This window comes from Acinetobacter sp. WU_MDCI_Abxe161, assembly GCF_025514355.1.
Taxonomy (GTDB): domain Bacteria; phylum Pseudomonadota; class Gammaproteobacteria; order Pseudomonadales; family Moraxellaceae; genus Acinetobacter; species Acinetobacter pittii_E.
The window spans coordinates 1-57671 of record NZ_JAHPTU010000014.1 but is presented as its reverse complement, the minus strand read 5'-3'; the positions used below and the strand labels follow the sequence as shown (position 1 = coordinate 57671).

At 38.5% G+C, this 57671-nt stretch carries 52 protein-coding genes and 1 tRNA gene (1 of these 53 running past the window's edge); 27 read left to right on the top strand and 26 right to left on the bottom strand.

Features of this window, described 5'->3' with window-relative positions:
* On the bottom strand, window positions 1-98 hold the start of the coding sequence (locus tag KTI78_RS14610; protein WP_016143157.1) for a phosphoadenylyl-sulfate reductase. Its footprint begins 637 nt before the window's first position; 98 of the gene's 735 nt are visible here — the first part of the coding sequence; its start codon is at window positions 96-98; the stop codon falls past the left edge of the window.
* Between the two features lie 184 nt (window positions 99-282).
* Here KTI78_RS14610 and thrH point away from each other — a divergent pair, with 184 nt between their 5' ends.
* Window positions 283-900, top strand: coding sequence for a bifunctional phosphoserine phosphatase/homoserine phosphotransferase ThrH (gene thrH, locus KTI78_RS14605; protein ID WP_016143158.1), 618 nt, complete (start codon window positions 283-285; stop codon window positions 898-900).
* A gap of 58 nt (window positions 901-958) precedes the next feature.
* On the opposite strand, the gene KTI78_RS14600 is transcribed toward thrH, so the two are convergent.
* Window positions 959-2389: an OmpP1/FadL family transporter gene (locus tag KTI78_RS14600; protein ID WP_239967272.1), complete on the bottom strand. Its 1431-nt coding sequence runs from the start codon at window positions 2387-2389 to the stop codon at window positions 959-961.
* 598 nt (window positions 2390-2987) lie between these two features.
* On the bottom strand, window positions 2988-3686 hold the full coding sequence (locus KTI78_RS14595) for an NAD(P)H-dependent oxidoreductase (RefSeq protein WP_262446521.1): 699 nt from the start codon (window positions 3684-3686) through the stop codon (window positions 2988-2990).
* A 157-nt stretch (window positions 3687-3843) separates the two neighbouring features.
* Here KTI78_RS14595 and KTI78_RS14590 point away from each other — a divergent pair, with 157 nt between their 5' ends.
* The gene (locus tag KTI78_RS14590) at window positions 3844-4869 is read left to right on the top strand and encodes an AraC family transcriptional regulator (protein ID WP_262446520.1); all 1026 of its coding nucleotides are present in this window, start codon (window positions 3844-3846) and stop codon (window positions 4867-4869) included.
* Between the two features lie 50 nt (window positions 4870-4919).
* On the opposite strand, the gene KTI78_RS14585 is transcribed toward KTI78_RS14590, so the two are convergent.
* Window positions 4920-5903: a fatty acid desaturase family protein gene (locus tag KTI78_RS14585; protein ID WP_224992861.1), complete on the bottom strand. Its 984-nt coding sequence runs from the start codon at window positions 5901-5903 to the stop codon at window positions 4920-4922.
* Window positions 5904-6008: 105 nt separating this feature from the next.
* A complete protein-coding gene (locus KTI78_RS14580) occupies window positions 6009-6809 on the bottom strand; it encodes a PaaX family transcriptional regulator C-terminal domain-containing protein (RefSeq protein WP_262446517.1) in 801 nt (266 codons plus the stop codon).
* A 353-nt stretch (window positions 6810-7162) separates the two neighbouring features.
* Here KTI78_RS14580 and KTI78_RS14575 point away from each other — a divergent pair, with 353 nt between their 5' ends.
* From KTI78_RS14575 to hchA, 4 genes are all read left to right on the top strand, one after another.
* A complete protein-coding gene (locus KTI78_RS14575) occupies window positions 7163-7981 on the top strand; it encodes an undecaprenyl-diphosphate phosphatase (RefSeq protein WP_016143164.1) in 819 nt (272 codons plus the stop codon).
* Between the two features lie 158 nt (window positions 7982-8139).
* Complete coding sequence (locus KTI78_RS14570) at window positions 8140-9036, top strand: AraC family transcriptional regulator (RefSeq protein ID WP_262446515.1); 897 nt, start codon at window positions 8140-8142, stop codon at window positions 9034-9036.
* A 33-nt stretch (window positions 9037-9069) separates the two neighbouring features.
* Window positions 9070-10080 (top strand): NAD(P)H-quinone oxidoreductase, encoded by a 1011-nt coding sequence (locus KTI78_RS14565; RefSeq protein WP_262446514.1) that lies wholly within the window; start codon window positions 9070-9072, stop codon window positions 10078-10080.
* 208 nt (window positions 10081-10288) lie between these two features.
* Complete coding sequence (hchA, locus tag KTI78_RS14560; protein WP_239975993.1) at window positions 10289-11164, top strand: glyoxalase III HchA; 876 nt, start codon at window positions 10289-10291, stop codon at window positions 11162-11164.
* A gap of 13 nt (window positions 11165-11177) precedes the next feature.
* Here hchA and KTI78_RS14555 read toward each other — a convergent pair.
* Together KTI78_RS14555 and KTI78_RS14550 are read right to left on the bottom strand one after the other, a co-directional pair.
* Window positions 11178-11250: transfer RNA gene (locus KTI78_RS14555), tRNA-Arg, on the bottom strand.
* 59 nt (window positions 11251-11309) lie between these two features.
* Window positions 11310-12689, bottom strand: coding sequence for an amino acid permease (locus KTI78_RS14550; protein WP_004789335.1), 1380 nt, complete (start codon window positions 12687-12689; stop codon window positions 11310-11312).
* 378 nt (window positions 12690-13067) lie between these two features.
* On the opposite strand from KTI78_RS14550, the gene prpF reads away from it, so the two are divergent.
* The 3 genes from prpF to KTI78_RS14535 all read left to right on the top strand — a co-directional run bounded on the left by prpF (window position 13068) and on the right by KTI78_RS14535 (window position 15754).
* Entirely contained in the window at window positions 13068-14255 is a 1188-nt protein-coding gene (gene prpF, locus KTI78_RS14545; protein WP_262446513.1) for a 2-methylaconitate cis-trans isomerase PrpF, read from the top strand.
* Window positions 14256-14416: 161 nt separating this feature from the next.
* Complete coding sequence (locus KTI78_RS14540; protein WP_262446512.1) at window positions 14417-15328, top strand: polyprenyl synthetase family protein; 912 nt, start codon at window positions 14417-14419, stop codon at window positions 15326-15328.
* A gap of 57 nt (window positions 15329-15385) precedes the next feature.
* The gene (locus KTI78_RS14535) at window positions 15386-15754 is read left to right on the top strand and encodes an MmcQ/YjbR family DNA-binding protein (RefSeq protein ID WP_262446510.1); all 369 of its coding nucleotides are present in this window, start codon (window positions 15386-15388) and stop codon (window positions 15752-15754) included.
* Between the two features lie 71 nt (window positions 15755-15825).
* On the opposite strand, the gene KTI78_RS14530 is transcribed toward KTI78_RS14535, so the two are convergent.
* The 4 genes from KTI78_RS14530 to KTI78_RS14515 form a co-directional block, all read right to left on the bottom strand.
* Window positions 15826-16680, bottom strand: coding sequence for an SPFH domain-containing protein (locus KTI78_RS14530; protein ID WP_016143171.1), 855 nt, complete (start codon window positions 16678-16680; stop codon window positions 15826-15828).
* Window positions 16681-16708: 28 nt separating this feature from the next.
* Window positions 16709-17170, bottom strand: coding sequence for an NfeD family protein (locus KTI78_RS14525; RefSeq protein WP_016143172.1), 462 nt, complete (start codon window positions 17168-17170; stop codon window positions 16709-16711).
* 105 nt (window positions 17171-17275) lie between these two features.
* Complete coding sequence (locus tag KTI78_RS14520; protein WP_002116244.1) at window positions 17276-18193, bottom strand: patatin-like phospholipase family protein; 918 nt, start codon at window positions 18191-18193, stop codon at window positions 17276-17278.
* Window positions 18194-18259: 66 nt separating this feature from the next.
* The gene (locus KTI78_RS14515) at window positions 18260-18886 is read right to left on the bottom strand and encodes a lysophospholipid acyltransferase family protein (protein WP_262446509.1); all 627 of its coding nucleotides are present in this window, start codon (window positions 18884-18886) and stop codon (window positions 18260-18262) included.
* Between the two features lie 128 nt (window positions 18887-19014).
* Between KTI78_RS14515 and KTI78_RS14510 the strand changes: the two genes are divergently transcribed.
* The 6 genes from KTI78_RS14510 to KTI78_RS14485 all read left to right on the top strand — a co-directional run bounded on the left by KTI78_RS14510 (window position 19015) and on the right by KTI78_RS14485 (window position 26006).
* On the top strand, window positions 19015-20274 hold the full coding sequence (locus KTI78_RS14510) for an MFS transporter (RefSeq protein WP_262446508.1): 1260 nt from the start codon (window positions 19015-19017) through the stop codon (window positions 20272-20274).
* Between the two features lie 73 nt (window positions 20275-20347).
* Window positions 20348-20539 carry a hypothetical protein gene (locus KTI78_RS14505; protein ID WP_025470461.1) on the top strand — a complete coding sequence of 64 codons (192 nt, stop codon included), beginning with the start codon at window positions 20348-20350 and terminating at the stop codon, window positions 20537-20539.
* 264 nt (window positions 20540-20803) lie between these two features.
* Window positions 20804-22129: a DcaP family trimeric outer membrane transporter gene (locus KTI78_RS14500; RefSeq protein ID WP_239976000.1), complete on the top strand. Its 1326-nt coding sequence runs from the start codon at window positions 20804-20806 to the stop codon at window positions 22127-22129.
* Between the two features lie 179 nt (window positions 22130-22308).
* Window positions 22309-23958: a phosphoethanolamine transferase gene (locus KTI78_RS14495; RefSeq protein ID WP_262446507.1), complete on the top strand. Its 1650-nt coding sequence runs from the start codon at window positions 22309-22311 to the stop codon at window positions 23956-23958.
* Window positions 23959-23972: 14 nt separating this feature from the next.
* Window positions 23973-24647, top strand: coding sequence for a response regulator transcription factor (locus KTI78_RS14490; protein WP_262446506.1), 675 nt, complete (start codon window positions 23973-23975; stop codon window positions 24645-24647).
* Between the two features lie 24 nt (window positions 24648-24671).
* On the top strand, window positions 24672-26006 hold the full coding sequence (locus KTI78_RS14485) for a sensor histidine kinase (RefSeq protein WP_262446505.1): 1335 nt from the start codon (window positions 24672-24674) through the stop codon (window positions 26004-26006).
* A gap of 1 nt (window position 26007) precedes the next feature.
* Here KTI78_RS14485 and KTI78_RS14480 read toward each other — a convergent pair whose 3' ends face one another.
* The 3 genes from KTI78_RS14480 to KTI78_RS14470 all read right to left on the bottom strand — a co-directional run bounded on the left by KTI78_RS14480 (window position 26008) and on the right by KTI78_RS14470 (window position 29228).
* The gene (locus KTI78_RS14480) at window positions 26008-26715 is read right to left on the bottom strand and encodes a phosphatase PAP2 family protein (protein WP_262446504.1); all 708 of its coding nucleotides are present in this window, start codon (window positions 26713-26715) and stop codon (window positions 26008-26010) included.
* A 139-nt stretch (window positions 26716-26854) separates the two neighbouring features.
* On the bottom strand, window positions 26855-28042 hold the full coding sequence (locus KTI78_RS14475) for an ammonium transporter (protein ID WP_262446503.1): 1188 nt from the start codon (window positions 28040-28042) through the stop codon (window positions 26855-26857).
* A 301-nt stretch (window positions 28043-28343) separates the two neighbouring features.
* Entirely contained in the window at window positions 28344-29228 is an 885-nt protein-coding gene (locus KTI78_RS14470) for a LysR family transcriptional regulator (protein ID WP_262446502.1), read from the bottom strand.
* Window positions 29229-29344: 116 nt separating this feature from the next.
* On the opposite strand from KTI78_RS14470, the gene KTI78_RS14465 reads away from it, so the two are divergent.
* Both KTI78_RS14465 and KTI78_RS14460 read left to right on the top strand, forming a co-directional pair.
* Complete coding sequence (locus KTI78_RS14465; protein ID WP_262446501.1) at window positions 29345-30250, top strand: AEC family transporter; 906 nt, start codon at window positions 29345-29347, stop codon at window positions 30248-30250.
* A gap of 96 nt (window positions 30251-30346) precedes the next feature.
* Window positions 30347-31363, top strand: coding sequence for a molecular chaperone DnaJ (locus KTI78_RS14460; RefSeq protein WP_262446500.1), 1017 nt, complete (start codon window positions 30347-30349; stop codon window positions 31361-31363).
* A 50-nt stretch (window positions 31364-31413) separates the two neighbouring features.
* Here the strand turns inward: KTI78_RS14460 and KTI78_RS14455 are convergent, their stop codons facing one another.
* From KTI78_RS14455 to KTI78_RS14445, 3 genes are read right to left on the bottom strand one after another with little or no spacing between them, the layout of a single operon-like run.
* The gene (locus tag KTI78_RS14455) at window positions 31414-32535 is read right to left on the bottom strand and encodes a hypothetical protein (protein WP_262446499.1); all 1122 of its coding nucleotides are present in this window, start codon (window positions 32533-32535) and stop codon (window positions 31414-31416) included.
* A 28-nt stretch (window positions 32536-32563) separates the two neighbouring features.
* Window positions 32564-34090, bottom strand: a complete 1527-nt coding sequence (locus tag KTI78_RS14450) for an AAA family ATPase (RefSeq protein ID WP_262446498.1) — start codon at window positions 34088-34090, stop codon at window positions 32564-32566.
* Window positions 34091-34150: 60 nt separating this feature from the next.
* Window positions 34151-37048, bottom strand: a complete 2898-nt coding sequence (locus KTI78_RS14445; RefSeq protein ID WP_262446496.1) for a valine--tRNA ligase — start codon at window positions 37046-37048, stop codon at window positions 34151-34153.
* 196 nt (window positions 37049-37244) lie between these two features.
* Between KTI78_RS14445 and KTI78_RS14440 the strand changes: the two genes are divergently transcribed.
* Genes KTI78_RS14440 through KTI78_RS14430 form a run of 3 tightly spaced genes read left to right on the top strand, consistent with a single transcriptional unit; the run spans window position 37245 to window position 39236 of the window.
* Complete coding sequence (locus KTI78_RS14440; protein ID WP_262446495.1) at window positions 37245-37916, top strand: hypothetical protein; 672 nt, start codon at window positions 37245-37247, stop codon at window positions 37914-37916.
* 25 nt (window positions 37917-37941) lie between these two features.
* A complete protein-coding gene (locus tag KTI78_RS14435; RefSeq protein ID WP_224992907.1) occupies window positions 37942-38748 on the top strand; it encodes an SDR family NAD(P)-dependent oxidoreductase in 807 nt (268 codons plus the stop codon).
* 53 nt (window positions 38749-38801) lie between these two features.
* Window positions 38802-39236, top strand: coding sequence for a nuclear transport factor 2 family protein (locus KTI78_RS14430; RefSeq protein WP_224992908.1), 435 nt, complete (start codon window positions 38802-38804; stop codon window positions 39234-39236).
* Here the strand turns inward: KTI78_RS14430 and KTI78_RS14425 are convergent.
* The 8 genes from KTI78_RS14425 to sdsA all read right to left on the bottom strand — a co-directional run bounded on the left by KTI78_RS14425 (window position 39233) and on the right by sdsA (window position 49911).
* Entirely contained in the window at window positions 39233-39667 is a 435-nt protein-coding gene (locus KTI78_RS14425) for a YbjQ family protein (protein WP_016143192.1), read from the bottom strand. The two genes, KTI78_RS14430 and KTI78_RS14425, sit on opposite strands and share 4 nt — an antisense overlap.
* A 7-nt stretch (window positions 39668-39674) precedes the next feature.
* Window positions 39675-40025 carry a YbjQ family protein gene (locus KTI78_RS14420; protein ID WP_000927245.1) on the bottom strand — a complete coding sequence of 117 codons (351 nt, stop codon included), beginning with the start codon at window positions 40023-40025 and terminating at the stop codon, window positions 39675-39677.
* Window positions 40026-40133: 108 nt separating this feature from the next.
* Window positions 40134-41585: a multidrug efflux RND transporter outer membrane channel subunit AdeK gene (gene adeK, locus KTI78_RS14415; RefSeq protein ID WP_224992962.1), complete on the bottom strand. Its 1452-nt coding sequence runs from the start codon at window positions 41583-41585 to the stop codon at window positions 40134-40136.
* Entirely contained in the window at window positions 41585-44761 is a 3177-nt protein-coding gene (gene adeJ / locus KTI78_RS14410) for a multidrug efflux RND transporter permease subunit AdeJ (RefSeq protein WP_016143194.1), read from the bottom strand. The genes adeK and adeJ overlap by 1 nt, the downstream gene beginning before the upstream one ends.
* Window positions 44762-44773: 12 nt before the next feature.
* Complete coding sequence (gene adeI, locus KTI78_RS14405; protein ID WP_016143195.1) at window positions 44774-46024, bottom strand: multidrug efflux RND transporter periplasmic adaptor subunit AdeI; 1251 nt, start codon at window positions 46022-46024, stop codon at window positions 44774-44776.
* A gap of 24 nt (window positions 46025-46048) precedes the next feature.
* Window positions 46049-46675 carry a phosphatase PAP2 family protein gene (locus tag KTI78_RS14400; protein WP_016143196.1) on the bottom strand — a complete coding sequence of 209 codons (627 nt, stop codon included), beginning with the start codon at window positions 46673-46675 and terminating at the stop codon, window positions 46049-46051.
* 183 nt (window positions 46676-46858) lie between these two features.
* Window positions 46859-48919 (bottom strand): site-specific recombinase, encoded by a 2061-nt coding sequence (locus tag KTI78_RS14395; protein ID WP_262446530.1) that lies wholly within the window; start codon window positions 48917-48919, stop codon window positions 46859-46861.
* A gap of 14 nt (window positions 48920-48933) precedes the next feature.
* On the bottom strand, window positions 48934-49911 hold the full coding sequence (gene sdsA, locus KTI78_RS14390; protein ID WP_262446494.1) for an All-trans-nonaprenyl-diphosphate synthase: 978 nt from the start codon (window positions 49909-49911) through the stop codon (window positions 48934-48936).
* 441 nt (window positions 49912-50352) lie between these two features.
* On the opposite strand from sdsA, the gene rplU reads away from it, so the two are divergent.
* From rplU to KTI78_RS14355, 7 genes are all read left to right on the top strand, one after another.
* Entirely contained in the window at window positions 50353-50664 is a 312-nt protein-coding gene (gene rplU, locus KTI78_RS14385; protein ID WP_000271409.1) for a 50S ribosomal protein L21, read from the top strand.
* Between the two features lie 18 nt (window positions 50665-50682).
* A complete protein-coding gene (gene rpmA, locus KTI78_RS14380) occupies window positions 50683-50940 on the top strand; it encodes a 50S ribosomal protein L27 (RefSeq protein WP_002116037.1) in 258 nt (85 codons plus the stop codon).
* A gap of 239 nt (window positions 50941-51179) precedes the next feature.
* Window positions 51180-51875, top strand: a complete 696-nt coding sequence (gene lolA / locus KTI78_RS14375; RefSeq protein ID WP_016143199.1) for an outer membrane lipoprotein chaperone LolA — start codon at window positions 51180-51182, stop codon at window positions 51873-51875.
* Between the two features lie 114 nt (window positions 51876-51989).
* On the top strand, window positions 51990-52790 hold the full coding sequence (locus KTI78_RS14370; RefSeq protein ID WP_239976011.1) for an RsiV family protein: 801 nt from the start codon (window positions 51990-51992) through the stop codon (window positions 52788-52790).
* A 118-nt stretch (window positions 52791-52908) separates the two neighbouring features.
* Window positions 52909-54180: a serine--tRNA ligase gene (gene serS / locus KTI78_RS14365; RefSeq protein WP_262446493.1), complete on the top strand. Its 1272-nt coding sequence runs from the start codon at window positions 52909-52911 to the stop codon at window positions 54178-54180.
* Window positions 54181-54247: 67 nt separating this feature from the next.
* Window positions 54248-55621: a siroheme synthase CysG gene (gene cysG / locus KTI78_RS14360; RefSeq protein ID WP_262446492.1), complete on the top strand. Its 1374-nt coding sequence runs from the start codon at window positions 54248-54250 to the stop codon at window positions 55619-55621.
* Between the two features lie 43 nt (window positions 55622-55664).
* A complete protein-coding gene (locus tag KTI78_RS14355; protein ID WP_002116042.1) occupies window positions 55665-56138 on the top strand; it encodes a tRNA (cytidine(34)-2'-O)-methyltransferase in 474 nt (157 codons plus the stop codon).
* Between the two features lie 59 nt (window positions 56139-56197).
* Here the strand turns inward: KTI78_RS14355 and KTI78_RS14350 are convergent.
* Window positions 56198-57671, bottom strand: a 1474-nt coding sequence (locus KTI78_RS14350) for a PT dipeptide repeat lipoprotein (RefSeq protein ID WP_262446489.1), incomplete at its 5' end; no start/stop codon positions are given.

The window sequence follows — 57671 nt, the reverse complement described above, 5'->3', positions numbered from 1 at the left end:
TGTTGGCTTAAGGCAAGTTCTAAAATTTCTCGAGGGCTTTTGGTTGCATACTCAGCAGCAAGAGCATCTACGATATCAATAGTCGGAATAACGGTCATGTGTGTTCCTGGCAAAAGGCTTGGGCGCATTGATTTATGAAAAATATTCTAAAGGATAGTTGATAAAGTGCTTAGCACTTTAATTTCGAAACTTATGAATAAAATTGATTTGATCAATAACAACGCAAAACTGAAAATCTTAATGGTATGATACAGCAATTTTTAACCAACGTTGGAAGCATTCATGGAAATCGTATGCCTAGATCTGGAAGGGGTTTTAGTTCCTGAAATCTGGATCAATTTCGCAAAAAAAACAGGGATTAAAGAACTAGAAGCAACAACTCGTGATATTCCGGATTATGATGTTTTAATGACTCAGCGCCTTAATATCTTAAAACAACACGGTTTAGGCTTAAATGACATTCAAGAAGTCATTGCTGAGATGGGGCCATTACCGGGGGCTAAAGAATTCGTTGAATGGGTGAGCACTCATTTCCAACTCGTGATCTTGTCAGATACTTTCTATGAGTTTGCTCATCCTTTGATGAAGCAATTGGGGTGGCCAACCATTTTCTGTCATAAATTAGAGACAGATGAAGAAGGAATGATTACGGCTTATAAATTACGTCAACCAGATCAAAAACGCGAATCGGTTAAAGCACTACATGGTTTAAATTTCCGAGTAATCGCAGCTGGCGATTCGTATAACGATACAACCATGCTTGGTGAAGCGGACCATGGTTTCTTATTTGATGCGCCAGAAAACGTGATTGCTGAGTTTCCACAGTTTCCTGCTATCCGCGGATATGATGCATTAAAAGAGGCAATCCGTTCGGTTTCACAGCGTACAATCCCTGCTTAAGAATAAATCATAAAAAAGGCGCTTTAAGCGCCTTTTTTATATGAATGAATTTTGAAACTTAGAATTTATAACCAAGTTTTAAACCATAAGCGATTGCATTGTTGTCAGAGAAGTCTGCAACATATTGATCGCTACCAGCTTGTGCGCCTGTTTGAGCTTTAGCATCACCCAACCAGAAATATTTTACACCGCCAGCAAGGAAGGTTTGTGGAGTAGGGCTATATTGAAGACCTAAACCTACGTTCCAATAACCTTCAGTTGGGCCTAAGGTTGTTACAGGGTTACCCGCGCCAGAGTCCCAACCCACAGAAACGTTACCCGCCCACTTGTCGCTAAGTTTACGACCAACACCGGCGTTAACAGACCATTGGTCATCAGAATATTCAACTAAGTTAAAACCATTTGGACGTCCAACAAGTCCACCTACAGCTTCTGAAACTTTACCAAATTTATATGGCTGGATAGAGAAGTCTTTCCAGTTTACCCATCGTACATTCGCGAATGCTACTGTATTTGCCATGATACCTGTTTGGAAATCAAGGTTTACAGATTGAGGGGTAGTAATTGTAGTTTTGCCTTCTGAATTAATAGCTTGAAGTTTAGATGCAGGTACTTCTAAACCAGCGAGCACAGAAGTAAGACCTGGGAAATTTAATAAAGATAAGTCTTCATTAATATTGGTTTTGTGGTCAATTTCAGAACGATAAGTTAAAGATGCTTTAAGCGCAATTTCTGGAATTTGATAAGCTGCACCTGCTAACCAACCTACACCAGTAGTTTCTTTAATATTCGCATCATAACCATTGTAAAGGCTATAAGCTTGACCTCGAAGACTTACATTACCTTTAACGGTTTGTAATACAGGACCTGCATAGAAGTTAAAGTTTTGATTCGGTTGGAAGCCAAAAACAAAAGATAAGTTTTGAGTATCTACCTCAACTTTAGTTCCGCCAGTACCTAAATATCCATTAGCCGCTGCCAAAGCGCCAGCTAATGTTTTAAAACTGTCACTTGCTAGAATTTGGCCCTTTGCACCAGTTAATGTTTGTTCATTAACTGGTATACCTTTTGATTCTAATAATTGGATTGCTTTTTTAGTAACAATCCCGTCAATTGCACCAGCTGATAAAACTGAGTCAGAACCTGGATTCGAAACGAATGCATTATTACCTGAGTATTCTGCATCCGAACCAAATGGTTGATCGTAAAGTAAACCAAAAGAGAATTTATCGTTAAGTTGTAGTTTTAAGGCTGCACTTGGGAAAAAATAATCATCGGCCATATCGCCAATATTACGATTTGTTGTGCTTGATCCTGCTTCTTTACCCGCTACATCAGGGTCTAGAATAGAAATACCCGCTTCAAAGTAGTTACCAGGCTGCAAAAATGCAGACATTGATTGTCCAGAGCGATCCAATGCTGCTGCAAAAACCCCAGTTGCAGGCAGCGTTGCTAAAATCATTGCAGTGCTCAGATGTTTTAATTTCATTTTAATCTTTCCTTGAACTTCAAGACATTTTTTTAAAAGTAACAGAGTTAAACCGTTTAAACTGTGTTGCCTTCAAAGCTCCTAATTACAAGTAATAGAAGCTTTGATAACTCCATGTAACAAAAATAGCATAATTACAATAAGAGTAAATCTGTTATATGAACTGAGGAGTACTCACTTTTTATACAAATAATGCCGATAATGAATGAAATATGAAGGAATATTTTCATTGTTAAATTAATTTAATTAATTGATATTTATATTTTTTATCTATTAGTAATGAACTTTGTTTTTATGACATTTTTGTCACAAATCTAAGAAAAATGGTCAAAGATTTTTTTGTAAAAATATGAATTAAATGATTATGAAATGAGTATTAGTCATCATTTTTAGTTGATAAGTCTAGTTTCTCTACATCTGTATATTATTGATTCACTTTTATATTCTTAATTTTATAAAAAAGTTTAGCTTAATTTTTTTACCATTTGATCTATTTTTTGAGCGAAATTGGAGTCTCTATTTAAAAGCGATCATTAGAAAATAACCGAAAATAATCATCTAGATTCGGCTATTTAATTTTTAGAGCTCAAACACAGCATTAAAGTGGATATAGTTTTTCATCAAATTGTTCTAGCTTAGGAAATTTTAGTGGTTCAAGCTGGTCCAAGTGAGAGAGATAAGTCACATAGTCTTGAAGAAGGCTTTCTCGTGCTTCTTGACTAATGTAGGGTACATGGTAGGCAATGAATGGTGGTAAAACTTCAAAACCGGCATATGCCAAAGTACCACGTTGAATCGGTGATAAGTAATTTTCAATTGGGCCGTGAATTGAGTTCTCTCCAAACATGTGTGTTCTACCGCCGAGCGTTAAACACAACATCGCTTTTTTACTTGCCATGCCGCCGTGGTTATAAAACCGCTTACCACCATAAAACAAGCCAGAGACGAAAACACGATCAATCCAGCCCTTTAAAATTGCTGGAACAGATGTCCAATAAAGTGGGAAATTAAAAATAACTAAATCAGCTTTTTTTACTTTTTCAATTTCTGCTTGAATATCTGGAGCTAGAAGTTGATTTTTGCTGGCATTCCTTTGCTCTAGAGCATAGTTAAAGTAATCAGGTTGATTGAGCTCTAGAAAATCCTCTTTGGACGCAACAGGGTTAAATTTCATCGCATATAAATCTGAAACTTCTACGCTGTGCCCCAATTTTTCTAAGGTTTGCTTGGCTGTACTTTTTAGAGCAGTAGTAAAAGACTGTGGTTCTGGATGAGCATGGACAATCAGAATATTCATAAGGTGACCTGTATTCTTTTTCAGGAATTGTGCTGTCTAATGCAATTCGACGGATTTTGTTTTGAATAACTATGCATCAATTTAAAAGCATGACATAGTTCATGAACTGACAGTTTTTACCATTTTACGCCATTTTATTTTGCTCAGTGGGTTGCTTATGAATCCAGAATTACCAGGAACTTATATTAATTTAATTGTAGAAACTATTAAGCGGTGGGGTGTCTCTGGTGAGCAGCTTTTAGAGGAAAGTGGAATAACCCTAGACCAATTGAAAAAGCCCTATTGGTATGTTGAGTTCAACCTCTTAAATCAACTTATTGAACGGGCTATCGAGTTATGCAAAGAGCCAGCACTGGCAGGATATTTAGCTTTAAACATGACAGCTTCATGTTATGGTTCAGTCGGAATGGCTGCTATCGTTTCTTCAAATTTAAGAGAAGCGCTGAAAATTCTTGAACAGTTCATTGGTTCACGTTGTAAGGTCTTTAAACCAGAATTAAAACAAGAAAATAATGATGTATATTGGTCAATTCATCAGCCAGTTGATGCATTTCAGTTGAGCTCAAATGCCAACATTTTTTTGTTAGTCGGTTTTGTTCAAATCGCGAGAAAACTAACAGGCCTCTCTCATTTAGGGACTGTTGAATTACAAATGCCAGAACCTATAGGTTTTGCCGAAATAAGTCATCAACTGGCTGTGACTTGTTTATTTAACCAAAAGCGTAATTGTTGGATATTTCCAAAAGAGTATTTAGCACAGCCTGTATTAACGGCGGACCCAATGCTAGCGCCATTGTTAAATGCGCAATGTAAACGGGATATAGAGAAGTTAAAGTTAAAAAGTGGTTGGAAAGGGCGGGTTAAACAAGTTGCTGAAAAATTGCTTTTGGATGGGGAGATGGAGACATTAAAAGTTGGGCAAGTGGCTCAAATCATGAATATGTCAGAGCGAACCTTACAACGCTATTTAGCCCTTGATCATACTAGTTTTACAATCTTGGTAGACTCTCTCAAAAAGGAACATGCCCAAAAACTTTTAGCTCAAAATAATATGTCGATTGAAAAAGTGGCTTTAATGCTGGGTTATGCCGAAACTTCTCACTTCACTCGTGCGTTTAAGCGTTGGATGGGGGTTACTCCTAAATATTTCCAAACCCAGCATAAAATGGCTGATTTAAATTAAAAGGCCATAAATTTATGGCCTTTCATTGATCATTTGAATTATTAAGTAGATTATTCTGGCTTAGATGAGAGTGATTCAATCACTTCAAAATAACTAGGTGGTGCCGGAACATGACCGCGGTCTCTTAATAGTCGATGCATGCGCGGCAATTTGAAGTAGGGCACCGAAGCCATTAGGTGGTGTTCCATATGATAATTGACATGAATAGGTGCCACAAAGCTTCTAGCAATCCAACCTGCGCGTGTCGTGCGTGTATTGGTTAAGGCTGTATTACTCGTTTGCATGCCTGCATGTTCGGCCATTGAGCGGATTCTTAAAAATAATGGAAATGGTGTTAAATACGCTAAAGGCCATAACCAATAAAAACGTTGCTGCCCAAATGCCTTTAAAACGCCATAAAGAGCGACATTGGTTGCAATGGCGCCGCTACTGTTTTTGATAAGACTTTTGGCATAATCAACGAAATCTTTATTGCTTCGATCTAACCAGACTTGATCATTTGCAACGGTCCATTTCATTAAATCGAGATCCATTAACACTCGACCAAAGCTAAACTTTAATCCTGTCATACCCGTTAAGTCGCGTAAAAATTTACGAGTAAGAGATTTTTTACTTACTGGAAAACCAGAAACTAAAGAAAGGTCAGGGTCATCTGGAGTAGAGGTTTTTGCATGATGACGGACATGGTGTACGCGGTATTTTTGTAGATCATTCCAGATTGGACGGGCGCATAGCCATTCACCTACGAAGTCATTTATTTTTTTATTTTTGAATAGGCTTTTATGCGATGCATCATGCATCAAAATTGCTAGACATAACTGGCGGCCCGCCAATATGGCCAAAGCTAGCATACAAGCAAGTAATTTGCCCCAGCTAGGTAAGTAATCCCACATCATGATTAAACTTGCAAATGTTCCGCCAATAACGGCCCATGTGCTTGCAACAGCCCAAGCGCCGTATGCATCTGAGGGTTGTGTGAGCTCCTGTATTTCTTCTCTGCTAAATAGATCGGTCACACTCACTTGTGCATTCATTTTTATTCTCCCAAATCAGATTTTGGCATTCATATTTTATATTACAAATATAATCATAAAATTTTAAAAATTGAAATATTTGTTTGTAAAAAAATAAATCGCTTTTTAATGGGCTAATTCATTTTCATAAAGTTTTTGCCATAGCTTTTGTCCAATCGAATCGAGCTGCTGTACATTTTGAGCAAACTGATTGCGGGCATGTTCATCAACAAATGGAGAGGGCAGTAGAGGATCATTCATGAGTAAGGTAATTGTTTCACGTCCTAATAACAAAGCTTGAGTGGCGGCCTCGTTTAAGGATAAATTTTTATAGTTCAAAAGCCATTCTTGAATATCCTGACTATACATTTCATAGTTTTTTTCAAGCTGTTTGGTATCCCATAAAGAAGGAATTAATGAAACTGTTTTTGAGTCAAATTTTTGAATAATAGAAACTTTAGCTTCATTTTCAAGACCCGCTAAAACGAGTTCTTCACATGTCTTTTCAAAGCTATACGCTAAATTGTCTGGACGTATATAAATACCAGTTTCGAGCTCTCTAAAACCAAATTGATGTAAAGCGTGTTCTCTCTTTTTTAAAGCAGTTCGATCAATACGACCTAAAGTTCCAGTAAATACGGCAAGATACTGCTGTTGCCATTGTTTGGTCTGTTTAATGCCATTTTTACGATTCAAAATGACTTTTGCCCATTCTTTAGTTGATGGCGACAGTTGATAAATACCGCGCTCTACACTTTCTATCATGCCTTCATTTAATAGCCGAGTCGTAGCCACACGAATACCGTTGTCACTCATATTAAAAAGTTTAGCGGCAATCAATATTTGTTTAATAGTGAGTTGAGGGTAAGCCGAGGAAAGAAATAAATCGATAATAAGATGGCGTGCATTAATTTTGGTATTTTTCATTCAGATAGAATTTTTGATATGAGTTGCATTTGAACAGAATAATATCATGTTTCTTTAAGGACATTTTAAGATCATTTTGTAGAGTAAGTAAGGGCGAAAAGCTTTATCTATAACAAGAAAAATTTTGGGAGTTCTTAACCAAGTTTTATCTTTTTACGATAGTTAACCCAAGTTTGTCATCATGTTGTGATACATTATCGCACTTTAAATAAACTGCCTTTAACTAGGGGCAATAACCACAAACGTTAGAAATGGTCTGATATTGAACATGTGTTAAGTCTAATTTGAGACTTACCAATTGCGATAAAACTAATTTTAGATCGTTCTAATGATTAACTTTCTTTGAGCAAGTTATGGAAAATTTTGAAGTTATAAAAGCACTGTTTTTAGGCTTTGTCGAAGGCTTAACTGAATTTTTACCTATCTCGAGTACAGGCCATTTAATTTTATTTGGTCATATTATCGATTTCCATTCAGACGGCGGTCGTGTATTTGAGGTCGTAATCCAGTTAGGTGCTATTTTGGCAGTGTGCTGGTTATACCGACAAAAAATTATTAACTTGATTAAGGGATTCTTTAGTGGCGATGTAGAATCACGTCATTTTGCGATTAGTGTGCTTATTGCATTCTTCCCAGCAGTCATTATTGGTGTTTTAGCTGTCGACTTCATTAAAAGTGTTCTGTTCAGCCCAATCGTTGTTGCGATTGCTTTGATTGTCGGTGCTCTTATCATTTTCTGGGTTGAATCTAGACAGTTTGAGCATAAGACACTGGATGCAACTAAAATTACTTTTAAACAAGCGCTTTTAGTAGGCCTTGCTCAGTGTGTGGCCATGATTCCAGGAACTTCACGTTCAGGTGCAACAATTGTAGGCGGAATGTTTGCTGGCTTGTCACGTAAAGCTGCTACAGAATTCTCTTTCTTCCTTGCAATGCCAACCATGTTGGGTGCTGCAACTTTTGACTTGATTAAAAATGCTGACGTACTCACCTCAGACAATATGATTAATATTGGGGTAGGTTTCGTTGCTGCATTTATTGCTGCGCTGTTTGTTGTAAAAGCATTGGTATTATTTGTAGAACGTCATACCTTACGTGTATTTGCTTGGTACCGAATTGTACTCGGTGTAATTATTTTAATTGCAGCCATGTTCTTTAATTTATCGGCTTAAATCATCTGATAAAGTGAAAAAACCTAGAATGCTCTAGGTTTTTTTATGCCTAAAAATTGATTTGAATTGCCTATTTATACAAAGTAAACGCAAGACAGATGTTTTCATTTTAGGTTCATTGTTATATTGATTATTAGATTACTTCTCACAATAAAACTATGCTGCGAAATCATCTTACAGAACATTTGGTCGATGCTTTTTTGCACTTGGCTCCAGTAGAAGGTCTCTATCCTACTTTTATTTCTAATATCACTTTAATGCGGGTAGACCATTCCACGCAACCTATTGCAGTGCTACAAGAGCCTTCAATTGTTTTAGTGATACAGGGATTAAAGCGAGGGTATATTGGTAAAGAAATCTTTCAGTTTCAACAAGGCCAGTGCTTATTCATCTCAATTGCAATACCGTTTGATTGCGATACTATTGTCGAAAATAATGAACCGATGTTGGCGATTGCAATAAAGTTTGAACCACAAATGATGGCTGATCTCATTACTAAAATGGATAAACAGCAACAAGTGGTTACTGAAAATGCTCATTCAGAAGATTTAAAATTAAGCTGTGGGCTTAGAGTGATTGACATGAATGCCACCATTTCAGAGGTTACTCTCAGATTACTCAATCTACTCCGCTCTAAACAAGATACTTTTATATTGGGTGAGCAAGTTAAAAGAGAATTGGTTTATCGTGTGGTACAGGCCTCGGGTGGCAATCTAGTAGAGAGCTTATCGGCTATGGCAAGTCGAAATGGTGTGATTTATACCATTTGTGAAATTATTCAGCGTGATTATTATCATAACTTAACGGTTCAAGAGTTGGCGAAACAAGCGGGCATGAGCATCTCGCTTTTTCATCAGACTTTTAAAAAGGTGACGAATTATTCGCCCTTACAGTACATCAAAATTACTCGGTTACATAAGGCACGCGAACTTATCATGAACAATAAAATGGGTGTAGCAGAAGCAGCCTATGAAGTTGGATATGTGAGTGCCTCACAGTTTAGCCGAGAATTTAAGCGACTGTTTGGCGTTCCACCCAAGTCCTCAATTATTTAAAGTAAATTAAGTATTTTGGAATATAAATCAAACATGGAGCATTTTATGACCCTTCCAACAACCATGAAAATTATTGAAATTACGGCTCCTGGTGGACCTGAGGTTCTAAAAGTTCAAGATGCTAATCTTCCAGCACCTCAAGCAGATGAAGTTTTAATTGAGGTAAAGGCTGCTGGAATTAACCGCCCTGATGTCTTACAACGTATGGGGTTATATCCGATGCCTAAAGGTGTTACTCAAATCCCCGGACTTGAAGTCGCTGGTGTTGTGGTTGCTGTAGGTGAACAAGTAGATCAATTCAAGGTTGGAGATAAAGTTTGTGCTCTAACAAATGGCGGTGGTTATGCTGAGTATTGTGCGGTAACTGCAACTCAAGTATTGCCAATACCTGAAAATTTAACGTTTACGCAAGCTGCTGCTATTCCAGAAACATTTTTTACGGTTTGGGCAAACTTATTTGATATCGGCCGTTTAAAGAAAGATGAAACTGCCCTGATTCATGGCGGTGCAAGTGGTATTGGAACCACAGCTTTAGCGATTTGCCAAGCTTTAGGAATTAAAACTTTTGCTACGGTTGGTAGTGAAGATAAAGTTGAAGCACTCTCTAGTTTCACCACAGCAATTAACTATAAAACCCAAGATTTTGAGCAAGAAGTTTTGAAACATACTCAAGATCAAGGTGTTGATGTTATTTTGGATATTGTGGGTGGTTCTTATTTCACGAAAAATTTAAATTTATTAAAACGTGATGGCCGACTGGTCATTATTGGTTTTATGGGTGGTCGAATCGCAAAAGAATTTGATTTACAAAAACTGATTTTAAAACGTGCCACAATTACAGGTTCAACGATGCGAGCACGTAATAGCCAAGAAAAAGCAGAGATTGCACAATCTTTGCATGAGCATGTATGGCCGCTTTTGGCTCAAGGTAAATGTTTACCGCAAATCTATAAAACCTATGCTTTTTCAGATGTACAAAGTGCCCATGCGTGTATGGAGCAAGGTGATCATATTGGAAAGATCGTTTTAGTAATGAATGCGTAACGCTGTAATCATTGAAGTTTGGGCGAACGACAGATTCGCCTAAACTGAATTTTATAATTCTAGATTCTGCCTATTTCTCTATAAAAATTGTCAAATTCTATTGGCAGATTGCACCAGTTCCATAACTTCACCTATAAATTGAGTAAGAAATAACAATTGGTTCTTACCTTATTATTTCTTTCCATACTGATGAAAAAGGATAGTAACAATGAATACCGCAAATATTGATGATAAAAATCCTACTCCAGATTTGGCTGAAGATAATGCCTTTTTCCCATCACCATACTCACTGAGCCAATATACTGCTCCTAAAACCGATTACGATGGCACGACTTATTCAACGCCGTATACGGGCAATAAAAAAGTTTTAATGATTGCGACTGATGAACGTTACATCCAGATGCAAAACGGTAAGTTCTTTTCAACAGGTAACCATCCTGTAGAAATGCTTTTACCGATGTTTCATTTAGATAATGCAGGTTTTGAAATTGATGTTGCGACACTTTCAGGAAATCCAGCCAAACTTGAAATGTGGGCAATGCCAAAGCAAGAACAAGTGGTATTAGATACTTTTCAAAAATACGCAGATAAATTAAAAAATCCTTTAAAGCTAACTGATATTTTAGAAACAGTAGTGGGGGAAAACTCACCTTATGCGGCCGTATTTATTCCAGGTGGGCATGGTGTTTTAGCTAAAATTCCACATAGTCTTGAAGTGAAAAAAGTCCTTAAATGGGCAGTTGAACAAGATAAATTTATTATTACGTTATGTCATGGTCCAGCTTCATTGCTGGCTGCGGCAGTAGATGAACAGCCAGAAAACTATATTTTTAAAGGCTATCAAATTTGTGTATTCCCGGATTCATTAGATAAAGGAGCAAATATTGATATTGGCTATATGCCGGGAGCTTTACCTTGGCTAGTAGGTGAAAACCTTGAAAAACTCGGTGTGGAAATTTTAAATAAAGGCATTACAGGTCAATGTCATAGAGACCGTAAATTGTTAACTGGTGATAGTCCGCTTGCTTCTAATAATTTAGGAAAACTTGCAGCTGAAACGTTGTTGGCTGAAGTGAAGGATTAAGTTATGAAATATGTGCGCCCTGCGGGACTCGAACCCACGTCGGTCGCTTAGGAGGCAACTGCTCTATCCAGTTAAGCTAAGGGCGCATAATTTTCTGATTATAAACAAAAAAGCCATTGTCTAGACAATGGCTTTTTAGATTTATTTATTCTTCAGGATTCTCAATGGAATCTAGTTTTTTAGGATTTAAATAGTCAAAAAGTACGAGCATTGCCGTAATCCAAATAGGGATCATCATTACTGACTCTTTGAAGCCTTGAGTCCACATAATATAGAGAACCACAGCAATAAACGCTAAAACTAAATAATTACTAAATGGCGACCATAACGCTGGAAAAGATGTCTTAATATTCGCGTGCTTAACAAAGCGTCTATACTTCAAATGTGTAATTGATATCATTGCCCAGTTTAGAACAAGTGCACCAACCACAACGTACATAAGATGTCCAAGAGCATCTTCAGGTACAAAGTAGTTTAAAAGAACACAACCAAAGATTAATAAAGCAGAAAGTAGAACAGCGGGAATAGGAACCCCCTGTTTATTAGTTTTTGCAAAAACTTTTGGTGCATTCCCTTGTTGAGCGAGACTGTAGAGCATACGGCTATTTGCAAACATCCCACTGTTATAAACAGAGAGGGCAGCAGTTAAGATAATAAAGTTCAGTAAGTGTGCAGCCCAACCAATTCCCATTTGGCTAAAAATCATAACAAATGGACTTTTGTCGAGACCGCCAAGATCTAACTGGTTCCATGGCACTAATGAAAGTAAGATCGCTAGTGAACCGATATAGAAAATCAAGATACGGAAAACGACTTGGTTAATTGCTTTTGGAATGGTTTTTTTCGGATCTTTTGCTTCCGCTGCGGCCATACCAATCAGTTCAATACCACCAAAGGCGAACATCAAGAAAGCCAACATATAGAACAGGCCGCTAAAGCCATTTGGAAAAAATCCACCATGAGACCAAAGGTTACTAAATGAAATACTTGAACCTACATCTGCTGTAAATAGCAAATAAAGCCCAAACACAATCATTGAGATGACCGCAGCAACTTTAATAATAGCGAGCCAGAATTCGGACTCACCATAGAATTTGACGTTAGTTAAGTTAATTGCCGTAATCACGACAAAGAAAAATAAGACAGAAGTCCACGCTGGAATATGAGGCCACCAATAATTAATATATTTGGCTACCGCGGTGAGCTCACTCATCGCCACCAGAACGTAGAGTATCCAATAGTTCCATCCGGTTAAAAATCCGGGAAATTTCCCCCAATATTTATACGCAAAATGGCTGAACGATCCTGCAACAGGTTCTTCAACAATCATTTCTCCCAAGTGACGCATAATCAAAAACGCGATTAAGCCGCCAATGGCATATCCTAAAATAATGGATGGTCCCGCAGATTGAATCACTTGCGCCGAGCCTAAAAATAATCCGGTACCAATTGCTCCACCCATAGCAATTAATTGGATGTGTCGATTTTTTAGTCCTCGTTGCAGTGTAGAAGATTCGTTGGTCAAAGGTCTTCACTCACAATGAATAAGTAAATTATTCTAATAGATGGAGTTATTTTAGCCTAGACTACAAATTAATAAGCTGTGACTGAAAAGTAATATTAAAATATATTTAAAATCATTGGCTTACTTTTAATATTTCAATATAGAGTAAAAAGTCCTCTAAAAAATATAATTTCATATAGACTTTTTTTCTTAGATTTTGCTTAGATTAAGTCATTGCAAGCATATTGCTAAATTCTCAAAATATGCTCGCGTCAATACGATTGATGTATAAAGCAGATCGCTATCTCTTGGCCTTAAAACAATTTAAGATGCAGAGAAGGGTAAACAAGAATGCTTGTTTTGATATAGAAGAACATAATAGTAAGGATAACAGTTGATATGAGCTCAGTACCGCAAATTAAAATTCCAGCAACTTATATGCGTGGTGGAACCAGTAAAGGTGTCTTTTTTAAGCTTGATGATTTGCCGGAAAAAGCCCAAGTTGCAGGACAAGCCAGAGATCAGCTCTTACTACGTGTAATTGGTAGCCCAGACCCATATGGAAAACAAATTGATGGCATGGGTGGTGCCACTTCGAGTACCAGCAAAACAGTTATTCTCGCTAAAAGTACTCAGCCAGATCATGATGTCGATTATTTATTTGGTCAGGTTTCAATAGATCAACCTTTCGTAGATTGGAGCGGTAACTGCGGTAATTTGACTGCTGCTGTTGGTTCTTTTGCGATATCAAATGGTTTAGTTGATGCAAATCGTATTCCAGAAAATGGCCTATGTACGGTTCGAATTTGGCAAAAAAATATTCAAAAAACCATTATTGCGCATGTGCCTATCACCAATAGTCAAGTTCAAGAAACAGGTGATTTTGAACTGGATGGGGTGACTTTCCCTGCAGCTGAAGTTCAAATTGAGTTTTTAGATCCAGCTGATGATGGTGAAGAAGGCGGCGATATGTTCCCGACAGGAAATATTGTTGACGAATTAGAAGTCCCTGACATTGGTCGTTTCCAAGCGACATTTATTAATGCAGGTATTCCAACCATTTTCTTAAATGCAGAAGATTTGGGTTACCAAGGTACAGAGCTGCAAGATCATATTAATAGTGATGCAACTGCATTGGCACGTTTTGAGAAAATTCGTGCGTATGGTGCGGTACAGATGGGCTTAATTAAAGATATTTCAGAAGCAGCTGCGCGTCAGCACACACCAAAAATTGCTTTTGTTTCTAAACCGAAAAACTATACGGCATCGAGTGGTAAACAAGTTTCCGATAGTGATGTCGATTTATTGGTTCGTGCTTTGTCGATGGGTAAATTACACCATGCGATGATGGGAACAGCAGCAGTGGCGATTGGCACGGCAGCCGCTATTCCGGGTACTTTAGTAAATTTAGCTGCGGGTGGTGGTGAGCGTGAAGCGGTACGTTTCGGTCATCCATCTGGAACATTACGTGTTGGCGCTCAAGCCGAACTTGTTAATGATCAATGGGTCGTTAAAAAGGCGATTATGAGCCGGAGTGCACGTGTGTTAATGGAAGGTTGGGTACGCGTTCCGGGTGACAGTTTCTAAAACACTTAAGAATGAAAAAGCCTCTCAATTTTGTAGAGGCTTTTTTACATAGGCCTTCGAAAACTCATCACGCACTTTTCACAGTGAATCGTGTATGATGTAGCGCATGAATGCTTCATGACATTCAATAAAATTTCTCTACTGATTTTATCGAGGCGACTGTGTCATCACTCTCTCAAGTTAATGCGGATGTTTTAAAACAAGCTCAACAACGTATTCAACAAGATTTATTGACGACACTGGCTGCATTCTCAATTCCAGAGCCTTTAAAAGGCGCAGTACATCATGCAGTTATGCTTGGTGGAAAGCGTGTGCGTCCGGCTTTATGTTATGCCACTGCCTCTTTACAGCCAAATCCGAATTTTGCTGCAGCTCGCCGTGCTGCGGTCGCAGTTGAACTTATTCATTGTTACTCACTAGCGCACGATGATTTGCCTTGTATGGACAATGATTTGCTTCGCCGTGGTCAACCGACTTGTCATGTTGCGTTTGGTGAAGATACTGCTTTGCTTGCAGGTGACATATTACAATCAATGGCTTTTGAGGTTTTAGGTAGCCGTTTGTTTGATGAACAAGGGCAGGGTACTGATGCCGCGATTGTGTTAAAACAAATGCAGATTTTAGCAACTGCCAGCTCTAAAATGGTTTCTGGACAGGTTTTAGATTTACAATCTGAAGGCAAGCAAATCACTCAAGACGAACTTGAAAATATCCATCGCAATAAAACTGGGGCGCTCATTCAAGCAGCTATTATGATGGGTGCAGTGACCATTTTCTCTGGAACAGATCAAGCAATTCCAAAGTTACGTCAATATGGCCAAACAATTGGATTAGCTTTTCAGGTTTTAGACGATATTCTTGATATTACTTCGAGTACTGAAACCTTGGGTAAAACTGCGGGTAAGGATGAGCAAGTACAAAAATCGACATACCCAGCCTTAATGGGTCTTGAGCAAGCAAAAAACTATGCTAAAGAGTTGCATGATCAAGCTTTTGAAGCCTTAGCTCATTTTGGTGACGATGCAAAAGAATTAGTAGATATCTCACAATTCCTTTTAGCTCGTACCAATTAATAAGATTAAATCAATATTCATGCTTCTATTCATATTCAATGAATAAAGGAGAAAAGAATGAATGGTGCTCAGCTTCATCAAAATGCAATTGAAATCGCGCGCAATCTTCCTTTTAGTGAGCAAACTCATCCATTTGGACCTGAATATGAAGTTTTTAAAATATTAGAAAAAATATTCATGCTGACTACAGAAGTCGCGGGCGTCAAAATGGTTAATGTCAAATGTGATCCGTATAAAAGTCAGGAATATCAAGAACTCTATTCATTTATTATTCCGGGCTATCATATGAATAAAAAGCACTGGATTTCGATTACACCGCATAAGAACTTAACAAGTGATTTACTTCAAGATTTGATTCATGATTCTTATGATTTAGTCGTGAAGAAACTTCCTTTGAAAGATCAGAAAAAATTAAAAAACCAATAATATAAAAGATAAAAAAACGGTGGCATGATGGCCACCGTTTTGCTTTCAATTACTTATTTAAAGTAACTAAATTAATTATGTTTTCCCATAATGCCGCGAATTGTATTTAAAACATCGGCAGGTAAAACCACAGTTTTAGCATTACTTGATTTCGCCATATCTTGCATTGCTTTGACATACTGCTCACCTAACAGGTAAGCAACAGGTGTTTCTTTATCACCCACTGCACTTGTGACCATCTCAATTGCTTTTTGTGAAGCTTCAGCCAAAACAACTTGTGCTTCTGCATCACGGCGAGAGGCTTCTAAGCGTCCGTCAGCCTCTAAAATAGCAGCTTGTTTTTCACCATCAGCTCTCGTTACTGTCGCACGGCGTTGACGTTCTGCCGCAGCTTGAGCTTCCATGGCAGCTTGCATGGTTGAAGAGGGTTGAATATCTTGAATTTCAACAGTTTTTAATGTGATACCCCAATCTGAAATATCATCAGAAATAGCTGCTTTTAACTTAGCTTTAATATGGTCTCGTGAAGACAAAGCATCATCTAGATCCATTTCACCGACAATAGAACGTAATGAAGTTTGTACAAGGTTTTGAATTGCCCATGTATAGTTTTCAATACCATAAACTGCTTTTTCTGGTGTGGTTAAATTAATATATGCCACAGCATTCATGAGCAATACCGCATTGTCACGTGTAATCACTTCTTGAGATGGGATATCTAACACAATATCTTTAGTGGTAACTTTATAAGCCACATCATCGACATAGGGAATCACAAAATTAAGCCCTGGATTTAGGGTAGAGTGATATTTACCTAAGCGTTGAACAATCCACTTATAACCCTGAGGAACAATGCGAACCCCTTTAAAAATAGTGATAGCCACAAAAGCCAAAAAGGCTAAAACAATAATAGTACCAACTGGCATGAAAATACCCTCTCTTTATCTTTAATGTTTATGAAGTACCGTGGGACTGGACAATTAAGTCATTACCCGAAATATCAATAACTCTAACGCGGTCACCGACTTTGACTGGAGTAGTACTTCGACAGTTCCATTCATCGGCTCCTAAAATAGGCATTGGAAAGCGAACAATAATTTGATCATGATCAAGACCGGTTTGAATCACCATACCGATTTGACCAATAGTCGCTTCACGGGGTAATCCCGCTTTAGTTTTATCAATTGATAATGGTTTAATAAATTTGAACCAAAGAATGGTGCATAGCACTGAAAGAACTATCCACAATACAATTTGCGTTGTGAGGCTAATATCTGGAAATAACCAGTAGAGAAAGCACACCATAATGGCGGCAATACCAAACCAAAGCGCGGCAAAGGCGGGTAGAATCAGTTCAGAAAGAATAAGTAAGATACCCAATACAAACCAGTGCCAAGGTTGTATAACAAACTCCATAGATCTGCTCTTTTATATATCTTTATGATGGGTAAAAGTGACTCAATATCACTTTTACCACTGTAGCAGATGATGGGGAGTGTGGATAGAAAAAAACCACTTCAATTAAAATTTAGGGCGTGGTGCAGGTTTAAATGCAGCTGGAGATTTTTTGAAGTTTGCAATTGCAGTTTCAACTTGGCGTATTTGCGCTTGAGCAGCTTTTTCACCTTCTAAAATTGCTTGATTACTTGATTTGAGATCAAGCGTACCTAGGTGACCAACTTTAGGTTGAATCACTACATTGGCTTGCTTGAGTTCTTCATTAATACTTTGCTGACCCATAATATTAATGGTTTGATCCAGTAGTCCCCACATGTTTGCTGGGCGGTTCCCTGCTGGACGTGCAGAAATATCAACCGCAATCACAATATCAGCACCCATGTCACGAGCGGTCTTAACAGGAATTGGGCTAACCAACCCACCATCTACATATTTCTGCTTGCCAATAGTTGTTGGTACAAACACATTTGGAATACTACAAGATGCACGTACGGCTTGGCCTGCATTACCTTTAATAAAGTCAGCTTTTTGACCATTATCAAGGCGCGTTGCTACGGCAGCAAAACGAATTGGAAATTTCTCAATTGGTTTGTTGCCTACGTTACGGTTAACGTAGTCCTGTAACTTTTGTCCAAGAATAATACCCTGACGGTTGAGTGTTAAATCGCGGATATCCGATTCTTGTAACTTCAGCGCTAGACTTTGCAATTGATAAGGCGTTTGTCCACTTGCGTAGATACTTCCCACAAAGCTACCGGCACTCGTACCTGTCACAATTTTAGGTTTAATTCCGTGAGACTCTAAAACCTTGATTACACCAATATGTGAAAATCCTTTTGCTCCACCGCCACCTAAAGCAAGTGCAATCACAGGTTCACGGGCTTTCATTGAGGTTGTCGGTGTTGGTGTTTTGCTAAATTTATCACAGCCAAAGAGTGCTAGAGAGATAAATCCAATACTGGCAAATTGAGCAATTTTCATCTTTAAAAATAATCTACGTCGAGATAAATTAAGAAGGGCCATAAGACCAGATTTGCTCAATTTTTGCTAGGTTTTTTTCACTAGATTTTGTAAAGGTTCAGCGAGCCAATTGCGATTTTTGGGTGATATTTTTCCTTCATAACGCTCAAAAATCTTAGCGAGATCTTCATCATAGTTACCACTAGGATTTAAGTGCCCTAAGCAGTGAATCGTCTTGCGGTCATAATCGAAAGAAAACATCACAATGGGAATATTGGCTTTTGCAGCAATATGGTAAAAACCACTTTTCATTTTTTTTGCTTTTTTACGTGTGCCTTCGGGTGCCATTCCAATCCAGATCTTGTCATGTTTTTGAATAGTAGCAACGACTTGTTCTGTCAGTCCATTGGCCGTGTCACGTTTAACAGGAATGACCCCAGCCCAATCTAAAGCTCGTTTAAAAGGTGGTTTAAAAAGAGCGTCTTTACCTAATACCGTAATTTGGATACCTAATCCGAAAATCGCAAGAAAGCCATACCATCCATCAATATTAGAGGTATGGGGTGAGATAATCGCGACTGCTTTTGGAAAATTGGGAACTTCACCTTCGATTGTCCAACCTTGTGCTAAAAAAAGTTTCTTAAATAGCGCCCGACTTAAAGCAGTGCCACGTTGGGGTACCAAATCAGGTAAATTAGGGAAATGTTGATCCATATTTTTTTAAATTTTAACTTGTCCTCGTTTTATCTTAATCTTTTGAAATATATGCTTCATTGGCAAAATGTAAGAACAACATGACATTTGATGTTATTCCTCATTAAACAAATAAAAAGTAGGTTTCTATGTTGCGGCAGCAAAATCTTTATCTTCTGCTATTTTCTTTATATTGGGCACAAGGACTGCCTGTCGGGTTTATGACCCATGCTTTACCCGTGATCTTAAGAGCAGAAGGAGTTTCACTCGCCCATATTGGTGGTTTTGGCTTATTAATGCTGCCTTGGTCAATCAAGATTTTTTGGGCGCCGTGGGTCGATCGACACGCACTTTCCCGTTTAGGGCACTATCGTAGTTGGATATTACCTACGCAGTTTTTGACGGTAGGTGTACTTTGTATTTTGTCTTTTTTCCCCGTTCAAGCTTTAGATCAGCCCATTTATTTATTCGCCTTTTTCATTTCACTTCTTTTTATGAATTTAACAGGAGCAACCCAAGATATTGCGACCGATGCTTTAGCAGTCAATTTATTGAAACATGATCAACAACATTGGGGGAATACATTTCAGGTCATTGGTTCGCGGCTAGGTTTTATTGTCGGTGGAGGTGCCGTACTTTGGTGTTTAGACTGGCTGACATGGCAACCTACTTTTTTGCTATTAGCAACCATAGTATTTTTAAATACTTTACCCGTTTTATTATTTAAAGAGCCTCAACACACTTCTCATCTAAATGAAGAACCCAAACTTGGCCAACAAAATTTAATTCTAAAAATTAAAGCCTATTTGGGATATTTCTCCCAAAGTAAAGAGCTCCGTTCTTGGTTAATAATACTCATCACTTTTAAAATAGCGGACGGCTTAGCGGGACCATTACTCAAACCCTTAATGGTGGATATGGGGTTAAGTTTTACTCAAATTGGTGTTTATATCACGATGCTCGGTGCAGTAGCGGCGCTGATAGGGGCCGCAGTAGCAGGATGGGGGCTTAAATACTTTTCAAGGTCAACAGCTTTAATTGTTTTTTCAGTCTTTAAAATTATAAGTCTAGGAGCCTATGCTTATTTAGCTTATACCTATGAACAAAAAATTCAGATCAATGTCTGGGCTATCTATATAGTAAATGCTTTAGAAGACGCCTTCTCGGCAATGTTGTTGGTGGTTATGTTGACTCTAGTCATGCATTACAGTCGCAAAGAATATGCAGGAACAGATTTTACCTTTCAAGTATCAGTCATGGCGACTGTGAGTGGTCTTCTTTATAGTTTTAGTGGGGTGATTGGTGATGTACTTGGTTATTTCCATTATTTGATAGCTATTGTCATTATTGGAATGATTACTTTACTGCCTATTTATCTCTGGAAATATGAAAAACTACAGGAAAATTAATGTTAACTAAATGAAATAAAGAAACTTAATATTGCTTAAGCCATGATCAAGCCTAGATCTACTACCTTGGTCTATGTTTTTAAAAATGTATATTTTTAGCTATTTAAATGCGCTATTAATTGTGCCATCTTGTGTGGGTAGCAAATGGAAGCTAACTGGAGAAAAAATGGATTTCGATAACAAGAAAAATCATGTGAATCAATCAAAATCGGCAGAAAAATGTTCAATTAGATTGGATATTAGCCTAAAGTCTAAAAAAGAATAATGAAATAACGATTTAATCATTCTATAAGATAAGAGAGTTGTGTAGGATTCGTTACAACATGAAGTTAAGGTAAAAATCTGTAAAACAAAGTATGTCTTTGGTTATAGGCTTTAGTCTTGCACAGCGTTGAAATTGGTTTTGGTTGCGGTAATAAAATTAATGTAACCAAAGTGGAGGAGAGTTGATTTTTTAGCCCCTTAATTTAATGGCGTAAATCAACTTGGCATGGATAGGCAACATAAAATATATTTTTAGGAGTTCTTGATGGATCTATTCCTTAATCGTAAATCTTTCGTTATTAAAAGTTTAGCTCTTACAGTAACAGCTTTAATGATGAGTGGGGCACATGCTGCAACTTCCGACAAAGCGGAAATTCAACAGCTTCGTAAAGAAGTAGAAGCACTTAAAGCTTTAATTCAACAACAACAGCAAGTACAGCAACAACAACAGCAAGTACAGCAACAACAGCAAGTACAACTCGCTGAAGTTAAAGCACAACCTGTTGCTGCACCAGTTTCACCTTTAGCAGGATTTAAATCTAAAGCTGGCGCTGATGTGAATCTATATGGTTTTGTTCGTGGCGACGCTAATTATATTATTGAAGGTGCTGATAACGACTTTGGTAAAGTAGCTGAATCAAAAGGCGAAGCAAAAGACAAAATTCGTGCAACTGCTAAAACGACTCGTCTAGGCCTTGATTTCACAGCTCCAGTAAATGATGCCAAAGTCGGTGGTAAACTCGAAGTTGACTTTGCTGGTTCAACAACAGATTCAAATGGCTCATTGCGTGTTCGTCATGCTTATGTAACATATAATAACTGGTTATTTGGTCAAACAACTTCAAACTTCTTAGCTAATCATGCACCAGAAATGATCGACTTCTCGACAAACATTGGTGGTGGTACTACTCGTGTTCCACAAGTACGCTATAACTACAAACTAGGACCAACAACACAATTGTTTGTAGCGGCTGAAAAAGGTGATAGCGCTGGTCTTACTGGTACAAAAGATACAGATGGTAGCTGGGTAAATGACAGTATTAAATATAGTTTGCCAGTATTAACTGCTAAAATCACTCAAGGCTATGCAGATGGTAAAGGTTCTGCTTCAGCTCGTGCATTAGTTGAAAACTATAAATCAAAAGCTGGCGGTGATAACCAAACCGGTTGGGGTGTAGCTGTTGGTACAGACTTTAAAGTATCTGATCCTTTAAAACTATTTGCTGATGCATCTTATGTTGTAGGTAACAGTAACTACTTATATGGTAGTAATAAGGCCTATACAATCGTAAATGGTGATATTGAGCAAAATGAATTTGTAGCCGTACAAGTGGGTGGAACTTATAAAATTTTACCTAACTTACGTTCGACTTTAGCTTACGGCGCTCAATTCTCTGATGACGGCACTGACTATGCTAAAGCATATGCAGCTGGTAATGAAAAAGTTCAACAAGCATGGATTAACTTCATTTATACACCAGTTAAACCAATTGATTTAGGTGTTGAATACGTTAACGGTAAGCGTGATACCTTTGATGGTAAGTCTTACAAAGATAACCGTGTTGGTTTAATGGCTAAATATAGTTTCTAAGAACAATATTTAGTTAAAAATTAAAAAAGGCGAGGTTAATTAATCTTGCCTTTTTGTTATTTAAAATTTAAAAAATAAATATGCAGTAAGGTCGGTGGATTAGATCATTTTTTATTTAAGTCATTTTTAAGTTTCAATTTCTACATTAGAGCATCATAAAAAGATTGTAGTCGTCCGAGATGCTGAATTTTTTTTCTACATTAAAAAATAAACAGGTTTCACTGTTTATGTTTAATTTAATTTTAGCTATTTGGTTGGGGGCCATTCTCAATATTGGTTTCTTCCATAGCATTGATATTTTAACTCCATATTTTGGAGTAAAGGCTATTCTATTTTTAGCTGCTACAGTAGTTATTGTAGTTGCTGCTTATTATGCAGTTTTACAGATTTTAAACTGGACATGGACCGCTAAAATTTTTGCAATTTTACTGCTCATGATTGGTGGTTTTAGCTCTTATTTCGTCAATACCTTAGGGATAATCATCTCGCCCGATCAGATTCAAAATATGATACAAACAGATGTATCTGAAGTTTCTGATTTAATTTCATTACGTTTTGGACTCTGGACAATTTTCTTTGTTGTTTTACCTATTATTTTAATTACGCAGGTAAAACTTAAAAAAGAAAAAGTATCTTATTTATTAATGAAAAAACTTGGTTCGATTGTGGGTTCATGTGCAATCGTGGGTATTTTACTATTTGTTTATTATGTTGATTTTGCATCTATTTTTCGTGAGCATCGTGATTTAAAAGGTATGATCTCACCACAAAATAGCATTTCTTCCTTGATGTCTTATTATCACAAAATGGCGCCTAAAAAGAACCTGCCACTTATACATTATGGTGAAGATGCTCATCAAGTTCAGCAAGTACAAAACAACTTGCCTAAATTAATGGTATTGGTGGTAGGCGAGACTGCCCGTGCGGAAAGCTTTGCATTAAATGGTTATTCAAAAAATACGAACCCAGAGCTTACTAAACAAGATATTTTGAATTTTTCACAAGTCAGCTCATGCGGTACAGCAACTGCTGTGTCAGTTCCATGTATGTTCTCTGGTATGCCACGCGTTGACTATGATGAACAACTTGCAAGTCATCGTGAAGGTCTATTGGACATTGCCAAACGAGCGGGTTACCAAGTGACTTGGATTGATAATAACTCTGGTTGTAAGGGCGCGTGTGATCGTGTTGAGCAGTACCCGATATCAGAAAAGTTAAAGCAAAAATGGTGTAAAGATGGCGAATGCTATGATGATATTTTGATTGATAGCTTAAATGAGTATTTAGCAACTATTCCTAAAGAAGACACCCGTCCACGGCTCATTGTTTTACATCAAGTCGGAAGTCATGGCCCAGCCTATTACAAACGTGCGCCTGCTCAATATCAACCGTTTAAACCGACTTGTGATACTAATGCGATACAGGGCTGTTCTCAAACAGAGTTATTGAATAGTTATGATGATACGATTGTGTATACAGACCATGTGTTAAGTCAGTTGATTAATAATTTAAAAGAAATATCGAAATATCAAACAGGATTATGGTATTTATCTGATCATGGTGAATCAACTGGCGAACATGGTTTATATTTACATGGTTCACCGTATGCAATCGCACCGAGTCAACAAACACATGTACCAATGATTATGTGGTTCTCTGATAAATGGAAACAACACAATTTTGCACAAGTAAGTTGTTTAAGCCAACAAACAAAAGAAACGTTAAGTCAGGATAATTTATTCCCAAGCTTATTAAGCTTGTTAGGCGTAAAAACTCAGGTCATCAACCCTCAACTGGATATGCTGCACTCGTGTGCCCATGTGAATTAAAGCGAGCTTAAAACATGACAAAAATCTTGATGATTGAAGATGATTTTATGATTGCAGAATCAACAATAACGTTGCTGCAATATCATCAATTTGAGGTGGAATGGGTCAATAATGGCTTAGATGGTCTGGCTCAGTTAGCTAAAAATAAGTTTGATTTAATTCTTTTAGACTTAGGGCTACCGATGATGGATGGCATGCAAGTCTTAAAGCAAATTCGCCAAAGAGCAGCGACACCAGTCTTAATTATTTCAGCACGAGATCAGTTACAAAACCGCGTGGATGGCTTAAACCATGGCGCAGATGATTACTTAATTAAACCCTATGAGTTTGATGAGTTACTTGCTCGTATTCACGCGCTATTACGCCGTAGCGGGGTAGAAGCTCAGCTTGCCAATCATGAGCAGCTATTACAAAGTGGTGATCTGGTTTTAAATTTTGAACAGCACATTGCTACTTTTAAAGGTCAACGTATTGATTTGTCCAATCGTGAATGGGCAATTCTTATTCCTTTGATGAGCCACCCAAATAAAATCTTTTCTAAAGCAAATCTTGAAGATAAGTTATATGATTTCGATAGTGATGTAACCAGTAATACGATTGAAGTATATGTGCATCACTTGAGAGCTAAACTCGGGAAAGACTTTATTCGAACGATTCGAGGGCTGGGTTATCGTTTAGGGCAATCGTAACTTAAATTTTGGAACTTCATAACAGTGCATTATTCATTAAAAAAACGACTGATTTGGGGCACCTCAGTTTTCAGTGTCATTTTAGGTTGTATATTAATTTTTAGTGCTTATAAAGTTGCACTTCAAGAAGTCGATGAAATTTTAGATACGCAGATGCGCTATTTAGCTGAACGAACAGCTGAATATCCATTGAAAACGGTAAGCAGTGAGTTTGATTTTCATAAAACTTATCATGAAGAAGATCTATTTGTAGATATTTGGGCTTATAAAGATCAAGCCCATTTATCTCACCATCTCCATTTATTGGTTCCACCCGTTACACAAGCAGGCTTTTATTCGCATAAAACTAGTCAAGGTTTAATCCGTACCTATGTTTTGCCATTAAAGGATTATCAAATCCAGATTAGCCAACAAGAAAAAGTCCGTGAAGCTTTTGCTTGGGAGCTTGCGGGCAGTATGTTTATTCCATATTTGATTATTTTACCTTTTGCGATTTTTGCTTTAGCTGCAATTATTCGTCGAGGTTTAAAGCCGATCGATGACTTTAAAAATGAACTGTCTCATCGTGATTCAGAAGAGCTGACACCTATTGAAGTTGTGGATTATCCTCAAGAACTGTTACCCACAATTGATGAAATGAACCGTCTTTTTGAGCGTATTTCTAAAGCACAAAATGAACAGAAGCAGTTTATTGCAGATGCTGCCCATGAACTTCGAACTCCTGTGACTGCTTTAAATTTACAGACCAAGATTTTAATTAGTCAGTTTCCTGAGCATGAATCACTGCAAAATTTGAGTAAAGGATTAGCACGTATTCAGCATTTAGTGACGCAGCTTTTAGCTCTGGCTAAGCAGGATGTCTCTTTAAGTGTGATTGAACCGACAAAAGCTTTTCAACTCAATGATGTCGCTTTAAATTGTGTTGAGCAGCTTGTTAATCTGGCTATGCAAAAAGAAATTGACTTAGGGTTTGTTCGTAACGAACCAATTGAAATGCATAGTGTCGAGCCAACAGTTCATTCAATTATTTTTAACTTAATTGATAACGCTATCAAATATACGCCTCATGAAGGGATGATTAACATTTCAGTCTTTAATACTACAGATGGCGATGCATGTATACAAATTGAAGATAGCGGGGCGGGGATTGACCCAGAGCATTATGATAAAGTACTAAAACGTTTTTACCGTGTACATCATCACCTTGAGGTTGGCAGTGGTTTGGGGCTATCGATTGTAGATCGAGCGACTCAGCGCTTAGGTGGGACTCTGACACTAGACAGAAGCTTAGAGCTTGGTGGACTTTCTGTTTTGGTTAAACTTCCTAAAGTTCTCCATATTCACGAAACAAGAACTTGAGTTAGGTAAGTTCTTGTTTGATTCGTTTCTCAAATTCAAAGCGGTGAATACAAATTGCATAGAATAAGATATTCACTGCCCAAACTACCCAACCTGTCCATAAATTATGACTCAGGAAATGTGCACCACGCATCATTTGTCCCCAACCCATCATAAAGCCCAAAATAATGCCTGCAATGAGATAAAAATAGGCACGTTTAGGTTGTTCAAGACGATAAACAAAATAACCTGTCATTAAAATAAAACCAGCGCTTGCATGGCCGCCTGGAAAGCAATGCCCATGCTTAGCAGTGAAGTCCCATACATAACTTAAAGCAGTAGGATGAATCATATTCCAAGGGCACGCATGAGCCGATTGTGATTTTAAGAGGCCAACTATACCGCTACCAACCATACTCACAAAAAACATATAGCCATATTGCCAGCGATAAGGCTTTAATTTTTCAACTTTAAATGATGCGAGCCACAGACCGAAAAAGATGACGTAAATGGTAGTAATGATTTGTTTAACAATTTCATGATTCAGTCTTTCAAGATACCAATTGTCTCGATTGAAAAAATGACCTGTTGAATCAATCCAAGGGTGGATGAAATACATGTCAATTTTTCCACCCACAGGAAAAACGATCAAAAGCAGGAAAAAACTGAAAAAAAGAAGAATGATATTAAGCTGAAAAAATTGTTTTTGTTGATTCATGCCATGCAACATCAATTAAATTGTGAGTAAAGGCATTACATAAAATTAAGCTTAAATTGCTCTTAAACTATACGAAGAAAGAAGTTCAATTTTCTTTAAAAAATAAAAAAAGCGACGAGAAGTATCGTCGCTTAGAGCACTTTAACAAGTATTAAAACATACCTTCTTCAGAGTTTGCTGAAATCTTATGAATAGACAAATCTGCACCACGGAACTCGTCTTCTTGAGATAAACGAATGCCGATAGTTGCTTTAAGCAAGCCGTAAACAATAAAGCCGCCAGCAAGTGCAATGGCTATCGCGAGCGCTGTCCCGATGAGTTGAGAGATGAATGAGACGCCGCCTAAGCCACCAAGCCATTGCTGACCAAATAGACCTACTGCAATACCACCAAATGCACCGCATACACCGTGTAAAGGCCATACACCGAGTACATCGTCCACTTTGAGTTTGTTTTGAGTATAGGTGAATAGATATACAAACATTGCACCGGCTGCACCGCCAATAACAAGTGCGCTGATTGGGTGAACAATGTCTGAGCCTGCACAGATTGCGACTAAACCAGCAAGTGGACCATTGTGTAAGAAGCCTGGGTCATTTTTACCAATCGCATTGGCTGTAATTGTACCGCCGACCATTGCCATGAGTGAGTTAATGGCAACCAGACCAGAAATTGCATCAACACGCTGAGCACTCATCACGTTAAAGCCAAACCAGCCAACAATTAAAATCCATGAACCAAGCGCCAAAAAGGGAATAGAAGAAGGTGGATGAGCACTTACACGACCATCTTTCTTATAACGACCAGAACGTGCACCCAATAAAATGACCGCTGCAAGTGCAATCCAACCGCCCATGGCATGAACTACGACTGAACCAGCAAAATCATGAAAAGCTGCACCGAAGGTTGTTTCTAACCACTTTTGCAAACCGTAGTTACCATTCCAGACCATGCCTTCAAAAAATGGATAAACCAGCGCCACCAAAGCGAGTGTTGCAATTGCTTGTGAACGCATTTTCGCGCGTTCAGCAATACCACCCGAAATAATGGCAGGGATTGCCGCAGCAAAAGTAAGTAAAAAGAAGCAACGCATAAGATTGTAGCCATGATCACTTGATAAAACCGTTCCATCATGAAAGAAGTGCTGACCATACGAAATGTAATAGCCAACAAAAAAATATGCGATTGCAGAGAGAGCAAAGTCAGTCAGAATTTTACTCAGTGCGTTCACCTGATTTTTATGGCGAACCGTACCAAGTTCCAAGAATGCAAAACCTGCGTGCATGGCAAGAACCAAAACTGCACCAAGTAATAAGAAAAATAGATCTACATTGTGCATAGCATGCTCGAAAAAAGTGCTAAATTCCATTTTGGAACAAATCTGGGTCTGTAAATTGCACCAAAATAGATTTAAGGAATCTAAAAACCTAAGTTTGTCGAAACAAACTCAATTGCATAAAAGTGAATATGCAATAAGTGCACCAATTTGAATTAGAAAAGTGGTTTTTGGCGATAAATGGTGCGTCGATTTGGTTAAGATAGGGCAGTTATGGCGCTTTTTACGTTACAAGTCATCTAATGTGCTGATAAATTGACCTGAAAGAGTTCGTTATTAAAGTTTAAAAAGAATCGTTCTATTCTTAATGATCTGACCAAACTGATTGTGCGACTTCAATAAATGCTTTCACAGCAGGACTGATATGTTTTTTGTTTTTCACCGCGAGTCCAATAGAACGTTTAAGGTTCGGTTTAAAAGGGCGCTTAACCACATTTGGATAAAGCGCGAGCAACTCTTTGGTAATCACCATATCAGAGACAATGGACACCCCTAACTGGTTGTGAACCATGCTGACGATACTTAAAATTTGTGAAACATAAAATTTGATGTATGGTTTCACATTAAAGTTTTTTAAAATTAATTCGACCTGATGTCGACTACCCGCCATTGTCATAATGAAAGGGCAGTTTTCTAGCTGTGCTGGATCAATGTAGAGCTGCTCTGCGAGTGGGTAACCATTTGGAATTAGGGCAACAAAACGGTCTTCAATTAAGGGGAATGTATCGAAGCGCTCATCGGGCATAATTAAAAAACCAACCTCAATGCGCCGTTCTAATAACCACTGAGCAACTTCTTTATCTTCACCTTCATCAATATAAATTTCGATTTTTGGGTAGCGCTGCCGAAAGCTTTCTAAAATTTCAGGCAATAGATAAATAGAGGATGAAGCCCCAAAAGAGCCAATACGTAATGTGCCTTCATTTAAACCATGGATAGCAGCCACTTCTTTTTCTAAGGTATTAGAAATACTCAATAACTCTTTTACATGTGTAAGAAGCTGTTGACCTGTCGTGGTGAGCTCAATATCACTCTGGGATCTTGAAATCACGTTAATGCCCCATTGTTGTTCTAATGATTTAAGCGCATGAGAAACAGCCGACTGTGAAATTCCCAGCTTTTCAGCGGTAGCAGTAAAGCTTTTTAGTTCAGCAATGAGTGCAAAAATTTCAAGCTGGGTAAAGGTCATATTGTATTTGTTATGAGTAAAAACTCATTTTATCATGAGTTTTCATTATCTTTAATATATGAGTAAACCAAGGTCATTTCCAAAAATAGCAAGCCCCACCAAACTCGAGTAAAGAAATGAATAGCATTGTTTTATCTCTTTTTCCCTTAGTTGCATTAATTGCATCGGGATACCTGTTTAAAAAATATCGTTTTTTTAGCGATGAGTTTTGGGCTGGGGCAGAGAAGCTCAATTATTATATTTTATTTCCTGCTCTGCTTTTTAGTACGTTATCGACCGCAAAAATTGACTTACAAAGCTTGAGTACAGCCATTATTGTGATGTTGATTGTGGTCTTAGCTGTGACCATCATTTTATACATACTTCGAATGTTTTGGCACATACCACCCGCACGTTTTGGTGTGCATGTACAAAGTATGGTTCGTTTTAATACCTATATCGGTTTGGCTTTAGTGACTTCGCTTTTTAAAAGTGAAGGAATGGCAATTCTGGCAATTTTGTTGGCGCTTTGCATTCCACTTGTGAACGTTATTTCGGTGCTTGCTCTAACCTCTAAAGAACACATGGCAATTAAACCTGTATTGATTGCACTCCTTAAAAACCCTTTAATTGCATCATGTGTGGTCGGAGCAGCAGTCAATGCACTTCACATCCCGATTTGGGAAGGCTTTACTCAGTTTATTAAGCTTTTTTCAGTGTCGAGTTTGCCACTAGGATTGTTATGTGTTGGCGCAGCTTTACAGTTTATGCAAATTAAAAAAGACATTATGGTATTAGCAGCAGACACGTTTGCTCGACTTTTAGCAGTACCTGCTTTGGCTTACACGGTCTGCATGTGGTTTGGTTTACCAAGCTTGCAAACTCAAATTTTAGTCATTTTCTTTGCGCTACCGACTGCTTCTGCTTCATACATTTTAACCAAAGTTTTGGGTGGAGATAGTCAGCTCATGGCAGCCGTGATTAGCTTTCAAACTCTATGTGCTGCCGTGACTTTACCACTGGTGATTTGGTGGATTTCTTAAGATATAAATCTTTAGCCTGACTCGTATTTAAAGAATGCTTGGCTACCTTCCTCATCTGATTATTGCTACACTTTTTTCTTTTTCGGGTAGATGAGTATGTCCTTTGATCTCAAAGTCAGCTTGCAGCAAAGGTCTGAGCCGTCTGCACAGCAGAAAAAACTAAATCGCCTGATTGATAAAATAGAACAGCAAAAAGTTAGCCTGAGCACATGGCAAAATGCACAAGCTGAGATTCAACAGCACATACGGCAAAAACTGATGCCTGTGTATGGCGATTTGCATGAGGTCTTATTTCAGCAGTTAGATCAACTCTGGAATATGCTGCATAGCCATGAGTTTTCTAAAGTAGACATGCAACAAATTGATGAGAAAATTGCCCGGCTTGCACAAATGTTGAAGCGCTCTAAAATGCTGTCTGCTCAACAGTTGGACTTGGTGAAGCAGATCGATACCTTTTATCAGCAACATGCGGGGGAGTCGGTAAAAAAGAATAAAAAAGCTCAGTCAATACAATTTGAATATGAAGAAAGTGCTGAGCAAAGTGCAGAGTTAGAGGAAGACTTTGAACAGTATGCGGCTGAGCAACAACAAGCGCGAGAAGAAGCCAAACAGCAAAGACAGCAACAGAAACGTGAACAAGCTGAGCAAATGGCAGCCCAATCACTCAAAACAGTTTATTTAAAAATTGCCGCGATGATTCACCCAGACCGTGAGCAAGATGAAACAAAGAGACAGGAAAAAACTGAGCTGTTCCAACAAGCAAGTCAGGCTTATGAAAAACAGGATTTGTTTTATTTACTCAAACTCCAGTTACAGCTTGAACAGAATAAAGGGCTAGGCGCTAAAGAACTATCTGCCGAACAGTTGCGTTTTTATAAACTGGCTTTGGATGCACAAAGTCAGCAGCTTGAAAGTCAAATTGCTGAGATTTTAGATTCTTTTCAGCTAGCCAAGAATGTAAAAGCAGAGCATGTGCATATCAGCGATGTTTATAAAGCTATAGATGCTGATTGTGCTGAATTAAAGCAGCAGATGAAGTGGGAAAAGGAGCGTTTAAAACATATGAAAAAAGTGAGTGGGGTGGAGATATTGTTGGAGCATGGGGTTTTATAGTTTTTAGAAGCATATATCCCCCTAACTTTAGAAGTAAAGGGGGAGTACAATTAAGAAAATCTAATTTTGGGGAGTGCACATGAAAGCCAAAATACAGTTTCTCCTATACCAAGCCACTCAATATTTGTAGGATCGTTTCTTATAATTTCAAAAGTCTTATGGCTACTTTCAGTATTTAGGAAATTAATGACATGATCTAGGGTTTTCTCACTACTTCCTTCTAAGAATATACAATTCTTTTCTTTCAATTGCTTATGAATTTTACAATTAGCATGTTCATCAAACTCACAATCTTTAATAATTTTCTTATCTTTAAGGAAGTTATAAACTTGATTCCAATATTTACCTTTAGGCGTACTTCCTCCAAGGTTAGTATAGAATTTTTTTGTAAAGCCGAGCTTTATATCTATATAGGAATAAAAATTGATAGTTGATTCCTCATCCAAGTTTCTTAAAATTTTTAATCTTTCAAAAGGGATATAAGGTGTGTTTTCTAGGAGCTTTTCAGGGATTAAATTCTCAGCTTCACGGCAATTAGTATTTGAAAAAAAAGCTAACCATGAATCATTTTCTACTAAAACTTTACATTTTTTAGCATTATCACTAATTTCACAATTAGGAGAAAATTTATCACTATCTTTAAAGCAAAAAATAAACTCTTGCTTCTTATCTAGTTGGTTCCTTAATTCCTCTGTAATTGTATCACCACCACCACCTTGGAAATGGTTGGATATCTTTAATAAAGGAAAGTTTTTCCTATTTTTGATTCGAAAGTGTTCTGCTGCATAATTTAAAAAATAAGAATCATTAAGATTTTCTGCAAGTATTAAAATTCCTTTTGAAAGAAAACCTGGTTTAATTTCATTTATATTTATAATCCATTGCTTGTCAACATTGCTTATTCTATAAGTATTCGCAGTAATAATAATCTTATAGGGGATGCTATTATAAAATGATTGATTGGTTGCATAATTATTAAGAGCGAATGAAGCAGCTTCTCTAGCTGACTTTGATAAATATTCACATTCATATAGTTTTTTTAACAAACTTCTTTTGCCACTTACAATAAAATAACCTTCACTAAAACCATCAAATAAGTATCCTAAGCTTTTTAGATTCTCACAATTAGTTAAGTCTAAGCTATCTAAAGAATTGTCTAAATGAATATACACAACAATAATCTCAAATAAATCGTTAAAATTAGTTAAAGAAACCGAAAGGCCAATTCTCTAAAATTCCCTCATCATTGAATTTAGAGTGAATAATATTTGTTTTACTATTTTCATTATCGAAGATTAAAATTTGTACGTCATTATGATCAAGAATCCCTTCTTCTATTAATTCACCAAGTCTATTTATTAGATGTGGGCTATGAGTTTCATAAATAAAATTATACGCTCGTTCAAGATCTTTTAATTGATTAATAATATCAACAGTAATGTCGGAAATTTTAGCTTGATAAGCAGGATGTAAGTGTAATTCAGGTTGTTCAACCACTAAACAGCCTGAATCATTTTTATTTGTATATACAGCACTCCAAAGCTGTAAAATAACAGGTAAAATCTGCGAATAGCCCACGCCAAGATCAGCTAAGTTAATAGTTTCTTGAGTCTCTTTATTTATAATAAGATGTAAAGAAATATGGCCTGAACTCGATTCAGTAGAAAACTCAAGATTAAAATGTTTGTCTATTAATTCTTTTAATTTCTCATGCTTATGATTTTCCTGTAAAAACATAGCAATGTTTGATCCTTTTGAGTCAACTTCATCAATTGCTAACTCTTGTTTTCGATAATAACGTTGTGCAGTGGCCCTAAGTGGTTCTAAATATTTTACTTGTGTGAAATATGAAGTAATGGCTTTATTGTAAAAGTCTAATATACTTTCAGTTTTTGAAATAAAATAAATTTCTTTTAACTCTGAAATTTCATTTTCTGATAAGCCTAATTCTTCGAACTCATCAAAATTAACTTCCGTAAAAATATTTTTCTCTATTAGTTCAACTATTTTGTCAATATCGGTTTTGTTTGTTAAATCCTTATATTTTCTTTCAACTATAATTGGGAAAATAAAATTTCTATTTTTTAAATAAAAATTCACATATTTATGTAATCTATTTTCTGAGTTCTTTACGTTTTTAAGATCCATTTCGATATTGGGAAAAAATTGTTGTTGTTCTATTTTATAAAACTCATCAATTTCATATGTATTGTTATTGATTGTTGCATAAATTTTCTGCTTTTTAGGTTTTAAGATTAATTTTAATTTATTATTTAAAAGTTCTATATCAATAGTATATTGTGGATCTTTTTGTTCAATATTAACAATTGATATAGTTACTTTACTTTCAAAGTATGTATTCTCCATTTCCTCTAAATTATCTAAATATTTTTTTTTCTCAGTTGGAATTAATGGTGTTGAGAGTAAAATTTTTAAGTAATCTTTATGAGATAAACTAAAATTAAAACTAAAAGACATTCCATCTTCAATATTTTTTTTATTTACTGCTGTTGTAAAGTCGCCAAAATCAACTAATCGTCCATACCATAAAATCGGAGATTTTTTTTGAGCCTCGCAACTTTGACGTATTAAAGGAAACGTACGAGCAAAAGTACTTTTACCTACACTATTTCGTCCAACTAAAATAGTTAAGGGCTTTAATTCAATGTCACCCGTATCAATTAGACTTCTTAAATTTTGTATTCTTATCGAATTTAATTTACTCATGAAAAAATCCCCTCATTATTATTGAAGGGATTTTAACCTAATTATTAATTAAAACAAATATTAAAGCGCAGCAATCTGCTCCATATTCGCTTTAACTTTCTCTAACTGAGCAGCAAATTCAGCAAGCTTCGCTTTTTCACCTTCAACCACCGCTGCTGGTGCTTTAGATACAAAGCCTTCGTTTGCAAGTTTGCCCGCAATTTGGTCGTGTTGCTTTTGGATTTTATCCAAGTCTTTTTGCAAACGACCAAGCTCAGCTTTAGGGTCAATTAAGCCTTTCATTGGTACAAATACCGATGCATGGCCTACTACGCTCGAAGAAGAAAGTGGTGGTTCTTGGTCTTTACCTAAGAACTCAATACTTTCGACTTTAGCCAATGCTTTGAACAACGCTTCAATACGAGTAATTTGCTCACGTTCAGCATCAGAAATGTTTTGAAGTAATACTGGCAATAAACGCGCATTACCTAAGCCCATTTCACCACGAATGTTACGTACCGCACCAATCAAACCTTGAAGCCATTGCATATCTGCTTCAGCTTGCTCGTTGATTTTTGCTTGCTCAGGAATAGGGTATTGAGCAGTCATAATCGTTGGGCCGCCTTGACCAAGCATTGGTGCAAGTGTTTGCCAGATTTCTTCTGTCAAATATGGCATTAATGGATGAGCCAAACGTAAAGAAGCTTCCATCACAGCGAGCAATACACGGCGTACTTCAGCTTTACGCTCTTCTGAAACTTCTGCATCGTTTAAAACTGGTTTCGTTAACTCAACGTACCAGTCACAGTATTCATTCCAGATAAAGTCGTAAATCGCTTGAGCAGCAAGGTCTAAACGGTAAGTTGCAAACGCTTGATGTACAGCAGCTTCAGCTTTTTGCAGACGGCTGATAATCCATTGTTCTGGAAGTTCCCATAGATCAGGGCGGGCTTCTTGACCAACAGTTTGACCTTCAACATTCATCAGAACGAAACGAGTCGCGTTCCAGATTTTGTTACAGAAGTTACGGTAGCCTTCAACACGTTTTAAGTCGAACTTGATGTCACGACCAGTGTTTGCAAGCGCACAGAACGTGAAACGAACTGCGTCAGTACCATAAGCATTAATGCCTTCTGGGAACTCTTTGCGCGTTGATTTTTCAATCTTCGCAGCATCTTTCGGATTCATTAGGCCAGTCGTACGTTTTGCAACTAAGCTTTCTAAATCAATACCATCAATCAAGTCTAACGGGTCAAGTACGTTACCTTTAGACTTCGACATTTTTTGACCTTCACCATCACGTACCAAGCCGTGAACATAAACAGTCTTAAATGGAACTTGAGATGAACCATCTTCATTTTTCATGAAGTGTAGGGTCATCATGATCATACGGGCAACCCAGAAGAAAATGATGTCAAAACCAGTCACCAATACATCAGTTGGGTGGAAGGTTTTAAGGAAATCATTCGCTGCGTCTTTTTGTGCGTCGCCAGTCCAACCTAAAGTTGAGAATGTCCAAAGTGCAGATGAGAACCATGTATCAAGAACATCTTCATCTTGTTTAAGTTCAACGTCAGCAGCGATGTTATTTTTCGCGCGTACTTCTTCTTCGTTACGACCTACATAGATGTTGCCATTCGCATCGTACCAAGCTGGAATACGGTGACCCCACCAAAGCTGACGTGAAATACACCAGTCTTGAATGTCACGCATCCATGCCATGTACATGTTGCTGTACTGTTCTGGAACAAACTTAATACGGCCATCTTGAACTGCTTCAATTGCAGGCTCAGCAAGAGGCGCAATTTTTACGTACCATTGGTCAGTCAGTAATGGCTCAATGATCACGCCTGAACGGTCGCCGCGTGGAGCTTTTAAGTCATACGGTTGGATTTGATCTAACCAGCCTTCAGCTTCCGCTTGAGCAACTAATTTTTTACGTGCTTCAAAACGCTCTAAACCAGCATAGTCCGCAGGTGCAGTAATCGTTTTAGAAATTTGTTCGCCAGCTTTTGCAATATATTCAAACTCACCTAAAACTTCGGCATTTTTGTTGAAGATATTAATGATTGGCAAGCTATTGCGTTTACCTAGGTCATAGTCGTTGAAGTCGTGAGCAGGGGTGATTTTTACACAGCCAGTACCGAAGTCTTTTTCAACGTAGTCGTCAGCAACGATCGGAATTAAACGACCAGTAATTGGCAATACAATATTTTTACCAACAAGGTGTGCATAACGCTCATCTTCAGGGTGAACAGCAACCGCAGTATCACCAAGTAAAGTTTCAGGACGAGTTGTTGCAACGACTAAATAGTCTTTGCCGTCTTGAGTTTTAACTGATTTGTCTTCAAAGAAATATTTAAAGTGCCAAAGTGAGCCTTTTTCTTCTTTGCTTTCTACTTCAAGGTCAGAAAGAGCAGTTTGAAGTTTTGGGTCCCAGTTTACAAGGCGCTTACCGCGGTAAATTAAACCGTCTTCGTGCAAACGAACGAATACTTCTTTAACAGCGTTTGATAAACCTTCGTCCATCGTGAAACGTTCACGTGACCAGTCTACCGAAGAACCTAAGCGACGAATTTGTTTCGTAATTGTGCCGCCAGATTGTTCTTTCCATTCCCAAACTTTGTCGATGAACTTTTCACGGCCTAAGTCGTGACGAGTTACACCTTGTAAGCCAAGTTGACGCTCAACAACCATTTGAGTTGCAATACCAGCGTGGTCAGTACCTGGTTGCCACAACGTGTTTTTGCCCATCATACGGTTATAACGGGTAAGGGCATCCATAATGGCATTGTTAAAACCATGGCCCATGTGCAAACTACCAGTGACGTTTGGTGGCGGAATCATGATACAGAATGATTCACCGTGACCAGAAGGTTTGAAGTAACCTTGTTCTTCCCACGTTTTGTACCACTTCTTTTCGATCTCGGTTGGATCGTATGTGGTGGCAATATTTTGAGCGGTTTGAGCGTCAGTCATAGTAGCTTAGATCGAATATGCATAAAAAATTGCACCTATTGTAGCAAAAAAATGCCTCGAAATTAATGTGCTGAAAACAGATAAACGGTTTTGTATTTTTTTCAAAAAACGGTAGATTTATGAAAGATGGATCACAATTTAATCGTGTAGCGACACGGCACAAAAATTACAAAAGAATTGAAAAAGGATGCTGCTGATGAGTTATGAAGTTTTTTTGAAAATTTCCGATTCGACTTATACCCAATTCGAGGCCATTCGGCAAAAACTGCATGAGGGGGTAAGCCAAAGTCAGGCAAAAGTTTTGGGGGATGTATTGTCTGACCTTTCTTGCGAAATTATTGAGCAGGTTTTTTCTGTACTTTTACAGTCAGGGAATACAACTATGTCTCCAAAACAACAGGCTGAGTCTGAAAAAGTTATTCAGCAAGTTTTAGAGACTTTTCGAAAATACATGCCTTGGTCGGTTTCATTTTTTGGAAATGAACGTCTTTTACCCTTAGTTGATTATATGACCTCTCTCATGAAAGAGCAGGAGCAGCAAGTTTATATTACCTATCCGGTCACACTTCAACTTGTACAACAAACCGAAATCCTTACGCAGCAAATTCGTGACGGTAATATGCAAAGTATTACGGCTGCATTTGAGACGCTTATAGAAATTGTGGATTTAGGCGTAACAAGCCTAGTACGTGAACCTAAAAAGCGTTTAAAATTTAATTTAGTTGTCGATAAAACTCTTAACGGAGTCATCAACATGACGACGCATTTGGGCTATAAACGTTTGGAAAAGTTAGGGACACAGGTCGATCAGACCACAGCAACTCATTATATCAACCACTTTTTGGCCTTCATGCATCAAGCAGCATAATTTAAAAAGATAATAGGAACATCACATGGCCAAACTTGATACTTTGCAAAATAAAGTGGTATGGATTACGGGCGCATCTTCTGGTTTGGGTAAGGCCTTAGCAGGAGAGCTCGCTTTACAAGGGGCAAAGTTGATTTTGACCTCGCGCCGTTTTGAAGAGCTAGAAGAAGTTCGGGTTGGTTTATTAAACCCCGATCATCATTTGTCTGTGGTTGCAGATATTACTGATGAAAAGCAGGTTCAAGAAGCTTACAAAGAGATTTTAAAGGCTAAAGGTCGTATTGATTGGCTCATCAATAATGCTGGTTTGAGTCAACGTGCTTTAATTAAAGACACGACCATGGCAACTGAACGCGCCATTATGGAAGTCGATTATTTCTCGCAAGTCGCGTTAACTAAAACTGTATTACCAACGATGCTCAAACAAAAGTCTGGCCGAGTTGTATTTGTGTCGAGTGTGGCGGGTTTATTGGGTACACAGTACCGTGCAAGCTACTCGGCTGCTAAAGCCGCAATTCACATGTGGGCAAATAGTTTGCGTGCTGAGGTCTCAGATCAAGGGGTCGAAGTTTCAGTTATTTTCCCTGGTTTTGTAAAAACTAATGTTTCATTCAATGCACTTAATGGTGCAGGGGAACCTCAAGGCCACCAAGATGAAGCAATTGAAAATGGTTTAGAAGCGGATGTTTTTGCAGAGCAAGCTGTGAAAGCTTTGATGCAGGGTCAAGAATATATCGTTGTGGGTGGGACTAAAGAAAAACTAGGTGTAATGGTTTCTCGGATGTCACCAAAACTTCTTTATAAAATGATTCGGAAAACAAAAGTAAAATAAAAAAGTGATATTGCCGTGCTAAATTGGTGAAAAACCCGTATAGAAGGTTCGCCATGGATCAGGATTATCACCGTATTTTAGAAGTCATCACGCGTTTTCAATTGGTCTTTGATCAGAAAAATTGGGACGCTTTTGATGAGTTGTTGGCAGATCAACTTGAGGTGGATTATTTCCAATTTAGGGGCGAGCCTTTATGTGTCGTGTCTTGTCATGAGTATAAAGGTTCTCGGCAGCAAGCTTTATCGCATTTGCGACTACAGCACAATTTGAGTAATCCAATTATTCGTATTGAACAAGACCAAGCATGGCTAGAGTGTAATTATCAAATTTATCGTTTTTCAGAAAATGACTATTTTCATTCTTTTGGTCGTTATTACTTCACTTTGGCTAAACAACAAGACCGTTGGAAAATTACGGGGATTTGCCAACATTTAACTAAAAATATTGGCAATCCACGTATTCACTTTTCTGCTGTGGGGCAGTATTAGTCTTTGACAGCAGTTCCATAAGCAAAAACTTCAACCATTCCACCTTGCATACCAAGTTCGGTTGTACTCAGCCGAACTCCCATAATATGGTTAGCTCCTGCGGTATGTGCTTGTTGTTTTAAACGTACAATAGCCTCTCGGCGAGCACGTTCAACAATACTTTCATAACTGGTCAGTCTTCCGCCCAAAACATTCTTTATAGATGCCAATACATATTTAAAATAGTCATGAGAAATGACCACATTACTGCTAATAAAATGGCCCAGTTGATCACTTGTTGCAAAACGATTGGTATCAATTCTGATATGGGCAAATTGTTGCTCTTTTTCTAAAAGTTCATTCAAATGTTTTCTTTCAATATGACGTCCAAAAGCCCAGCCAATACTGAAAAGAATGAGAAAAATAACAAGCTGAAAAATAAGATTGTCCATTTTCTACCTATGCATTAAATGGATCGGGTAGATGGGGCGCTTGAGGCTGCACAACCACTGCTGTGCCATATACGAATAACTCAGAAGCACCTTGGGCAATATTTGAAGTTGAAAAGCGTATACCGACAATTGCATTCGCACCAAGCTGCTGGGCTTTTACAATCATACGCTGCATGGCTTCTTGGCGAGATTCTTCTAATAATTCGGTATAACCTGTAAGTTCGCCACCTACAATATTTTTTAAACTTGCCATTAAGTCACGGCCAACATGCTTACTACGAACCGTACTTCCATAAACAACATCAAGCTGTTTCAAAATCTGGTGGCCTGGAACACTTTCTAAATTACTCAGTAACATTGTTTTTTATCAATCTAAATTCTTAAGGTTTCAAGATAAAAAATATTCAGTTGAGTTGCAATAAAAAAGCCCACCGAAGTGAGCTTTTATGAATAAGTTATTTAAAACTTATTGCTTTTTAAGTTCAGCACTAGATGGTTGATTAACCACTGTATCTGAAGTATTTGCTTTTAAACCACCACCTAGAGTTTTGTATAACTCGATTTGGTTGTTTAAGTTTGCTTGTTGAAGCAATAGCAAACCTTGTTCTGCTGAATAAGACGAACGCTGTGCATCAAGAACCGTTAAGTAACTATCAATACCAGCACGGAAGCGGGCATTTGAAAGTGTGTAGTTGCGGTTAGTTGCTTCTACTAGACGTTGTTGAGCTGTTAAACGCTCACCAATGTTGGCACGAGTTGCAAGTGCGTCATTAACTTCACGGAACGCAGACTGAACTGATTTTTCATAATTAGACAATGCAATTTTCTGATCGGTTTCAGAAATTTTTACATTGGCACGACGAGTACCCCAGTCAAAGATTGGTAAATCTAAGCTTGGTCCAATTGACCACACAAAACCACCAGACTTAAATAGATCACTTAAGTCAGTTGATGCGTAACCTGCAGAACCCGTTAAGCTAATCGTTGGGAATAAACGTGCTTTTGCAGCACCGATATTCGCACCAGCAGCGCTTAAGTTATATTCGGCAGCTTTTACATCTGGACGGTTGTTAAGCAAGTCACTTGGTAAACCAGCTGTAAATACATTTTGTTGAGTAATGCGTTTTACAGGTTGGGTTGGCAACAAGTTTTGTGGAACTGATTGGCCTACTAACAAGTTCAACAAGTTTTGTGCTTGAGCAATCTGTGTTTTGTAGTTCGCTACATCATTACGCGCAGTTTCTACAGAAATCTGTGCCTGACGTAGTGGAACTTCACTGTCGATACCCACATCAAAACGTTTTTTGTTGAGATTGTAAGAGTCTTGCTGTGCTTTAAGTGTTTGCTCTGCAAGTCTTAAATTCGCTGTTGCGAAAGAATAGTTTAACCACGCTTGAGCAACTTGACTGATTAGACTGATTTGAGTCGAATCACGTGCACTTTGTGTTGAAAGGTAACTATCTAACGCAGCATCTTTTAAGCTACGTACACGGCCCCAAAAATCAAGCTCATAGGCAGTTACACCCAAACCTACTTGATAAGTAGAGTAGGGGTTATTCGGATCACGGCTTTGTGAAACCTGACGAATTGCACTACCACTTGCTCCGATTGTTGGAAGCTGGTTGTTCTGCGTAATTCGATATTGCTGTTGAGCACGTTCGATATTGAGCGTTGCTGTACGTAAGTCGCGGTTGTTGGCAAGTGCCAAATCAATCACTCCGAGCAAACGAGGGTCAGCAAAGAACTGTTTGTAACCCTGTTCAGCAATAGACGTACCAGAAGCGCTATATGTATAGCTTTGTGGAATATCGGTTTTCACGACTGGTTCTGGGCCGCGCATGCTTTGACAAGCTGACAAAGCAAGCGCAAGTGCAGATACCGCAATGCTACGACCTGAAATAGACCATACGTTTTGCATCACGATTTATGCTCCTGAGTGTTTATGGTTTTTGGTTTGTACTTAAAGATACTACGAATCCACACATAGAATACAGGGATAAAGAAGATACCTAAGAACGTTGCACTGAGTACGCCACCGAGTACACCGTAACCGACAGAGTGCTGACTTCCTGCACCAGCACCTGTTGAAAGGGCAAGCGGAAGTACACCAAAACCGAAGGCAAGGGTAGTCATGATAATTGGACGTAAACGCATTTTTGCGGCATGTAAAGTTGCCTCAATCAGGTCTTCACCTTTTTCCTGCAGCTCTTTTGCGAACTCAACAATCAAGATCGCATTTTTTGCAGAAAGACCGATTACCGCGATCATCGCTACCTGGAAGTAAATGTTATTTGAGAGATTTGGATCTCCTTTAATAATCATGCCCAAGTAAGTTAATACGATTGCACCAATAATACCGAGTGGTACTACAAGTAAAACCGAGAACGGAATCGACCAGCTTTCATACAATGCGGCCAAGCAAAGGAAAACGATTAACAATGAAAGTGCATATAAGAATGGAGCTTGAGCACCAGACTCACGTTCTTCAAGTGATAAACCTGTCCATTCATAGTCGAAACCTTGTAAGCCCATAGATGGTAACTTAGCAATAATTTCTTCCATCGCTTTCATTGAGTCACCAGAGCTTACGCCAGGTGCAGGTGTACCTTGAATGTTAACCGATGACACGCCGTTATAACGTTCAAGACGTGGAGAACCATATGTCCATTCGCCAGTAGCAAATGCAGAGAACGGAACCATCTCGCCTTTGTTATTGCGTACATACCACTTGTTTAAGTCTTCAGGCATCATACGGCTACCCGCATCACCTTGAACATAAACTTTTTTCACACGTCCACGATCAACGAAATCGTTAATGTATGAGCCACCCCATGCAATACGCATCGTATTGTTAATATCGGCAATACTCACGCCCATGGCACCAGCTTGAGCCTGATCTACATTAATTTGATACTGAGGTGTATCTTCTTGACCATTAGGGCGAACACCCACAAGACGCTTATCCTGTGCAGCCAAACCTAAGATCGTATTACGTGCAGCAATAAGTTTCTCATGGCCTTGACCACTTGAATCTTTAAGTTGCAAGTTGAATCCGGCTGTTACACCGAGTTCAGGCATTGCTGGAAGCTGTAATGGCATAACGTAAGATGCGTCTTTAACGATCATATTTAATGCCATACCACGCTGAATCAATGCGCCAATTTGAGACTCTGGTGAAGTACGTTCACTCCAGTCTTTCAATTTAACAAAGCCAATACCAGCATTTTGACCAACACCTGTGAATGAGAAGCCCGAAACGGTGAAAATAGATTCCACAGTGTCTTTTTCATTCATGAAGAAGTTTGTCATGGTGTCAATCACTTTACCTGTACGGTCAAGCGTTGCATTTGGTGGTAATTGAACAAGTGTCATTACCACACCCTGATCTTCTTCTGGTAAGAATGAAGATGGGAGTTTTTGGAACAAGAACACTAATAAAGCAATAACCACAGCGTAAAGTACGCCAGAGAAGATTTTGCCTTTAAGCATGCGATTAACACCATTTTGGTAGCTATGCGACATGCGGTCAAAACCATTGTTAAAGCCTCTAAAGAAACGAGCAAAAATATTATTACTTGGTTCTTTGTTAGGATCATGCTGTTTTAAAATGGTTGCACAAAGTGCCGGTGTGAATGTTAACGCCACAATTAACGATAAAACCATTGCTGTTACAAGGGTAATCGAGAACTGACGGTAAATTACACCAGTTGTACCACCAAAGAATGCCATTGGTACGAATACAGCTGTTAATACACTCGTAATACCAACTAACGCGCCAGAAATCTGTTGCATTGATCGTGAAGTCGCCGTAACCGGATCGGTATGCTCTTCACTCATAACACGTTCGACGTTCTCGACGACGACGATGGCATCATCGACCAGAAGACCAATTGCCAATACCATGGCGAACATGGTTAAGGTGTTAATTGAGAAGCCAAAGATATTAATAACAGCGAATGTACCTAATACAACAACAGGTACAGCAAGTGTTGGAATAATCGTTGCACGCCAGTTCTGTAAGAACAAGAACATGACAATGAATACCAAAATTACCGCTTCAATTAATGTGTGTACAACACTTTCAATTGAAAGACGAATAAATGGAGTTGTGTCATAAGCCAGTTTGTCTTCAAGACCCGCTGGATAGTTCTTACGTAATTCAGATAAACGATGTTCAACTGCTTCTGCCGTATCAAGTGCGTTCGCACCAGTTGCAATCTTAATTGCAAGACCAGCTGCTGGTTTACCGTTAAACTTCGAGTCGAATTGATAGTTATCAGAACCTAATTCTACGCGAGCAACATCTTTTAATCGAACCTCAGCACCAGATGCTGTGTTCTTTAAGAAGATATTTTTAAACTGTTCAGGAGTTTGCAGCAAACTTTGTGCATTTACTGTTGCGTTAAGCACTTGACCTTGTACAGCCGGTGCACCACCTAATTGACCTACAGCTACTTGTGAGTTTTGCGCTTGTAAAGCTGTCGCAATATCACTAGGTGTAAGCTGATAACTGGTTAACTTAGCTGGATCAAGCCAGATACGCATTGCGTATGAACCACCAAAGACCGTTACCTCACCAACACCAGCCACACGGCTAAGCGGTTCTTTAATAGACGAGTTTACATAGTCTTTAATGTCAGAGTCAGACAAGTTGTTATCTGGTGAATAAAATGCAATAACTTGCAAGAAGCTTGCACCAGATTTAGTAACAGTTACACCTTGACGTTGTACATCTTCAGGTAAAAGTGCAGTTGCAGATTGCAGCTTGTTTTGAACCTGAACCTGTGCAATATCTGGATCAATACCTTGTTCAAAGTTTAATTGAATAGAGGCTTGACCGTTACCAGCACTGTTAGATGAAATATAACGTAAACCATCTAGACCATTCATTTGTTGTTCAATGATCTGGGTTACGGTGTTTTCAACAGTCTCAGCCGATGCACCAGGATAAGTTGCAGCAATCGTAACTGTCGGCGGTGCAATCGTTGGATACTGTGCAATAGGCATTTTTGTTAGCGTGAGAATACCCGCCAACATAATGACTAATGCAATCACCCACGCAAAAATGGGGCGATGAATAAAAAATTGTGCCATTCAATCTACCCCTTATGCATTTGAAGATGCTTTCTGTTCTGCTTGAGGTTTACCTGATTGAGCCGGTTTTGTCGCATTTGGAGCTGCGCCTTGTGGATTTGCTGGTTGAGCTTGGTAAGGTTTTGCTGAAACTTCTTGCCCTTCTTTAACCTTGGCAACACCATCAACAATCACTTTATCACCAACTTTGAGACCGTTAGTCACAATCCAGTTTTGTCCTTGAACACCAGAGGTTTCAACAGGACGACTCTCAACAGTACCTTTGGCATTAACAAGCATTGCTACAGCTTGACCTGTAGGTAAACGCGTAATTGCAGCTTGAGGAATCAGGTAAGCATTAGGCACTACACCTTGAACAATCTGTGCAGTGGTATACATGCCTGGAAGTAACAGGTGATTCGGGTTTGAGAATACGGCACGTAAAGTAATCGTTCCTGTATCCTGATTAACCGAAGCATCAGAGAAAGCAAGTTGTCCTTCGATTGGATAGGTTGAACCATCTTCGAGCTTCAATTTCACTTTCGTGTTGTTACTATTGTTTAAACTGCCTTTGCTGAGTTGTTGACGTAAACGCAATAACTCGGCACTAGATTGGTTAATATCAACGTAGATCGGGTCTAACTGCTGAATCGTCACTAAAGGATCAGTTTGGTTTGCAGTAACTAAAGCACCTGCTGTTACAGAAGAACGTCCAGACTGACCAGAAATTGGTGAACGAATTGTAGAGTAACCAAGATCAACATTTGCATTCGTTACTTGAGCTTTAGCTGCAGAAACTTGTGCTTCGGCAACATTAACCTGACCAAGTAAGTCGTCATATTCCTGTCTAGATACAGCATTACTTGAAACAAGTTGCTTATAACGGTTTAGCTTGGTACGTAGTGAAGCTAGATTTGCCTGTTGTTGTAAAAGAGCTGCTTTTGCATTCTCAAGCGTTGCACGGTTCGTTCTAGAGTCGAGCTCATAAAGTGCCTGACCTTCACGAACATAGCTTCCTTCAGCAAACAAGCGTTTTAAAATCACACCGCTTGTTTGAGGGCGAACTTCAGAAATTTGATATGCTGAAGTACGGCCGGAAAGCTCAACGCTTTGTTCAACACTTTGTGGTTGAGCAACAATAACACCTACTTCTGCAGGCGGCATTTTCTGAGCAGCAGCAGCTTGCTGTTTCTCATCGGAGCCTTTGCTACAACCAACAAGTGCGATACTTGTTGCTAATGCGCAAGCAGTAAGGGCAGGAGCCCAAAGCTTAGCCGACATCATTGTTCCACCTCGTTTAGATAAAATCTAAAAATATATTTGTTTTCTACTTAACCTACTTTGTGTTTGTAATAACCAGAGCCAAAGCAGTGCAATCCAAATAAAACCTATGCCCCAACCGGCGAGTACATCTGTTGGAAAATGAACTCCAGCATATATTCTTGAAAGCCCCATGCAGATAAACCAAAAACAGGAGATCAAAATGATATAAGGAGAGTTAATGTTGGGCCTATGGCATAACATTAACATTGCCAGACAAGCTAGTGTTGATGCATAAACACTATGTGCACTTGGGAACGATGCACCATAACTTTCGACAATATGATATGCCTGTGAAGGTCTAGGACGGTCAACACACCACTTGAGCAGCCAACCCATGGTGATACTGCCAAGAACCCCCACGCTAATGAAAATAACAGTAATATATTTTTTATACCATGCTTGATATACACATACCAGAAAGGATAAAAAACATACAAAAGGCATACCGCCTATACGTGCTAAAAAGATCGTAATAGAGTTAAGATAATCTGAACGATTTTCACTCAATATTTGAACGGTGAGAAGATCCAAAGATTGAAGTCTCGGTACAAAAAGACCAAGAACACCTAATCCTAAAAAAATACAACCAATAAAAAGCAATATATAGGGCATGTATATACCTTTGCTTATTCAAGCAGTGTCCACTACTGAAAGCCGTTAAAAGTGTACTTGCCAGTACACTTTTTTTCAAGCCTGATAGATCATCGTAAATTCATTTTGAAATTTTTTTAACATTTGGAAAAACAATCACAACAAAATTGACGAAAGTCACATTCTGTGTACAAAGCAAAACTTTTAGTGTTCTGTTTTTTTTCCGCTATTTGTTGACGTATTTTCTTCAAGTTCTAATGGTTGTTTTGGTGGCCAGAAAAAATCGCTCGGGCGAGTCAGGAAATGGGTCATGACTAACTTGGCTAAAGGTTTCCATTGCTCAAAGCGAACTCGACGCGCTCGTAATGCCACAATAATAGTAAGGGTGAAACTCACGAATAAGTTAGTCAGACCAATACATAGCACACCGAGAAAGGACACTATAATCAAGCCAATATCCGGGCTGCCATTAATGGTCATCAAACCTTGAATAAAGTTAGCAGATGCAAAGGCAATATGACGAATATCTAAAGGTAAGCCTAAAATAAAGCCTATGGTCCCCATACTTCCTAACATGATCCCGAATAAGAAGTTACCGGCTAAAGCACCTAAATTACGTTCAATATATTCAGCAAAACGATTAAGTCGATCTTGCCCAAACCAGTTAGCTAAACGACGATGCGCTCTTAAGCGTGGACCAACTTTTCGATAAACAGCCATGTTGTCAAAATATCCAGCAATCAGACCGGACAAAAATAGACATACTCCCGCAATTGCGGCATGGGGCACTGCTAATGACGTAAAGGGGTTTAAGCTGTGTAGTAGATAAGTTGCCTTGGTATGGGTTAATAACGGTTCATCAAGGTAAAACTGCCAAGCAAAAGTAATCAGTGCTGCAGTAGGGATTGCAATTGAAATGTTACCCAAAATAGCAATGAACTGCGTTCGGATAATATTAATAATTAGGGCCGCTAACTCTGCAATCTGAGCTGTTTTAGAACCTTTACGCTGTTGTACCGTTGCAGCGAGGGCAGCAGCAGTCATAGCGGGTTGTTTGGTTGCAACAGTAAAGTGCAGAACATGAATCAGAATGAAACCCAGAGAATAATTCATACTGAACGTAAAGGCTTGCATGAGCGGAGCCATGGTCATTCTTGATGCAAGAATTTTTAAAGATGCCATAAAGGCAATAATGACACCTGCACCAGCGGCTGCCTTATACATTCCCCAAAAGCCTTTGGTATCTGTACTTACATAATGCTCACCTGTACGGCTGGCATTTTCGGTAACCTGAAAGGCAATGAGTTCACTGGTTGTGCTGAGTAAAGAGCGCACACTTTTTTCACTGTAGTGCGCCTTGGTTAAATCGGAAATAAGATGTCCTAAGGAAACATATTTTCCATGAGTGTTGTCTACGACCAGATAAAGTAATAATTCAATACGATCAAGACATTGTTCAAGTAATGACAGTAAATAAGTCAAACTTAAACTGACACCAATTCTTTTCGTAGCACGGCGAATCTTTAACACTACATCCCGACATTGTTCCAACATAACGAATGCTTGTGATGCATCGGGAGGAGCAATAACTGCAATTTCATGATCAGAAAGTTCTTGTTTCTTATATTTTTCTATAAACTCAATAATTTCACGATTTTGAACTAAAAATGGAGACTCATATTCCGTTAATTCTGGTTGAGCATTAATAAATTCGGGATAAAGTCCAATTCCACTAATTCGATAAGATAAGACAGTGATGGCTTTAATCATTTCACTTTGAATGACAAGCTTTTCATCGACATTACTTTGGCTTTGCCCAATAAGACTAAATAAATTTGACCAATCTTCATCAGCAATATTATTGAGCCAGATTTTGTCACTTTCTAAATAGAAAATTTTTCCAATTAAAATTTTGAGTTGGCTTGAGTCTTCGATTAGCGGTAAAAAATGTGCTCCAAGTCTTTGTCCGAGCTGGTTCCAGAAACCATCTAAAGACAAAATCCCGCTGTCCGCATATAAGCTGACTTGCTTATAGTGATTAATCAAACGTAATAAGAAAGTTTGTAATAAAAAGGGTGCTGTAGGTGTGCGTAAAAGACTTTCAATTAAAGCCTGTATTTTGTTCTTAATTTCATCCGTATCCTCTGGGTCGGATGGGCGGACGACATTGACGAGTTCAATCAGTAGATTTTCATCAATGACAGCTTGAGGATCCTCAAGCTGCTTCTCTATTTTTAAAAAATGTTCTGAAAAATTTACATGCATAGGCAAAATAATATCTATTGTATTCGATGTAACGCAAGCTGAGTTAAGTTAATCAATGCCTGACGATACGGTGTATCGGGTAGGTTTGATAAAGCTTGCAGTGCTGCTTCTGTTTCTTCTTGGGCACGTTGGTTGCAATAATCTAAAGCACCAGACTTCTGTACAATTTCGATGACCTGAGGTAATTGGTCTACTCCACCAGTGGCGATACTGCGACGAATAATCGCATGCTCTTCACCTGTTGAGTGTGCTAATGCAGAAATTAACGGTAAAGTTGGCTTACCTTCCATTAAATCATCACCAATATTTTTACCTAATGTTTCAGCATCTGATGTGTAGTCTAAAATATCATCAATGATTTGGAACGCATTACCAAAATGACCAGCAAACAATCTTAATGGTTCACGGTAAGCTTCTTGCCCTGCCAAAATAGCAGCACCTTCTGTAGCCAATTCGAATAGGCGAGACGTTTTACCATGAATAATTTTTAAATAAATTTCTTCAGTTGTATCTGGTTGATGCTGGGATTGCAGTTGTAATACTTCACCTTCAGCAATTTCACATGTACCCGTTGAAAAGTCTTTCAATAAAGTCATGTTATTTAAATCAACCAATAAATCGAAAGCACGGGCAATAAGGAAGTCACCGACTAATACGGCTGTTTGATTGTTCCATGTCGCATTTGCTGTAGGACGACCACGACGAAGCCCAGATTCATCTACTACATCATCATGGACTAATGTCGCAGTATGCAACATTTCAATGATTGCAGCTAAACGCTGTGCGTTTACCATGTTATCTAAACCACAAGCACGGGCTGCAAGTAAACACATGATTGGGCGCATACGCTTTCCGCCAGCTTCAACGACATGCTTGCTGACAGACATGACTAAACCGACTTTTGAGCTAATTCCTTCATTAATCAAGTGATCCATCGCAGCAAAGTCTGAGGCAACAGGCGCAAGAATGTCTTGCTTGAAATCGATGACCATATGAAGAAAAACCCCGTATTGGTAGATAAGTGGCGTTAGTGTATCAATTAAAGATGAGTTGCACAGGTTAACAAGTGGCTGATATTAATCATTTCTATTGTCTTTAAGCGTTCTTTGTTCTTTATTTAAGCAAAACATGATGTTTCCGGCAAAACAATAAATTTAATGACATCAGCATTAATACAACTTGTTCTTGACGCAATTTGTGTCTGGAACTGTATTTTAATTTTCATTCAGAATCAATGAAAACTGCTAAATTCCAATCCAAGCTGTTCGATTTTGTAAGAATAGGGGATCATGCTTTACTGATAGATAGAAAATACTTGTCGTTTGATCAAATTTCACTTAAAATCTGTCGCCTTGTATAACCCCAGTGGCGATCGTTTTAAGATCGATATATCCCTTTATCGACACGACGACACGGGCTGATTGGAGTACATTATGTACGCAGTAATCCAAAGCGGTGGTAAACAGCACCGTGTAGTTGAGGGTGAAACCCTTAAAGTTGAATTATTGAAAGCTGAATCTGGTGCGACTATTACATTTGATGATGTATTAATGGTTGTAAACGGTGACAACATTCAAATCGGTGCTCCAGTTGTAGCTGGCGCTAAAGTAACTGCAGAAGTGATTGGTCATGGTCGTCACGACAAAATCCGCATCATCAAAATGCGTCGTCGTAAACACTACCGTAAACAACAAGGTCACCGTCAATGGTTCACTGAGTTGAAAATTACTGGTATTTCAGGCTAATCACGAGGAGTAAGAGACATGGCAACTAAAAAAGCCGGTGGATCGACGAAGAACGGTCGTGATTCAAACCCAAAAATGTTAGGTGTTAAAGTTTACGGCGGTCAAGCTGTAACTGCTGGTAACATCATCGTTCGTCAACGTGGTACAGAATTCCACGCTGGTGCAAATGTTGGTATGGGCCGTGACCATACTTTATTTGCTACTGCTGACGGCGTAGTAAAATTCGAAGTGAAAGGTCAATTTGGCCGTCGCTACGTAAAAGTTGAAACTGTATAAGTTTTAGCTTCAAAAAAGCCCACATTTTGTGGGCTTTTTTTATGGTTTTAATTTTTATTTATCTTCATCATGATGAATGAAATTCTACAAACAACATGAATAACATAACAAAATATCTTATTTTCTCAATGATTAGCACAGAGTTTGTCGGTTAATATGAGTCTTGAATTAAGAGCTTGCCAAGTTTCATAACTTTGAAAGAAGGCAAGTTGTCTTACAGCAACTAAAAAGGTGATGACATGAATATGCTTCGTAAAACTATGTGTGCTATTACACTTAGCGCGTCAGTGCTTGCTCCTGTAATGAGCACTACAGTGTTTGCTGCGCCTGTAGCAGCACCGGAGCAACAGGCAATTGGGAACCTGGTTAATCAGTTATCAGGTTTACAGCGTTTGACTGCCGACTTTGAACAAACAACAAAAGCCAATACAAAAACTGTGGCACAGAAAAAGAGTTTAAGTGCACAGCATATGAACCAGACATTTAAAGGCTCAATGAAAGTTGAACGTCCGGGGAAATTTTATTGGGAAACAGTAAGTCCTGCTAAACAAACAATTGTAACGAGCGGGAAAACAGTTTGGATCTATGACCCAGATTTACAGCAAGCAGTCCGTCAAAGCTTAGATGAGCAGGTTGCAGATACGCCAGCGTTATTACTTTCTGGTAATACTAACCAAATCATGAAGTCTTATCGTGTAACGCAACCCGATAAATCTAAACTCTATTTCACATTATTCCCTAAAAAAGAAGATGGTGCATTCCAAAGCTTAACCATTAGTTTTGGAGCAAATAAAGCCCCTACACTGATGGTGTTGCAAGACTCATTAGGTCAAACCACCTATGTGCGCTTTAAGAATGTTAAGGTAAATGCCTCAATTCCTGCATCTGTCTTTAACTTTACGCCGCCAAAAGGTACAGATGTTATTGACCAATAATGAATACCTCTCAAAAAAAGCTACCTTCACGGTAGCTTTTTTATGTAAGAGAGATAGATACATTTTTTAACCCCGTCTTATTCTTACGCTTTGTATAGTGATAGGGGTAAATTCATGGGGATTATTATGCGACTTTACGATAAAAAAATTATTTGTATTCTTCCATTAATGGCTGCAATGGCAATGGTGACTGGTTGCCAACCAAAGTCGGCCGCCAAAGAAGAGCAGGCTGCTTCGACTGCAAAAGTTAAAGAAACGAAAGAGGCTGGTGTTCCTGTAATTCAAGCAAAAGTAATCCCAGTAAAATTGCCAAAATCAAAAGTTTGCTTAGAAGATGGTTGTACTGAGTATGATTTTCAAACAGTACAGACCAATCAAAAATGGATTAATGATTACTTCACCAATCGTATAAAGAAAGCAGATCCGAATGCTTTTGCAAATTTAGCTGATCAACCTGTCGAAGTACCTGAAGGTGAACCGCGTTCGAGCCAAAGTGCAATTTATATTCGCTATTTAGGACAAAATTATAATCTTGCGACTTTTGCATTACAGACTTATTCGTACTCAGCTGGTGCGGCTCATGGTATGTCTCATCAAGAGTTTGTAAATTTTGACTTATTAAATAAAAAGCACATTACTGTTGCTGAGCTTATTCAACCAGATGTTGAAAAACAGTTGGTTGATGCCCTCTATGATGCAAATACAAATTGGCTTCAAGAGCACAATATCAATCGTGAAAAACTTCAGCTAAGCGATAATTTTTACTATGGAGCGAATGGCATTGTATTTGTCTATCCAATCTATGAGTTGGCGTCTTATGCAGAGGGAATGTCTGAATTAACACTGCCGTATTTTGAAGCGAGTAAATTCATTAAACCTGAGTATTTGCCGAGTGTGCCAAACTATAAGTTCTAAAATAGGTGATCTATTCTAAGAATTGTGTGAAAGCTATTCGTTATGAAGATGATCACTATATTTTTTAGTGTTAAGGCCTTACACTATAGCCAGTTTTTTACCCATATTATGATTGATTATGATCGACCCTAAGTTACTCAGAAATAATATTGAAGCCGTTAATGCGGCTTTGGCAAAACGTGGTGTTCAATTAGATGTTCAAGAATGGGCTTCTTTAGAAACTCGCCGTAAAGACTTGCAATCGAAAACTGAAAAATTGCAGGCAGAACGTAATGCCGGTGCAAAACAAGTGGGTCAGATTAAAAAATCCGGTGGCGACGCTTCTGAAATCATGGCGCGTATGCAAGCCATTGGTGATGAAATCAAAGCTGCTGAAGTTGCTTTATCAGAGCTACAAAACGAGATTGAACAAAAAGCGCTGAGTATTCCTAACTTACCAGATGAATCTGTTCCTGCTGGTAAGGATGAAGATGATAACGTTGAAATCTCAACATGGGGCACGCCTCGTCAGTTTGATTTTGAAATCAAAGATCATACTGATTTAGGTGAGTGGATGGGCGGTTTAGAGTTTGAAACTGCGACTAAATTGACTGGCTCACGTTTTAGCGTATTGAAAGGTCCTTTAGCACGCTTACAACGTGCATTAACGCAATTCATGCTCGATACCCATACTTTAAAAAATGGCTATACAGAAGCTTATGTGCCTTATTTGGTAAATGCTGATTCACTGCGCGGTACTGGTCAGTTACCAAAATTTGAAGAAGATTTATTCAAACTTCAAGGCGAAAAAGAATATTACCTCATCCCTACAGCAGAAGTTCCTGTTACTAACTTCGTTCGTGATGAGATTATTGATGCCGAACGTTTACCTTTAAAATATGCAGCTCACACACCATGTTTCCGTAGTGAAGCAGGCTCTTATGGGCGCGATACACGTGGTTTAATTCGTCAGCATCAGTTTGATAAAGTTGAGATGGTGCAAATCGTTAAACCTGAAACTTCTATGCAGGCACTTGAAGAACTTACTGCTCATGCTGAGGGCATTTTGCAGGCACTTGGCTTGCCATATCGCAAAATTTTGCTCTGTGGTGGGGATATGGGCTTTGGTGCGACTAAAACTTACGACTTAGAAGTCTGGGTTCCAAGCCAAAATACTTATCGTGAAATCTCAAGCTGCTCTAATATGGGGGATTTTCAGGCACGCCGCATGAAAGCACGCTACAGAATGGATCAAAAGAAGACCGAATTGGTGCACACTTTAAATGGTTCAGGTCTTGCAGTTGGACGTACTTTGCTTGCTGTGATGGAAAATTACCAACGTGAAGACGGTTCTATCGAGATTCCAGAAGTATTACGCCCATATATGGGTGGTGTAACGTTTATTGACTAAGCTTTGCATCTAAATTGTGCACGGTTTTTGCTTAACCTAAATCAGATGATTCATGTAGAGGTTTAAGGTGGATATTTTTCCAATCTCTTTAAAGTTGCAAAAGCAACGTTGTCTGATTGTGGGTGGTGGGCATATTGCGCTACGTAAAGCAAACCTTCTAGCCAAAGCAGGAGCGGTAATTGATATTATTGCTCCTGCAATTGAAGAGCAGCTTTTACAGTTGGTCAAAACGGCCGGTGGAGAGTATTTTGCCGAGTCTTTTGCTGAAAAAGTATTAAATACGTCTTATCGATTAGTCATTGCGGCAACTAATGATGCGCAGGTGAATAAAGCTGTTTTTGAGCAATGTGAAGCGCGTAATTTACTGGTAAATAGTGTCGATGATATTCCGCATTGCCGATTTATGGTTCCAGCCATTATTGACCGTTCTCCATTAATTATCTCTGTTGCTTCAAATGGGGCGTCACCAGTTTTATCGAGACAACTTCGTACTCAAATAGAGACAATTGTTCCGCATGGCATGGGTAAGTTGGCTGAGTTTTCTGGTCAATGGCGTAAGCAAGTAAAAGAAAAGATTATTAACCCCGATGAGCGTCGAATCTTTTGGGAAAACCTCTATGCTAGCCCATTAAAAGAACAAGTTTTTAATGACAATTTAGACGTTGCAAATGATTTGATTCAGCAAGCCTTAACAGAATGGACAGCACCTAAAGGTGAAGTTTATTTGGTAGGGGCTGGACCCGGCGATCCAGAGTTGCTGACACTAAAAGCATTACGTCTTATGCAACAAGCAGATGTCGTGATTTATGATCGTCTTGTTTCTGCACCCATTTTAGAACTTTGCCGCCGTGATGCGACTAAAATTTATGTGGGTAAAGCTCGTTCGAATCACTCTGTTCCCCAAGATGGCATCAATGCTTTACTGGTTGAGTATGCTCAAAAAGGAAAGCGTGTTTGTCGTCTAAAAGGTGGTGATCCGTTTATCTTTGGGCGTGGTGGTGAAGAAATTCAAGAGCTGGTTGAGGCGAATGTCACTTTCCAAGTTGTACCGGGTATAACTGCAGCATCAGGCTGTTCAGCTTATGCAGGTATTCCTTTAACACATCGTGATTATGCGCAAAGCGTTCGTTTCTTGACTGGGCATTTAAAGGAAGGTTCACCTGAACTTCCTTGGAATGAGCTGGTTTATGAAAATCAAACTTTAGTTTTATATATGGGATTAGTTGGCTTGGAGCGTATTTGTGAACAACTTATTGCTCATGGTCAGCGTGCCAATATGCCGGTGGCTTTAATCTCTAAAGGAACCACACCAGAACAGAAAGTTGTTGTTGGAACATTAGCTGATATCGCAACTAAAGTATCTGAACATCATATCGTGGCGCCAACTTTAACTATTATTGGTGAAGTGGTAAGTTTACGTGAACAGTTAAAATGGCAATAAGCTCATTTGAGTTTATTGCTGGTTATTTAAGTCGAGAAAATTTGTGATTCATGTTGTCCTATACGAGCCTGAAATTCCTGCCAATACAGGCAATATCATTCGTTTATGTGCTAATACGGGCGCACAGTTGCATTTAGTCAAACCTCTAGGTTTTGAATTAGATGATAAAAAGCTCAAACGAGCAGGCCTTGATTATCATGAATGGGCACGTATGCAGATTTGGGACAATATAGAGCTTTGCCTTGCAGATTTAAAAGCTAAAGGTGTCGAGCATGTTTTTCCCCTCACAACTAAAGGTTCTGCAACTCCACATACGGTTGATTTGAACCGGCCTGTGGCTTTACTGATGGGGCCAGAAACACGTGGTTTGCCTGAGCATGTTCGCTTAATGTTTCCACAAGAACAGTGGATTCGTTTGCCGATGGCTGAAAACTCAAGAAGTTTAAATTTATCTAATGCAACCGCCGTAATTGTTTATGAAGCATGGCGTCAGCAGGGTTTTAAAAACTTAGGATAAGCTATCGGATTTTGAATAAGAATAAGGCCACAATTGTGGCCTTATTTGCTTTAGATGTCTTATTTAGGGAAAACTACACCACTTGCCAAATCATAATTCGTTGGTGAGTTTGTATAGACTGATCCGAGTCGGACCGCAAAGAACCAGCCTAATTTACCTTGGTCTTGAATTCGATTTTCAACAAGATATGGCTCATCTGTTTCGGATGCAGCATCTTCAATAAATACTTTATATTCAATAGGTCCTGTATTTTCGCTATCACGTTCAAATAGATAACCATCAATATTAAAGAAGCCGAGATTATTGTTCGCATCAACCAGTCTATAACCTTCAGCTGCTTGCTCTTTAAGGAGTTTCTCAAGTTTTATTGCATCTTCCTTGTTAAACGGAATATGTTTTGGAACTTCAAAATAACGATAAGCATAGGTTCCGTTATGTGTACTGCTATTTACGCAAGTAGGTACATAGAAGGTTCCATTCGTTGTGCCATTATTGGTGAACTCTGAGTTAGCGTAAATTAGCTTACAACCTTGTGCACCAAGTTCATTGAAGGCATTTAAAATTGTTGTGCGAGAGGTGTTAGTTAAGAATCGATTTGAGTAAGTATAAGTTGCTGGTTTCTTATCATTTTTCACAAATAAATATTTATCTGTATTCGAAGTCACTTCTCCAAATGAGAGTTTATATATATAGCCTAAGCTACCTTGTTTATTTAACTCATTCACCCATAGTAAATAACGGTTTGCTACTGAGTTAGTTTTAACATCAACTGTTTTATAGGTGTATGTGTCAGTGGATTTATTATTTTTGACATATAAATTTTTATACAGAGCAAAGCTACTATCAGGATTATCCAAACTTACAGATGGTGTGAGAAGGGCGTAGCCTTGGCGTCCTTGATCATTAAGTTGAGTTAATAGATCTGCCCAAGATTCTTTATTGTCCGCTAGTCTATAACTTGCTGTTGCCAATACTTGTGTCGGCTTTTGCATGCTTGCTGGTGGAGTTGTTTTTGTGAAGCAAGTATTCATGAGATCAAAGTTTGCTTGCTGCAAATAATTATGTATCGCATTTGGTTCATTCGTAGGAACTAGGCAGAATTGATTTGCATTTTTAAAACCTAAAATAGCAGGTTGTTTTTGCTCCAATTCTCCAGCTACAACAAGCTGCCAATCTACTTTGTTATAGCTTGAGGTTTGTATTGTCTGAGGTGCTCCAATATTTGAAACCAGACTAAAATCTTCAGCTTGGCGGTAACTTGCAACAATGTTACCTGTACAGTTCGATTCATTCTCATAGCGTACAGTTTCACTAGCAAATCGTACGCTGTTATCAGAAACCTTAATAACATTCATTTTTAGAGCAGAACCGTTAATACAACCTCCTTTGCCCGCTAACCAACTTCCAACGAAGCGGTCCGCTACACTTGTTGGTGTTGGTGTTGGTGTTGGTGTTGGTGTTGGTGTTGGTGTTGGTGTTGGACTAGCTGTTGGAGAAAAAGTATGACTTCGAGAAGGTGTGGGTGTTAGTTTA

Coding starts and splice junctions, on each gene's coding strand:
- thrH (WP_016143158.1), top strand. CDS start 283: ATGGAAATCGTATGCCTAGATCTGGAAGGGGTTTTAGTTCCTGAAATC.
- KTI78_RS14600 (WP_239967272.1), bottom strand. CDS start 2,389: ATGAAATTAAAACATCTGAGCACTGCAATGATTTTAGCAACGCTGCCT.
- KTI78_RS14595 (WP_262446521.1), bottom strand. CDS start 3,686: ATGAATATTCTGATTGTCCATGCTCATCCAGAACCACAGTCTTTTACT.
- KTI78_RS14590 (WP_262446520.1), top strand. CDS start 3,844: ATGAATCCAGAATTACCAGGAACTTATATTAATTTAATTGTAGAAACT.
- KTI78_RS14585 (WP_224992861.1), bottom strand. CDS start 5,903: ATGAATGCACAAGTGAGTGTGACCGATCTATTTAGCAGAGAAGAAATA.
- KTI78_RS14580 (WP_262446517.1), bottom strand. CDS start 6,809: ATGAAAAATACCAAAATTAATGCACGCCATCTTATTATCGATTTATTT.
- KTI78_RS14575 (WP_016143164.1), top strand. CDS start 7,163: ATGGAAAATTTTGAAGTTATAAAAGCACTGTTTTTAGGCTTTGTCGAA.
- KTI78_RS14570 (WP_262446515.1), top strand. CDS start 8,140: ATGCTGCGAAATCATCTTACAGAACATTTGGTCGATGCTTTTTTGCAC.
- KTI78_RS14565 (WP_262446514.1), top strand. CDS start 9,070: ATGGAGCATTTTATGACCCTTCCAACAACCATGAAAATTATTGAAATT.
- hchA (WP_239975993.1), top strand. CDS start 10,289: ATGAATACCGCAAATATTGATGATAAAAATCCTACTCCAGATTTGGCT.
- prpF (WP_262446513.1), top strand. CDS start 13,068: ATGAGCTCAGTACCGCAAATTAAAATTCCAGCAACTTATATGCGTGGT.
- KTI78_RS14535 (WP_262446510.1), top strand. CDS start 15,386: ATGAATGGTGCTCAGCTTCATCAAAATGCAATTGAAATCGCGCGCAAT.
- KTI78_RS14530 (WP_016143171.1), bottom strand. CDS start 16,680: ATGCCAGTTGGTACTATTATTGTTTTAGCCTTTTTGGCTTTTGTGGCT.
- KTI78_RS14525 (WP_016143172.1), bottom strand. CDS start 17,170: ATGGAGTTTGTTATACAACCTTGGCACTGGTTTGTATTGGGTATCTTA.
- KTI78_RS14520 (WP_002116244.1), bottom strand. CDS start 18,193: ATGAAAATTGCTCAATTTGCCAGTATTGGATTTATCTCTCTAGCACTC.
- KTI78_RS14515 (WP_262446509.1), bottom strand. CDS start 18,886: ATGGATCAACATTTCCCTAATTTACCTGATTTGGTACCCCAACGTGGC.
- KTI78_RS14510 (WP_262446508.1), top strand. CDS start 19,015: ATGTTGCGGCAGCAAAATCTTTATCTTCTGCTATTTTCTTTATATTGG.
- KTI78_RS14505 (WP_025470461.1), top strand. CDS start 20,348: ATGTTTTTAAAAATGTATATTTTTAGCTATTTAAATGCGCTATTAATT.
- KTI78_RS14500 (WP_239976000.1), top strand. CDS start 20,804: ATGGATCTATTCCTTAATCGTAAATCTTTCGTTATTAAAAGTTTAGCT.
- KTI78_RS14495 (WP_262446507.1), top strand. CDS start 22,309: ATGCTGAATTTTTTTTCTACATTAAAAAATAAACAGGTTTCACTGTTT.
- KTI78_RS14490 (WP_262446506.1), top strand. CDS start 23,973: ATGACAAAAATCTTGATGATTGAAGATGATTTTATGATTGCAGAATCA.
- KTI78_RS14480 (WP_262446504.1), bottom strand. CDS start 26,715: ATGTTGCATGGCATGAATCAACAAAAACAATTTTTTCAGCTTAATATC.
- KTI78_RS14475 (WP_262446503.1), bottom strand. CDS start 28,042: ATGCACAATGTAGATCTATTTTTCTTATTACTTGGTGCAGTTTTGGTT.
- KTI78_RS14470 (WP_262446502.1), bottom strand. CDS start 29,228: ATGACCTTTACCCAGCTTGAAATTTTTGCACTCATTGCTGAACTAAAA.
- KTI78_RS14465 (WP_262446501.1), top strand. CDS start 29,345: ATGAATAGCATTGTTTTATCTCTTTTTCCCTTAGTTGCATTAATTGCA.
- KTI78_RS14460 (WP_262446500.1), top strand. CDS start 30,347: ATGTCCTTTGATCTCAAAGTCAGCTTGCAGCAAAGGTCTGAGCCGTCT.
- KTI78_RS14450 (WP_262446498.1), bottom strand. CDS start 34,090: ATGAGTAAATTAAATTCGATAAGAATACAAAATTTAAGAAGTCTAATT.
- KTI78_RS14445 (WP_262446496.1), bottom strand. CDS start 37,048: ATGACTGACGCTCAAACCGCTCAAAATATTGCCACCACATACGATCCA.
- KTI78_RS14440 (WP_262446495.1), top strand. CDS start 37,245: ATGAGTTATGAAGTTTTTTTGAAAATTTCCGATTCGACTTATACCCAA.
- KTI78_RS14435 (WP_224992907.1), top strand. CDS start 37,942: ATGGCCAAACTTGATACTTTGCAAAATAAAGTGGTATGGATTACGGGC.
- KTI78_RS14430 (WP_224992908.1), top strand. CDS start 38,802: ATGGATCAGGATTATCACCGTATTTTAGAAGTCATCACGCGTTTTCAA.
- KTI78_RS14425 (WP_016143192.1), bottom strand. CDS start 39,667: ATGGACAATCTTATTTTTCAGCTTGTTATTTTTCTCATTCTTTTCAGT.
- KTI78_RS14420 (WP_000927245.1), bottom strand. CDS start 40,025: ATGTTACTGAGTAATTTAGAAAGTGTTCCAGGCCACCAGATTTTGAAA.
- adeK (WP_224992962.1), bottom strand. CDS start 41,585: ATGCAAAACGTATGGTCTATTTCAGGTCGTAGCATTGCGGTATCTGCA.
- adeJ (WP_016143194.1), bottom strand. CDS start 44,761: ATGGCACAATTTTTTATTCATCGCCCCATTTTTGCGTGGGTGATTGCA.
- adeI (WP_016143195.1), bottom strand. CDS start 46,024: ATGATGTCGGCTAAGCTTTGGGCTCCTGCCCTTACTGCTTGCGCATTA.
- KTI78_RS14400 (WP_016143196.1), bottom strand. CDS start 46,675: ATGCCCTATATATTGCTTTTTATTGGTTGTATTTTTTTAGGATTAGGT.
- KTI78_RS14395 (WP_262446530.1), bottom strand. CDS start 48,919: ATGCATGTAAATTTTTCAGAACATTTTTTAAAAATAGAGAAGCAGCTT.
- sdsA (WP_262446494.1), bottom strand. CDS start 49,911: ATGGTCATCGATTTCAAGCAAGACATTCTTGCGCCTGTTGCCTCAGAC.
- rplU (WP_000271409.1), top strand. CDS start 50,353: ATGTACGCAGTAATCCAAAGCGGTGGTAAACAGCACCGTGTAGTTGAG.
- rpmA (WP_002116037.1), top strand. CDS start 50,683: ATGGCAACTAAAAAAGCCGGTGGATCGACGAAGAACGGTCGTGATTCA.
- lolA (WP_016143199.1), top strand. CDS start 51,180: ATGAATATGCTTCGTAAAACTATGTGTGCTATTACACTTAGCGCGTCA.
- KTI78_RS14370 (WP_239976011.1), top strand. CDS start 51,990: ATGGGGATTATTATGCGACTTTACGATAAAAAAATTATTTGTATTCTT.
- serS (WP_262446493.1), top strand. CDS start 52,909: ATGATCGACCCTAAGTTACTCAGAAATAATATTGAAGCCGTTAATGCG.